At 68.0% G+C, this 57,201-nt stretch carries 50 protein-coding genes, 2 tRNA genes and 1 pseudogene (2 of these 53 running past the window's edge); 21 read left to right on the forward strand and 32 right to left on the reverse strand.

What is annotated here, in order from left to right:
- Positions 1 to 745: the 5' portion of a short-chain fatty acid transporter gene (locus tag ACFQ91_RS00955; RefSeq protein ID WP_198499527.1), read on the reverse strand. 635 nt of this gene lie to the left of the window's left edge; the window shows 745 of its 1,380 coding nt (coding positions 1-745); the start codon lies at positions 743 to 745; the stop codon falls past the left edge of the window.
- A gap of 182 nt (positions 746 to 927) precedes the next feature.
- Positions 928 to 2,310, reverse strand: coding sequence for an NAD-dependent succinate-semialdehyde dehydrogenase (locus ACFQ91_RS00960; protein ID WP_198499528.1), 1,383 nt, complete (start codon positions 2,308 to 2,310; stop codon positions 928 to 930).
- A gap of 236 nt (positions 2,311 to 2,546) precedes the next feature.
- On the opposite strand from ACFQ91_RS00960, the gene ACFQ91_RS00965 reads away from it, so the two are divergent.
- Entirely contained in the window at positions 2,547 to 2,900 is a 354-nt protein-coding gene (locus ACFQ91_RS00965; protein ID WP_137824361.1) for a nuclear transport factor 2 family protein, read from the forward strand.
- Between the two features lie 50 nt (positions 2,901 to 2,950).
- Here ACFQ91_RS00965 and ACFQ91_RS00970 read toward each other — a convergent pair whose 3' ends face one another.
- Positions 2,951 to 3,925, reverse strand: a complete 975-nt coding sequence (locus ACFQ91_RS00970; RefSeq protein ID WP_211978838.1) for a 3-hydroxyacyl-CoA dehydrogenase NAD-binding domain-containing protein — start codon at positions 3,923 to 3,925, stop codon at positions 2,951 to 2,953.
- Positions 3,926 to 4,023: 98 nt separating this feature from the next.
- Between ACFQ91_RS00970 and ACFQ91_RS00975 the strand changes: the two genes are divergently transcribed.
- Both ACFQ91_RS00975 and chrA read left to right on the forward strand, forming a co-directional pair.
- The gene (locus tag ACFQ91_RS00975; RefSeq protein WP_198499530.1) at positions 4,024 to 4,887 is read left to right on the forward strand and encodes a hypothetical protein; all 864 of its coding nucleotides are present in this window, start codon (positions 4,024 to 4,026) and stop codon (positions 4,885 to 4,887) included.
- A 153-nt stretch (positions 4,888 to 5,040) separates the two neighbouring features.
- Positions 5,041 to 6,351 carry a chromate efflux transporter gene (gene chrA, locus ACFQ91_RS00980; RefSeq protein WP_198499531.1) on the forward strand — a complete coding sequence of 437 codons (1,311 nt, stop codon included), beginning with the start codon at positions 5,041 to 5,043 and terminating at the stop codon, positions 6,349 to 6,351.
- Between the two features lie 46 nt (positions 6,352 to 6,397).
- On the opposite strand, the gene ACFQ91_RS00985 is transcribed toward chrA, so the two are convergent.
- The 5 genes from ACFQ91_RS00985 to ACFQ91_RS01005 form a co-directional block, all read right to left on the reverse strand.
- Positions 6,398 to 7,120 (reverse strand): YceI family protein, encoded by a 723-nt coding sequence (locus ACFQ91_RS00985; RefSeq protein ID WP_198499532.1) that lies wholly within the window; start codon positions 7,118 to 7,120, stop codon positions 6,398 to 6,400.
- 79 nt (positions 7,121 to 7,199) lie between these two features.
- Positions 7,200 to 8,837 (reverse strand): long-chain-fatty-acid--CoA ligase, encoded by a 1,638-nt coding sequence (locus tag ACFQ91_RS00990; protein WP_198499533.1) that lies wholly within the window; start codon positions 8,835 to 8,837, stop codon positions 7,200 to 7,202.
- Between the two features lie 87 nt (positions 8,838 to 8,924).
- Entirely contained in the window at positions 8,925 to 9,683 is a 759-nt protein-coding gene (locus ACFQ91_RS00995; protein WP_198499534.1) for an enoyl-CoA hydratase-related protein, read from the reverse strand.
- Positions 9,684 to 9,819: 136 nt separating this feature from the next.
- Positions 9,820 to 11,088 (reverse strand): PLP-dependent aspartate aminotransferase family protein, encoded by a 1,269-nt coding sequence (locus ACFQ91_RS01000; protein ID WP_211978837.1) that lies wholly within the window; start codon positions 11,086 to 11,088, stop codon positions 9,820 to 9,822.
- A gap of 174 nt (positions 11,089 to 11,262) precedes the next feature.
- Complete coding sequence (locus tag ACFQ91_RS01005) at positions 11,263 to 12,177, reverse strand: LysR family transcriptional regulator (RefSeq protein ID WP_211978836.1); 915 nt, start codon at positions 12,175 to 12,177, stop codon at positions 11,263 to 11,265.
- 87 nt (positions 12,178 to 12,264) lie between these two features.
- Between ACFQ91_RS01005 and ACFQ91_RS01010 the strand changes: the two genes are divergently transcribed.
- A complete protein-coding gene (locus ACFQ91_RS01010) occupies positions 12,265 to 13,308 on the forward strand; it encodes a YeiH family protein (protein WP_211978835.1) in 1,044 nt (347 codons plus the stop codon).
- Between the two features lie 155 nt (positions 13,309 to 13,463).
- Positions 13,464 to 14,870 carry an SLC13 family permease gene (locus ACFQ91_RS01015; protein WP_211978834.1) on the forward strand — a complete coding sequence of 469 codons (1,407 nt, stop codon included), beginning with the start codon at positions 13,464 to 13,466 and terminating at the stop codon, positions 14,868 to 14,870.
- Between the two features lie 144 nt (positions 14,871 to 15,014).
- On the opposite strand, the gene ACFQ91_RS01020 is transcribed toward ACFQ91_RS01015, so the two are convergent.
- Positions 15,015 to 15,977, reverse strand: coding sequence for a YafY family protein (locus ACFQ91_RS01020; RefSeq protein ID WP_211978833.1), 963 nt, complete (start codon positions 15,975 to 15,977; stop codon positions 15,015 to 15,017).
- Between the two features lie 86 nt (positions 15,978 to 16,063).
- On the opposite strand from ACFQ91_RS01020, the gene ACFQ91_RS01025 reads away from it, so the two are divergent.
- On the forward strand, positions 16,064 to 17,191 hold the full coding sequence (locus ACFQ91_RS01025) for an epoxide hydrolase family protein (RefSeq protein ID WP_211978832.1): 1,128 nt from the start codon (positions 16,064 to 16,066) through the stop codon (positions 17,189 to 17,191).
- 129 nt (positions 17,192 to 17,320) lie between these two features.
- On the opposite strand, the gene ACFQ91_RS01030 is transcribed toward ACFQ91_RS01025, so the two are convergent.
- The gene (locus ACFQ91_RS01030) at positions 17,321 to 17,908 is read right to left on the reverse strand and encodes a GNAT family N-acetyltransferase (protein ID WP_211978831.1); all 588 of its coding nucleotides are present in this window, start codon (positions 17,906 to 17,908) and stop codon (positions 17,321 to 17,323) included.
- Positions 17,909 to 18,066: 158 nt separating this feature from the next.
- On the opposite strand from ACFQ91_RS01030, the gene ACFQ91_RS01035 reads away from it, so the two are divergent.
- Positions 18,067 to 18,387 (forward strand): GNAT family N-acetyltransferase, encoded by a 321-nt coding sequence (locus tag ACFQ91_RS01035; RefSeq protein ID WP_211978830.1) that lies wholly within the window; start codon positions 18,067 to 18,069, stop codon positions 18,385 to 18,387.
- A gap of 102 nt (positions 18,388 to 18,489) precedes the next feature.
- Here ACFQ91_RS01035 and ACFQ91_RS01040 read toward each other — a convergent pair whose 3' ends face one another.
- Positions 18,490 to 18,981 carry a DUF2306 domain-containing protein gene (locus ACFQ91_RS01040; RefSeq protein ID WP_211978829.1) on the reverse strand — a complete coding sequence of 164 codons (492 nt, stop codon included), beginning with the start codon at positions 18,979 to 18,981 and terminating at the stop codon, positions 18,490 to 18,492.
- A 202-nt stretch (positions 18,982 to 19,183) separates the two neighbouring features.
- Here ACFQ91_RS01040 and ACFQ91_RS01045 point away from each other — a divergent pair, with 202 nt between their 5' ends.
- The 3 genes from ACFQ91_RS01045 to ACFQ91_RS01055 all read left to right on the forward strand — a co-directional run bounded on the left by ACFQ91_RS01045 (position 19,184) and on the right by ACFQ91_RS01055 (position 22,162).
- Positions 19,184 to 19,876, forward strand: coding sequence for a MerR family transcriptional regulator (locus ACFQ91_RS01045; protein ID WP_211978828.1), 693 nt, complete (start codon positions 19,184 to 19,186; stop codon positions 19,874 to 19,876).
- A 117-nt stretch (positions 19,877 to 19,993) separates the two neighbouring features.
- Positions 19,994 to 21,451, forward strand: coding sequence for an NAD-dependent succinate-semialdehyde dehydrogenase (locus tag ACFQ91_RS01050; protein WP_198499543.1), 1,458 nt, complete (start codon positions 19,994 to 19,996; stop codon positions 21,449 to 21,451).
- A 201-nt stretch (positions 21,452 to 21,652) separates the two neighbouring features.
- A complete protein-coding gene (locus ACFQ91_RS01055) occupies positions 21,653 to 22,162 on the forward strand; it encodes a putative immunity protein (protein ID WP_211978827.1) in 510 nt (169 codons plus the stop codon).
- Position 22,163: 1 nt separating this feature from the next.
- Here the strand turns inward: ACFQ91_RS01055 and ACFQ91_RS01060 are convergent, their stop codons facing one another.
- Positions 22,164 to 23,315: an Lrp/AsnC family transcriptional regulator gene (locus ACFQ91_RS01060; protein ID WP_344249436.1), complete on the reverse strand. Its 1,152-nt coding sequence runs from the start codon at positions 23,313 to 23,315 to the stop codon at positions 22,164 to 22,166.
- On the opposite strand from ACFQ91_RS01060, the gene ACFQ91_RS01065 reads away from it, so the two are divergent.
- Both ACFQ91_RS01065 and ACFQ91_RS01070 read left to right on the forward strand, forming a co-directional pair.
- Complete coding sequence (locus ACFQ91_RS01065; protein WP_211978825.1) at positions 23,306 to 24,862, forward strand: AbgT family transporter; 1,557 nt, start codon at positions 23,306 to 23,308, stop codon at positions 24,860 to 24,862. The two genes, ACFQ91_RS01060 and ACFQ91_RS01065, sit on opposite strands and share 10 nt — an antisense overlap.
- Positions 24,863 to 24,942: 80 nt before the next feature.
- Complete coding sequence (locus ACFQ91_RS01070; protein ID WP_249121017.1) at positions 24,943 to 26,112, forward strand: M20 family metallopeptidase; 1,170 nt, start codon at positions 24,943 to 24,945, stop codon at positions 26,110 to 26,112.
- Positions 26,113 to 26,206: 94 nt separating this feature from the next.
- Here the strand turns inward: ACFQ91_RS01070 and ACFQ91_RS01075 are convergent, their stop codons facing one another.
- The 3 genes from ACFQ91_RS01075 to galU form a co-directional block, all read right to left on the reverse strand.
- Positions 26,207 to 27,901 carry a hypothetical protein gene (locus tag ACFQ91_RS01075; protein WP_211978823.1) on the reverse strand — a complete coding sequence of 565 codons (1,695 nt, stop codon included), beginning with the start codon at positions 27,899 to 27,901 and terminating at the stop codon, positions 26,207 to 26,209.
- A gap of 88 nt (positions 27,902 to 27,989) precedes the next feature.
- The gene (locus tag ACFQ91_RS01080; RefSeq protein ID WP_376870149.1) at positions 27,990 to 28,631 is read right to left on the reverse strand and encodes a GNAT family N-acetyltransferase; all 642 of its coding nucleotides are present in this window, start codon (positions 28,629 to 28,631) and stop codon (positions 27,990 to 27,992) included.
- Between the two features lie 124 nt (positions 28,632 to 28,755).
- Positions 28,756 to 29,658: a UTP--glucose-1-phosphate uridylyltransferase GalU gene (gene galU, locus ACFQ91_RS01085; RefSeq protein WP_376904011.1), complete on the reverse strand. Its 903-nt coding sequence runs from the start codon at positions 29,656 to 29,658 to the stop codon at positions 28,756 to 28,758.
- A 46-nt stretch (positions 29,659 to 29,704) separates the two neighbouring features.
- Here galU and ACFQ91_RS01090 point away from each other — a divergent pair, with 46 nt between their 5' ends.
- From ACFQ91_RS01090 to mscL, 4 genes are all read left to right on the forward strand, one after another.
- On the forward strand, positions 29,705 to 30,376 hold the full coding sequence (locus ACFQ91_RS01090) for a 5-formyltetrahydrofolate cyclo-ligase (RefSeq protein ID WP_376870147.1): 672 nt from the start codon (positions 29,705 to 29,707) through the stop codon (positions 30,374 to 30,376).
- Positions 30,377 to 30,485: 109 nt separating this feature from the next.
- On the forward strand, positions 30,486 to 30,830 hold the full coding sequence (locus tag ACFQ91_RS01095; RefSeq protein ID WP_376870146.1) for an FmdB family zinc ribbon protein: 345 nt from the start codon (positions 30,486 to 30,488) through the stop codon (positions 30,828 to 30,830).
- A 137-nt stretch (positions 30,831 to 30,967) separates the two neighbouring features.
- A complete protein-coding gene (locus ACFQ91_RS01100; RefSeq protein ID WP_376870145.1) occupies positions 30,968 to 31,597 on the forward strand; it encodes an SAF domain-containing protein in 630 nt (209 codons plus the stop codon).
- Positions 31,598 to 31,778: 181 nt separating this feature from the next.
- On the forward strand, positions 31,779 to 32,246 hold the full coding sequence (gene mscL, locus ACFQ91_RS01105; protein ID WP_137824384.1) for a large conductance mechanosensitive channel protein MscL: 468 nt from the start codon (positions 31,779 to 31,781) through the stop codon (positions 32,244 to 32,246).
- A 165-nt stretch (positions 32,247 to 32,411) separates the two neighbouring features.
- On the opposite strand, the gene ACFQ91_RS01110 is transcribed toward mscL, so the two are convergent.
- Together ACFQ91_RS01110 and ACFQ91_RS01115 are read right to left on the reverse strand one after the other, a co-directional pair.
- Positions 32,412 to 32,537 (reverse strand): hypothetical protein, encoded by a 126-nt coding sequence (locus ACFQ91_RS01110; RefSeq protein ID WP_269780025.1) that lies wholly within the window; start codon positions 32,535 to 32,537, stop codon positions 32,412 to 32,414.
- A 220-nt stretch (positions 32,538 to 32,757) separates the two neighbouring features.
- Positions 32,758 to 38,085 carry a DUF4011 domain-containing protein gene (locus tag ACFQ91_RS01115; protein ID WP_376870144.1) on the reverse strand — a complete coding sequence of 1,776 codons (5,328 nt, stop codon included), beginning with the start codon at positions 38,083 to 38,085 and terminating at the stop codon, positions 32,758 to 32,760.
- 107 nt (positions 38,086 to 38,192) lie between these two features.
- On the opposite strand from ACFQ91_RS01115, the gene ACFQ91_RS01120 reads away from it, so the two are divergent.
- Positions 38,193 to 38,265, forward strand: a tRNA-Arg gene (locus ACFQ91_RS01120).
- 23 nt (positions 38,266 to 38,288) lie between these two features.
- Here the strand turns inward: ACFQ91_RS01120 and ACFQ91_RS01125 are convergent.
- From ACFQ91_RS01125 to ACFQ91_RS01135, 3 genes are all read right to left on the reverse strand, one after another.
- Entirely contained in the window at positions 38,289 to 38,522 is a 234-nt protein-coding gene (locus tag ACFQ91_RS01125) for an integrase (protein WP_376870143.1), read from the reverse strand.
- A gap of 266 nt (positions 38,523 to 38,788) precedes the next feature.
- Positions 38,789 to 39,274 (reverse strand): hypothetical protein, encoded by a 486-nt coding sequence (locus ACFQ91_RS01130; RefSeq protein ID WP_376870142.1) that lies wholly within the window; start codon positions 39,272 to 39,274, stop codon positions 38,789 to 38,791.
- On the reverse strand, positions 39,256 to 39,969 hold the full coding sequence (locus ACFQ91_RS01135; protein WP_376870141.1) for a hypothetical protein: 714 nt from the start codon (positions 39,967 to 39,969) through the stop codon (positions 39,256 to 39,258). The genes ACFQ91_RS01130 and ACFQ91_RS01135 overlap by 19 nt, the downstream gene beginning before the upstream one ends.
- Positions 39,970 to 40,415: 446 nt before the next feature.
- On the opposite strand from ACFQ91_RS01135, the pseudogene ACFQ91_RS01140 reads away from it, so the two are divergent.
- A pseudogene (locus ACFQ91_RS01140) lies at positions 40,416 to 41,609 on the forward strand (IS3 family transposase).
- 38 nt (positions 41,610 to 41,647) lie between these two features.
- A tRNA-Ser gene (locus ACFQ91_RS01145) sits at positions 41,648 to 41,747 on the forward strand.
- Positions 41,748 to 41,776: 29 nt separating this feature from the next.
- On the opposite strand, the gene ACFQ91_RS01150 is transcribed toward ACFQ91_RS01145, so the two are convergent.
- The 7 genes from ACFQ91_RS01150 to pdxH all read right to left on the reverse strand — a co-directional run bounded on the left by ACFQ91_RS01150 (position 41,777) and on the right by pdxH (position 49,559).
- Positions 41,777 to 42,853, reverse strand: coding sequence for a permease (locus ACFQ91_RS01150; protein WP_376870140.1), 1,077 nt, complete (start codon positions 42,851 to 42,853; stop codon positions 41,777 to 41,779).
- Positions 42,854 to 42,857: 4 nt separating this feature from the next.
- Positions 42,858 to 43,922, reverse strand: a complete 1,065-nt coding sequence (locus ACFQ91_RS01155) for a universal stress protein (protein WP_137824387.1) — start codon at positions 43,920 to 43,922, stop codon at positions 42,858 to 42,860.
- Between the two features lie 222 nt (positions 43,923 to 44,144).
- Entirely contained in the window at positions 44,145 to 44,645 is a 501-nt protein-coding gene (locus ACFQ91_RS01160) for an HNH endonuclease (protein WP_137824388.1), read from the reverse strand.
- 462 nt (positions 44,646 to 45,107) lie between these two features.
- Positions 45,108 to 45,953 (reverse strand): C40 family peptidase, encoded by an 846-nt coding sequence (locus ACFQ91_RS01165; protein WP_198499554.1) that lies wholly within the window; start codon positions 45,951 to 45,953, stop codon positions 45,108 to 45,110.
- 418 nt (positions 45,954 to 46,371) lie between these two features.
- Positions 46,372 to 47,058, reverse strand: coding sequence for a metal-dependent transcriptional regulator (locus ACFQ91_RS01170; protein WP_198499555.1), 687 nt, complete (start codon positions 47,056 to 47,058; stop codon positions 46,372 to 46,374).
- A 148-nt stretch (positions 47,059 to 47,206) separates the two neighbouring features.
- Positions 47,207 to 48,754, reverse strand: a complete 1,548-nt coding sequence (locus ACFQ91_RS01175) for an aldehyde dehydrogenase family protein (protein WP_376870139.1) — start codon at positions 48,752 to 48,754, stop codon at positions 47,207 to 47,209.
- Positions 48,755 to 48,887: 133 nt separating this feature from the next.
- Complete coding sequence (gene pdxH, locus ACFQ91_RS01180; RefSeq protein ID WP_376870138.1) at positions 48,888 to 49,559, reverse strand: pyridoxamine 5'-phosphate oxidase; 672 nt, start codon at positions 49,557 to 49,559, stop codon at positions 48,888 to 48,890.
- 106 nt (positions 49,560 to 49,665) lie between these two features.
- On the opposite strand from pdxH, the gene serC reads away from it, so the two are divergent.
- Positions 49,666 to 50,826, forward strand: a complete 1,161-nt coding sequence (serC, locus tag ACFQ91_RS01185; RefSeq protein ID WP_376904013.1) for a phosphoserine transaminase — start codon at positions 49,666 to 49,668, stop codon at positions 50,824 to 50,826.
- 244 nt (positions 50,827 to 51,070) lie between these two features.
- On the opposite strand, the gene ACFQ91_RS01190 is transcribed toward serC, so the two are convergent.
- The 5 genes from ACFQ91_RS01190 to ACFQ91_RS01210 form a co-directional block, all read right to left on the reverse strand.
- Complete coding sequence (locus ACFQ91_RS01190) at positions 51,071 to 51,565, reverse strand: DUF456 domain-containing protein (protein ID WP_137824393.1); 495 nt, start codon at positions 51,563 to 51,565, stop codon at positions 51,071 to 51,073.
- Positions 51,566 to 51,646: 81 nt separating this feature from the next.
- A complete protein-coding gene (locus ACFQ91_RS01195) occupies positions 51,647 to 52,906 on the reverse strand; it encodes an MFS transporter (RefSeq protein WP_376870136.1) in 1,260 nt (419 codons plus the stop codon).
- An 8-nt stretch (positions 52,907 to 52,914) separates the two neighbouring features.
- The gene (locus ACFQ91_RS01200) at positions 52,915 to 53,925 is read right to left on the reverse strand and encodes a DUF3027 domain-containing protein (protein ID WP_376870135.1); all 1,011 of its coding nucleotides are present in this window, start codon (positions 53,923 to 53,925) and stop codon (positions 52,915 to 52,917) included.
- Complete coding sequence (locus ACFQ91_RS01205) at positions 53,925 to 54,305, reverse strand: cold-shock protein (protein WP_376870134.1); 381 nt, start codon at positions 54,303 to 54,305, stop codon at positions 53,925 to 53,927. Before ACFQ91_RS01205 ends, ACFQ91_RS01200 begins: the two co-directional genes overlap by 1 nt.
- A gap of 600 nt (positions 54,306 to 54,905) precedes the next feature.
- Positions 54,906 to 55,136: a hypothetical protein gene (locus ACFQ91_RS01210; RefSeq protein ID WP_198499563.1), complete on the reverse strand. Its 231-nt coding sequence runs from the start codon at positions 55,134 to 55,136 to the stop codon at positions 54,906 to 54,908.
- A 78-nt stretch (positions 55,137 to 55,214) separates the two neighbouring features.
- On the opposite strand from ACFQ91_RS01210, the gene ACFQ91_RS01215 reads away from it, so the two are divergent.
- Positions 55,215 to 57,201: the 5' portion of a helicase-associated domain-containing protein gene (locus ACFQ91_RS01215; RefSeq protein WP_376870133.1), read on the forward strand. 104 nt of this gene lie beyond the right edge of the window; only the first 1,987 of its 2,091 coding nucleotides appear in the window; its start codon is at positions 55,215 to 55,217; its stop codon lies off the right edge, out of view.

Here is a 57,201-nt window from a genome sequence, read left to right on the forward strand (position 1 = left end):
CGACGAGGGGGCCGCGCTCCCCCGAGGACATCGATTCGGGCATCTCGTAGACCGTGGCGCCCTGCTTCGGGGCGATGAGGTAGAAGAGGACGCTGCACACGACGATGACGCCGAGGATGGCGAGCAGATTCCACGTCGAGAAGATCGTCTCGCTCACGGGCACGATCTCACCGCCGAGGGAGTCGGCGAGGAACGAGTCCGGGGTTGCGGCGGTCAGCGGACCCGACCCCGAATAGCCCATGTGCCAGACGACCATTCCGGAGTAGCCGGCGGCGACGAGGAGCGGGAAATGGACCTTGATGCCGCGCCGGCGCGCCTGGACGGCGACCTCCCTGGCCAGGAGTGCACCGACGACGAGGCCGAGTCCCCACGTGATGAGGCTCGCGACGGCGGCGACGAGGAAGACGAAGACGTAGGCGAATGCCGGGGATCCCGGCACCTGTGCGAGCCGGGAGAGCAGCGCCTGGACGGGGCCGGTGTTGGCGAGGATGTGGCCGAGGAGCAGGATGAGGCACATCTGCGTCATGAACTCGAGCAGCCCGGAGAGGCCGACGCCCCAACTCGTGACGACCTCGACCGGGCTCGCCCCGGTGAGGATGAAGGCGAGGACGGCGACGATGAGGGTGAGCACGATCGCGAAGGTCAGGGCCGAGGGGATCCACTGCTCGAGGACCCGGTTGATCGGTCGCATCACCCCTTTCGAGGCCGCGACGTTCTTGTGGGCAGACGGCGTCGGTGCCGACATGAGGACCTCCTGCTGGGAAAGTGCTGTGTATCACTTCAGGATACAGTGAGCGCCGTCACCGCCTGCGGGGACCCGCACACGGCGAAGGCGCCGTCCGCGGATGCGGACGACGCCTTCTGCGCCGGGTCGGACTCAGCGGCGGCGAGCGCTCACGCCCTCCCGCCGTGCTGAGTCCTCGGCCCTCACTTGTCGCTCTTGAACACGAGCTGCTTGTTGACGAACTCGTCCATCGCCAGCGGGCCGAGCTCACGCCCGACGCCGGAGCGCTTGACGCCGCCGAAGGGCAGGTACTCGCGTGAGCCCTCGGGCGCATTGATGAAGACCATGCCCGAGTCGATCTGCGCGCCGACGCGCTCGGCGCGCTCGACGTCGCCGGAGAACACGGCGGCCCCGAGGCCGAAGGGGGTGTCGTTGGCGAGTTCGACGGCCTCGTCCTCACTGCTCACCTTGTAGACGATGACGGCGGGGCCGAAGAGCTCCTCGTAGTAGCCGCGCATGCCCTTCTCGACGTCGGCGAGGACGACGGGTTCGACGTAGGCGCCTCCGCCCTCGTACTTCTTCCCGCCGGCGAGCAGGGTCGCGCCCTGGCTCACGGTGTCCTGCACCTGTTCGACGAAGCGGTCGGCGGCGGCGACCGAGGACAGCGGAGACAGGCGCGAGCCCTCCTCCCCGGGAACCTCGGGGGTGGCCTTCTTCGCGGCGGCGGTGATCGATTCGAGGAACTCGTCGTAGACGTCGTCCATGACGATCATCCGCTTGGGCGAGTTGCAGGCCTGGCCGGTGTTGCCCATCCGGGTGTTGAAGAACGTCTTCGCGCTCTTCGCGACATCCTCGGTGTCGAGGAGGATGTACGGGTCGGAGCCGCCCAGTTCGAGGACGACCTTCTTGAGGTTCTTGCCCGCCTCCGCGGCGACGGCGGCTCCGGCACGTTCGGATCCGGTCAGGGACACGCCCTGGTTGCGGGGGTCGGGGAGGATGAGGTCGGCGACCTGCTCGTTGCTCGCGTAGATGTTGATGTACGCGCCCTCGGGCAGACCCGCCTCGGTGAAGATCTCCTCCATGATCGCCGCCGACCGCGGGCACTGCGGGGCATGCTTGAGCAGGATCGTGTTGCCGAGCGCGAGGTTCGGGGCGGCGAAGCGGGCGACCTGGTAGTACGGGAAGTTCCACGGCATGATGCCGAGCAGCGAGCCGACGGGCTTGCGGCGGATCCATGCGGTGCCGTCCTCGGGACCGCGCAGCGGCTCATCGGCGAGGAACGCCTCGGCGTTGTCGGCGAAGTAGCGGTAGATCGCCGAGCTCAGCGCGACCTCGCCCTTGCCCTCGGGCACGGACTTGCCCATCTCGAGCCTGATGACCTCGGCGAGCTCTTCGGCGCGTGCGGCGTAGATCTCCGCGACCCGCGTGAGCAGGGCCGCGCGTTCGGCGACCGGGGTCTGGCTCCACTCGGTGAACGTCGTCGCCGACCGGTCGATGGCGGCCATGATCTCCGCGTCCGTGGCCGTCGGGAACTCCTCGACGACGTCGCCGGTGGCGGGGTTGGTGACGCGATACAGGGTGGACATGATGGACCTCTTCTCTGCTTCGATGCCGGGAATCGTCGGTGACCGCAGGCCCTCGCCGAGGTGGTCACCGCGTGTACGTCCCACGCTATGGCCGATCCGGGTCCGCGGCAATTCCCCTTCCCACCGAATTCCCTGGATGCTTGCTCGTGCCGGCATGCTCGCCTCGCTCGCCCGCGGATGCCCGGGGATCGATGCCTCGACCCCCGGGCACCGGCGGCGACTGCTAAGTTGGCGCTATGACCTCAGTCACAGATCTCGTCAAGCGCTACTACACGACCGTCGACGCCGGGGATCCCGTGGCCACCGCCGCGCTCTTCGCCGCCGACGCCACCTACGACCGTCCCGGCTACCCGACGATGGTCGGGCAGCAGATCACGGACTTCTACCTCGGCGAGCGCGTCATCGAATCCGGTGCCCACGAACTCGCCGAGATCCTCGTCGACGGTGAGGCCGCCGCCAGCCGCGGCACCTTCGCCGGTCGTCTCAAGGACGGCTCGGAGACGACGGTGGGCTTCGCCGACTTCTTCCGCTTCGACGCCGAGGGCCTCATCAGCACCCGCACCTCGTACTTCTACGTCGGCGCCGTCTGAGCTGGTCTCAGGGCTGGGCGTGACCCCGCACTGCTGCGCGTGCCCGCGCGCTACTGCGCCTGCCCGCGCGCTCTGAGCACGGCGCGCTGGATCCGGTCGCGCTCGGCAGCCGCGGCCGGACTCGGCGTCGCCCCATAGGCGTCCTCGACCTGCGCGAACACCGTCTCCATCGCCTCATCGCCGAGGTCGAGCGGCAGGTCGTCGATCGCGGCGAACGCCGGGCCGATGTGGTGCATGAACCCGCGGATCCCGGCCTCTCCCCCGCCGTGGTGCATGCCCTCGAACTGGCCGACGGCCGCCCACCGCAGGCCCAGTGAGTTCCGCATCACCGCATCGAGGTCGGCGGCGGTGACGACCCCGTTCTCGACGAGCGCGATCGCCTCCTTGAGCAGCGCGTTCTGCAGGCGATTGCCGACGAATCCGCGGACCTCGCGGGCGAGGACGACGGGTTCGCGTCCGCAGCTGCGGTAGAACTCGACGGCGCGGGTGAGCGTCTCGGAGCTCGTGACCGGGGAGGGGACGACTTCGACGAGCGGCATGAGGTGCGGCGGGTTGAACGGGTGGCCGACGATGACCCGGGCGGCCGCCTCGGCGGGCAGGGCACCGACGAGGTGGGAGGCGGGGATCGTCGACGACGAGGTCGCGAGCACCGCCCCAGCCGGTGCCGCCGCGGCGATCCGGGCGAAGAGCCGGGGCTTCTCGTCCGGGTCCTCGGGGCCGGACTCCTGGACGAATCCCGCCGAGGCGACCGCCTCCTCGAGCGAGTCCGCGAGGTCGACGGTGCCGGTCCGTGCCCGCGCGGCCGTCTCGTCGAGGTCCGAGCCGACGAGGTCGGGGTCGCGCTCCTCCACGGCTGCGGCACGGGCGGCGGCATCGGTGCGAACGTCGGCACGGATGCCTGCGACTACCTCGGCGAGGTCGTCCCGGGGATCGACGACGGCGACGTCGTATCCCGAACCGGCGAAGAGACGGGCGAAGGAGCGGCCGATGGTGCCGGCCCCGATGACGGCGACTGTGAACGACATGCACCCAGGCTATACCGGCACGGCAGGGGCCCTTGAGAGCGACGAAAATCTTCGCCCGTGACGGCTCTCACCGGGGCGTTCAGTGGCACAATGACACCATGGCAGCGCACCCCGGACTCAGACCCGTCGACTCCGAGACCCTGGCTGTGGCCGAGGACGAGTTCGCGGCCGCCGCCGAGATGGCGAACGTCGAGGTCCGGGAACTCCACACCGCCGCCGAGGCGGCCGAGGCCTCACTGCTCCTCGACGAGGTGTGGAACGTCGACCAGACCGGCACGAACGTCCTCGAACCCGGGCTCATCGTCGCCTTCGCCCATGCCGGCAACTACGTCTCGGCGGCGTACAGCCGTGACGACCCTGCGGAGATGATCGGGGTGACGATCGGATTCTTCGGCCAGCCGCTCGGCACCGTCATGCACTCCCACATCGCCGGGGTTCGGCACGAGCACATCGGGCACGGCGCGGGATCGGCGATGAAGCTCCACCAGCGGCTGTGGTGTCTGCGGCTGGGGATCACGGAGATGACGTGGACGTTCGATCCGCTCATCGCCCGCAACGCGTACTTCAACTTCCAGCGCCTCGGCGTGAGCATGGTCGAATACCTCGAGGACTTCTACGGGCAGATGCGCGACGGCGTCAACGCCGGTCAGGCCAGCGACCGGATGATGGTGTCGTGGCCGCTCGACCGGCCGGCCCGGGTGCCCGCGGTCTCCGCCGACGCCGCGTTCGCGTGCCTGCGCGCCGACGAGTCGGGTGCCCCGCTCGTCGCCGAGGTGCCGCGGGAGGCCGCCGTCGTCTCCCTCGACTTCCCCTCCGACATCGAGAACCTCCGCCGCCACGACCCCGAACTCGCGACAAGGTGGCGCTTGGCCCTGCGCGAGTCGCTCACCGCCCTCGTCGCCGACGGCTGGGTCCTCGACACGTGCCTCAAGGGCGGCACATACCTCCTCCACCATCCGTGAGCCGGGGGCGGTCTCGTCCGCGGCACGACGCTCCCGGGTCTCGACGCTCTCGGGGCCGAGTTCACCTGTCCGTCATGTTCACGCCGTTGACTGGGCCGCGGGCGCGGCCCGCACACGGCGGTCGGTGCGCGAGTCGATGAACGAGGAGAGCGGATGAGCACAACGGTCACGCGGCACCCGGGCACGGTGGGCGAGGTCTTCCGCGTCTTCCTGCGCCTCGGTCTCACCTCCTTCGGCGGCCCCGTCGCGCACCTCGGCTACTTCCGCGAGACCTTCGTCGTCCGCCGCCGGTGGCTGACCGACTCCGCCTACGCCGATGTCGTCGCGCTCTGCCAGTTTCTTCCCGGGCCGGCATCATCGCAGGTCGGCATGGCCATCGGTCTGCAGCGCGCCGGGTTCGGCGGCCTGCTCGCGGCGTGGTTCGCGTTCACCATGCCCTCGGCGATCGTGCTCGTCGCCTTCGCCTACGGATTCGACGCGTTCGGGGACGCGCTCGGCACTGGATGGCTCGACGGCGTCAAGGCCGCTGCCGTCGCCATCGTCGCCGGCGCCGTCCTCGGGATGGGGAAGTCGCTGGCCCCGGATGCCAAACGCGCGACGATCGCCGGCCTCGCCGCGGTCATCGTCCTCCTCATCCCCTTCCCCATCGTGCAGGTGCTCGCGATCATCGTCGGAGCCGGTCTCGGCCTCACCTGGCTGCGACCGGAGGAGGCGACAATCCGCGCCGAGGCGGCCGCCGCGGCCGCGGAGGAGACGTCGGCCTCCGCGGAGGAGACAGAGTCCTCGGACGGGACCGAGTCGGGCCGGTCAGCGGAGTCGGAGGCGAGCGCGCCGACGGGGTTCCGGGTCTCCGTGTCGAAGAGGGTCGGAGCCGCCGCTCTCCTCGTCTTCGCGGCCCTCCTCGTCCTCCTGCCGATCGCGACGGCGCTCACCGGTGATCCGACGCTGCGGCTGACCGACATCTTCTACCGCGCCGGTTCGCTCGTCTTCGGCGGAGGCCATGTCGTCCTGCCGCTGCTCGATGCGGAGACGGTGCGGGCCGGCCTCGTCGACAGTGAGACCTTCCTCGCCGGCTACGGTGCGGCGCAGGCGGTGCCCGGACCGCTCTTCACCTTCGCGGCCTTCCTCGGAGCGTCGATGACGACGGAGCCGACGGGCCTCCTCGGTGCGACGATCGCGCTGCTCGCGATCTTCCTCCCCGCCGGGCTGCTCACCGTCGGGGCCCTGCCGTTCTGGCAGAGCCTCCACGGCTCGGTCCACGCCCGCCGCGCCCTGCTCGGGGTCAACGCCGCCGTCGTCGGCCTCCTCGGCGCCGCACTCTTCGACCCGGTGTTCGTCGAGGGCATCACCAGCCCGGCGACGCTGGCGATCGCACTCGCCGCGTTCATCGCCCTGACCCGCTGGAACCTGCCGGCCTGGGCCGTCGTCCTCATCGCCGCGGCGATCGGCGCGATCGCGCTCTGAGCGCACTCGCCCCCGATCGGCTGGGATCGGGGGCGGGATTCGGGCCTCAGCCCTGGGTGAGCGCGAGGGAGAATTCGACGACGCCGGCATCCTCGACGGAGACGAAGCCGAGGTTCGGCGGTTCCACTCCGTAGTCCTGCCAGGTCACGTCGATCGCACCGACGACGGAGAGGCCGGTGTCGGCGCGGGTCGCCGTCGTCTGCGCCGTCGCCTCCTGGGTCTGCCCGTTGATCTCGAGGGTGCCCGGGATGTCGATCTCGGCGCTGCCGGAGTCGCTCAGCGCTGTGAGATCGACCGGTCCGGTCGCGGTGAACGTCGCCTCCGGGTTCGCATTCGTATCGATGGCCTGCCCGGAGAAGTAGTTGTCGCGCCGGGAGCTGTCGGTCGTCACGGTCCGCAGATCGACGCTCACCGTCCCGGCCGTGAGCTCGCTGCCGTCGATCGTGATGTCGCCCGTGACGTCGGGAGTGCGACCGACGACGGTGACGTCCTCGCCGTTGAGGACCTCGTCGACCCGGTATCCGGCCTCCGATCCCTCCCCGATCGTCCACTGCCCGGCGATGCTCCCTGCCGCACCGTCGGCGCCTCCTGAGCCTGAGGCGATGTCCTCGTTGGCGAACTCCGTGGGAGCCGCGGTGTTCTGTGATGAGGTGTAGAGCTTCGTGCCGACCAGCGCGCCCGCGACGAGCACAGCGATGGCGATGAGAGCGATGATCCACACGAGCGGACGGGAGTAGAAGGGCCGGCGAGCTGCAGTTGAGTTCGTCATACTGTCACCGTACAAACTTCAACTACAGCTCGACCAGGCCCTTCACCTGGAGAGGGACTGGACAGTCCCTGGGAGCGGATCAGGCCTCGGCGTCCTCCCAGGTCTTGCGCAGGAGCTTCTTGTCGAGCTTGCCCACCGAGGTGCGCGGCAGTTCGTCGGTGACGATGATCTCGTCGGGCAGCTGCCACTTCGCGAACCTGTCGCCGAGGACCTCGACGATCGTCTCCCGGGTCACCTCGGCGCCGTCCTCGGCGACGACGTAGGCGACGGGCCGCTCCTGCCATTTCTCGTCCGGGACGCCGATGACGGCGGCCTCCTTGACGCTCGGGCTGTCGAGGATCGCGTTCTCCATGTCGATCGAGGAGATCCACTCGCCGCCGGACTTGATGACGTCCTTGAGACGGTCGGTGAGCTTGAGGTAGCCGTTGGGGAAGATGACCCCGACGTCGCCCGAGCGCCACCAGCCGTCGAGGAAGCGCTCGGAGTTGTCCGGCAGCTGGAAGTAGGACTCGGTGATCCACGGGCCGCGCATGAGGACCTCGCCCATCGACTTGCCGTCGCGGGGCAGCTCCTCACCGGTGGGGTCGACGACCTTGACCTCGACGCCGATGACCGGCAGACCCTGGTAGCGCTTGAAGTCCCAGCGCTCCTCCTCGTCCATGTCGAGTCCGGGTTTGATGTGCCAGTTCGTCGTCGCCAGCGGCGTCGTCTCCGTCGCCCCGTAGCCGTGGATGACATCGGCCCCGGTGATCTCCTTGAACCCGCGCATCATCGACAGCGGCGGCTCGGAGGAGCCGGAGACGAGGCGCACACCGCTGAGATCAGGCGGCTGCGGCATGTCCTTCATCATCGCGAGCATCGGCGCGAAGATCGCCGGTGCGCCGTTGGCGAGCGTGACCTTCTCGGCGATGAACGCCTTGGCGATCGCCCCGAACTCCTCGGCGGCGAACTTGCCGGGCAGGACGAGTTTGGCCCCGGCGGCGACGGCGTTCTGCGGGAATCCCCAGGACAGAACGTGGAACATCGGGGTGATCGGCATGATCGTGTCGTCGAACGAAGCGCCCAGCGCCGCGAGGCCGCCCATCGTGTGGAGGTAGATCGACCGGTGCGAGTAGTAGACGCCCTTGGGCCTGCCCGTGGTGCCGGTCGTGTAGCCGGCGTAGGCGGCGGTCTTCTCATCGACGACTGGCCAGTCGTAGGTGTCGGGCTTGTCCTTGATGAGGTCCTCGTAGAAGACGACGTTCTCCAGCGTCGTCTCGATCTCATCGGCAGGCTTGTCGGTCATGACCACCCAGCCCTTGACGTCGAGCTTCGGGGCGAGCGCCTCGGCGACGGGCAGGAGGGATTCGTCGACGAAGATCCAGTCGGACTTCGAGTGGCTGACGACGTAGGCGAGGTCCTCGGGGGCGAGCCGGAGGTTGAGCTGGAGCATCGTGGCCGCGAGTCCGGGGACGGCGAAGTAGAGCTCGAAGTGGCGGCGGGAGTTCCAGTCGAGGACGCCGACCATCGAACCGGCACCGACGCCGAGTTCGGTGAGGCCGTGGGCGAGCTGCGCCATCCGCTTGAACTCGTCGGCGTAGTTCGATCGTCCCCACGATCCGTCCGAGTTGCGGTAGACGACCTCCTGTTCGCCGAAGACCGTGGCCGCGTGCCTGATCATCGACGTGGTGTTGAGCTGGTAGCTGTCGCCGAGGGTCGACGGGATGCCAGTGAGCATGAGACTCCTTTGTTCGTTCACTCGTGGTGGGGCTTGTGGTGCGGGTGAGCTCGCCGAGGCGGGGGCGGGTGCCGCGGCGAGTCGGCGTCACCGGCCGACGAAGCGGGGGACGCGTTTCTCGATGAAGGCCGACACCCCCTCGGCGAAGTCGCGGGTGCCGCGCAGGTAGGTCTGATCGGCCGATTCCCGGCTGAAGGCGTCGTCGAGGGAGGTCAGGCTCGCTTCGTTGATCGCCGACTTCGAGCGGGAGAAGGCCAGCGGTGCGCCCTGGGCCCAGGCGGTGCCGAGTGCACGGGCGCGGGTGAGCTGCTCCCCGGCGGGCACGACCTCGCTCGCCAGTCCCCAGTTGAGGGCCTCCGGTGCCCACACCTTCTCGGCCGTCAGCGCCATCTTCATCGCGCGGTGGCGACCCGCCGAGGCGGCGACGAGGGCGGTGGCCCCGCCGTCGGGCATGAGGCCGATCTTCGCGAAGGCGAGCATGAGGTAGGAGTCCTCGCTCATCACGACGTAGTCGCAGGCCAGCGCCAGCGAGCAGCCGATCCCGGCGGCCGGCCCAGACACCGCGGCGATGGTGGGAACGGGCACATCGATGAGCGCGCGGATGATCGCGTTGGCCTCGTCGAGATCGAGGGTGACGTCGTCGTTGCCGCTCTGGAGGTCAGCACCCGAGCTGAAGGATCGGTCACTGCCGGTGAGGATGATGACGCGGGCATCGGCCGCCGCCTCGGCGATGGCCTCCCCGAGGCGGCGGAACGCTTCGGCATTGAGCGCGTTGAGGGTGTCGGGGCGGTTGATCGCGATGGTCGCGACACCGTCACGGTGATCGACGAGGACACTTGAGCTCAAGACGGCTCCTTCGCTGACGGAGATGGGTTTCCCTGCGCCAAGCTTAACGCACGTTAAGTTGTCGTGGGTCACACTTCTGCAACGCGAGGAGGAATTCTCGAGTCACGGGCGGGTCACCTCACACGAGGGTCGCCGCTCACACGCCGTCTCCGGTCTCCCCCGTGGCCGCGGTGATCGCGGCGTCGAGGTCGGCCCAGAGGTCGTCGACGTGTTCGATGCCGACGCTCAGGCGCAGCAGGCCTTCGGGCACCGAGGTCGGCTCCGAGGCATGGCGGCGCCGGCGTTCGATGAGGGACTCGACCCCGCCGAGCGAGGTCGCCGGCGTCCACAGCCGGACCGCCTCGGCGATCGCGGTGGCCTGCTCCGCTGTGTCGACGGTGAAGGCGACGATCGCGCCGAACCCGGCCATCTGTGCGCTCGCCCGTGCGTGACCGGGGTCGGCGGGCAGTCCCGGGTAGCGGACCTCGGCGACACCGGCACGGCGGCTCAGGCGCTCGGAGAGGATCTGGGCATTGTCCTGCGCGCGCTCGAGCCGGACCGACAGCGTGCGCATCCCGCGCAATGCCAGCCACACCTCGAAGGGCCCGGCGATCGCCCCGCGCATCGACCGCTCGGTCAGCAGCAGCTCCCGGAGTGCCGGGTCGCCGGTGATCACGGCGCCGAGGACGACGTCGGAGTGTCCGGCGAGGTACTTCGTCACCGAGTGGACGACAATGTCGGCGCCGAGGTCGAGCGGCGTCTGGAGCAGGGGCGTGGCGAAGGTGTTGTCGACGGCGACGCGGATGCCGCGCTCACGTGCGGCGGCGATGAGGGCGGGCATGTCGGCGACCTCGAGCATCGGGTTCGTCGGGGATTCGATCCACAGCAGCGCCGAGGCGGTGCCGGGGTCAGATTTCTCGCCCCCGGCGTTGTCCCCGGCGGCGACGTCCCCGGCGTCGTTCCCGGCAGAGGCATCGTCCGTGACAATGTCGTCGAGAGCGGCGACGACGGCGTCGGTGTCGGCGATGTCGACGCTGACGACGGAGAATCCGGCGCGCGCGGAGAGCTCCTGTGCCGATTGGAGCGATCCCTGGTAGGCGTGCGTGGGCATGACGAGGGTGCCGCCGCGGGGCACGAGGGCGAGCACCGCGGCGATCGCGGCGAGCCCCGATCCGAAGACGAGTGCCGGCAGCGCCGAGTGTTCGAGTTCGCCGAGCGCGGCCTCGAACGGTGTCCAGGCGGGAGTCGCGAACCGTCCGTAGGCGTACGCGGAGTCATTCACCTCGGTGGTGCCGATGAATGTCGAGGACAGTTCGATCGGCGGGTTGACCGAGGCGCCGGTCGCGCGCGGCGGTCGGGCCGCCTCGACGAGGACGGTCTCGGGTGCGAAGGCAGGGGTCGGGCGTGCGGGGTCACGAGTCGTCATGGCCTCAATATAGGCAGAGCGGAGGCCGCGCCGCTTTGACGTCTCGCCCGCGCGGTCAGCCCAAGCCTGTGCGAGCCGGTCCGCCGCGGCTCAGTCCACCGCGGCCGGTCCGGCACGGCTCAGTCGTCTGCGGCACGGCCTGCCCTGCGCGACTGCCTACTGTGCCGCGACCGACTACTGTGCGGCGATCATATGGTCGAGAAGCGCCCGCGCCCCCTGCGACAGCCTGCGCTTCGGCGACCACAGCGCATGGAGGGCCCGGTCGAGGTCGACGTCGTCGGCGACCGGCAGCGGGGCCAGTCGCATCGCCCGGAAGTCGTCGCGCAGGGCGAGATCGGAGAGGACGACGGGTGCGACGCCCGTGGCTGCGGCGACCCTCAACGCCGAGTTCGACCGGTACTCCCCGGCGATCGTCGCCCCGCCGAACTCGGCGAGCGCGGTGTCGATGACCTCCCGCGTTCCCGACCCGACCTCACGGACGAGGAGAGGGATCCCGGCGAGCGCCTCGGCGGTGATCGGCTCCGTCCACGTCTGCCCATAGGACGGGGCGGCGGCGATCATCAGGCGGTCGTGGCCGATGACGGCGGCGGGGAACCCCGGCGGCAGGGACACGGATTCGACAAGGCCGATGTCGCAGCGCTGCGCGCGGACCTCGGCGACGACGGCCGCGGAGTTCTCGACCCCGAGGCCGACGTCGATGCCCGGATGCGCCGAGGTGAAGGTCGCGAGATAGCTCGGCAGGAGGTATTCGGCGACGGTCAGGGACGCGCAGACGCGCACGTTCCCCGCCCGCGCCTCCTGGATGGCGCGGGTGCCGGCGTTGAGGGCACTGTAGGCGTCGATGACCTGCGCGGCCCATTCGGCCACGGCCTGGCCCTCGGCGGTGAGTTCGGTGCCGCGCGGCGAGCGCGTGAGGAGGGGGACTCCGAGTTCGCGTTCGAGGCCGGTGAGGCTGCGGGAGGCGTTGGGCTGGGCGATGCCGACCGCCTCGGCGGCCTGACCGATCGACTGCGCGCCCCCGCTCAGGGCGACGAGCAGCCCGAGGGCCCGCAGCTCCGGCCACCGCTGCATATCCGACACATCGCGCATACCGCCATCATGGCATATCAATTCGATATGGGTCGACGCGAAATCACCGTCTACCGGACCTCCCGGCCGCGGGGAAGACTGGAGTCCATGAACACAGTCCGCCGACTCCTCCCCGGTCTCGGCCTCGCTGCGGCAGCCGCCGCGATCGCGTGGCCGATCTCGACCCTCGCCCCCGTCATCTCCCCGCTGCTCGTCGCGATCATCCTCGGTGTCATCCTCGGCAACGTCGCCCCGAATCTCCCCGACTCCCTCAAGCCGGGACTCGACTTCGCCGCCAAGCCGCTGTTGCGCCTGGGCATCGTCGCCCTCGGCGCGCAGGTCGTCTTCGGGGACATCCTCGATCTCGGCTGGCCCGTCCTCGTCCTCGCCGCCGTCGTCGTCGCCGTCGGCATCGTCACGAGCGTCGGACTCGCCCGCGCCACCCGCGTCGACGGCGACCTCGCACTCCTCATCGGCTGCGGCTTCGGCATCTGCGGGGCCGCGGCCGTCGCCGGCATCGAATCGACGATGAAGGCGAAGAAGGAGGACGTCGCCGCCGCGATCGGCCTCGTCGTCCTCTTCGGCACCGTGATGATCGCCGCGATCCCCCTGGCCAGCGGCGCCCTCGGCCTGCCTGCGGTGACCGCGGGCATGTGGGCGGGCGCCTCGACCCATGAGGTCGCCCAGGTCGTCGCGATCGGCGGGATCATCGGCCCTGCCGCCCTCGAGGTGGCCGTGCTCGTCAAGCTCGCCCGCGTCATCATGCTCGCCCCGACCGTCGCGGTCCTCGAGCTCGCGATGCGCCGGTCGGAGGCGAAGGTGAGGGCCTCGACCGCCGAGGCGGGCCCCGCGGACGCGGAGAACACTGTCGTTCCCGCGCCGGCCGGCAAGCGCCCGCCGATCGTTCCCCTCTTCGTCCTCGGGTTCCTCGCGATGGCCGCGCTGCGCACCTTCGGGCTCCTCCCCGAGGTCGCCGTCACCGGCCTGGGGTGGCTGCAGACGGTGTGCCTGTCGATGGCGATGTTCGCCCTCGGCCGCGGTGTGCAGTGGCGCGCGCTCAAGAGCCTCGGCGGCGGCCCGATCGCCCTAGCCACGATCACGACGGTCGTCGTCGCCCTCGTCGCCCTCGGCGGTGCGCTCCTCCTGACCTGAGTCGAGGCCGCCTGACTTCCCGACCGGCTGTGCCGATAGTCGGGAAGTTCGCGCGTTCCACCTCGGCGCTCCATCCCTGCGTCCGTACCGGCTGGTAGTCTCACAGCAGATCACCCGATTGCCCACAGAGACTGCTCAGCTACCTCGAGGACGACATGCTTGCTCAGCTCATCGCATTAGGCATCTTCATCGCACTCTTCGCCGTCGGAGCGATCCGCGGCGTCCACATCGGCGTGCTCATGCTCGTCGGCGCCGCCGGCACCGGACTGCTGCTCACGGACATGACCGTCGAGGACATCATCGCCGAGTTCCCGCTCTCGATCATGGTCCTCCTCGCCGGGGTGACGTACTTCTTCGCGATCGCCCAGGAGAACGGCACCGTCGACAAGATCATCGACTGGGCGCTGGAGAAGGTGGGGTCATCGGCGGTGCTCCTGCCCGTCGTCTTCTTCGTCATCACCGCCGGCATCGCGTCGATGGGCGCGCCCCTGGCCGGACTCGTCATGATGCCGGTGGGCATGCAGGTGGCCCGCAAGTACCACGTCGACTACGCGCTCATGGGCCTGGCGATCTGCTTCGCGATCGGCGCCGGCGGATTCGCCCCGACGAGCCTCTACGGCATCGTCACCTACAGCACCGCCGAAGGTGCGGGCATCGGGCTCAACCCGTTCCTCCTCTTCCTCATCGCCGTCGTCGTCTACCTGCTCATGCTCACCGTCGCCTACGTCATGTTCGGCCGTTCCCTCTTCTCCCGGAAGTCCGCGGCCGCCGGAGCCGGCGCGGCCGCGGCCGACTCGGGCACCGCCTCGGCACAGGCGACCGGCACTGCCGCGCGGATCTCCCGCGGTGGGGCCTCGGCGACGAAGGTCGCCTTCGGGGAGGACGACGAGGACGAAGCGCTCTTCGACTCCTCGACCGCCTCGGCGGGCTCCACGACATCGGAGCCATTCACGGGCGTGCAGATCCTCACGGTCGTGCTCATGGTCGCCCTCATCGGCACCGTCGTCGTCCTCGCAGCCCTCGGTCAGGAGCCGGACATCGGGCTGCTGTGCTTCCTCTTCGGGGCGATCCTCGCACTCGTCGATCCGGCCACCGGCAAGGCGGCGATCCCGAAGATCGACTGGTCGACGGTGCTCCTCGTCGGCGGCATCATCACCTTCGTCGGGGTGCTCCAGACGATGGGCGCCGTCGACCTCCTCGGTGAGGGCGCCGAGGCGATCGGCTCCCCGCTCATCGCCGCGTTCGTCCTCTGCGTCGTCGGCGGTCTCGTCTCGGCGTTCGCGTCGACGACGGGCATCCTCGCCGCCCTCGTCCCCCTCGCCCTGCCGCTCATCGAGGCCGGCGGGGTGCCGGGCTGGGCGCTCATCGCAGCGCTCGGCATCTGCTCGGCGGTCGTCGACGTCTCACCGTTCTCGACCCTCGGGGCCACGGTCGTCGCGACGGCACCGGGTGATCAGAAGCAGCGGCTGACGGCGATCCTCGTCAAGTTCGGCATGTCGATGGTCATCATCGGGCCCATCGTCCTCGTCGGCGGTCTCGTCGTGCCGGCGATGATGTTCTGACCGGCTGAAATTCGCCGGTCGCGGAATTCACCCGTATCAACCGGCGACGATGGTCCCTGCGGTTCACGTCGTGCTTCCGCGACAACGGTGCCGGCAGGCAGTTCGTTTCCCGAGTGGGCGCAGTAGTGGGCACGCGGCACGGCGTCATCGTCGGTTGGCGGCCCGGGTCAGCCTGGCTCCCCACGCAGCCGCGTGGTCGATGGCCTCTTCCGGGGAGTGAACGATGAACGGCACATCGAGCGCGGCGAGCGCGAAGTTGGCCCAATCCAGGTTGCTGACAGAGATGCGAACGATACAGTTCTCGGCATCGATGGGATCGGCCGCACCCCATTCTCCGAGTCGCTCCCGCGCAGCATCGGCGGAGCACTCGGCGCTCGCAGTCACCTCGTACACGGTTCGCGCCGACTCAATGCCCTGGCGGACGTACTCAGCGGCGTCGGCCGTGGGCAACTTCCGCGGCGCGAACGTCTGCCCTGTTCGTTCGGGGTCAGCGGCTCGGTCGATTCGCAAGGTTCGCCAGTCTGAGGCCATAAGGTCGAAGGCAACCAGATAGAGCCGTTGATGCAGCGAGACGACGACGTGCGGTTGGACAGTCCGATGTGTGCGATTCCCGCTGACATCGGTGTAGTCGAGAGCGACGACCTCATGGTCGCGTGCGGCCAGCGCCAACGCAGTCAGGACGCCGGTGTCGACGGCAGCCGCGTGTCCGAACGGGCCTGGCAGAGTAGCGAGATGCTGGAGTGAGTCAATTCGTCGACGGATCTTCGCGGGCAGAACCTGCACGATCTTGGCCAGCGCTGTGACGGCTGCGGACGGGTCTGCCGGGTAAGCGCCGGTAGCGGCGTCCTTCAAGGCCAGGACGACTGTCGCGGCTTCGTCTTCGCCCAGCACCAGGGGCGGAAGAGACCCGCCGGGAGCGAGCTGGTAGCCGCCGCCTGTACCGCGCACTGTGGTGATCGGATAGCCGAGGTCCTGCAGGCTTCGGACGTCGCGGCGCAGCGTGCGAGGACTCACCTCCAGGCGTCGCGCCAGTTCCTCACCACCCCAGTGGCGACGGTTCTGCAGCAGCGCAAGCAGTTCGAGGACCCGAACACTGATCGTGGACATGTCACCGTTCCCTCACGGATCACCGACCGGCCTTTCGGCCCTGTTCCGGCCATATTATGTCCGGAAGAATTCCTAACGTGAGGGCCATGGAAAACATTCAGCCTTTCACCCTCCACATCGATGACACCGAACTCGAGGAGCTGCGTCAGCGTCTGCGCAGGACGCGCTGGCCCGACGAGCGCTCGGACGCCGGATGGTCCGACGGCTTGCCGTTGTCATACGCCCGGGACCTCACCGAGTACTGGATACGAGATTTCGACTGGAGGCGACAGGAATCTCGGATCAACGCCTTCCCGCAGTACACCACTCTCGTCGACGACCACAGTGTTCATTTCCATCACGTCCGCTCGACCCACCCCGGGGCCAAACCCCTGCTGCTGATCCACGGGTGGCCCACCGGCCCGACGGACTTTCTTGGGATGATTCCGCTGCTGACGGAACCGCGGAGCGGTGGACAGCCGTTCGACGTGGTCATCCCTACGATCCCGGGGTTCGGAGTCTCTGGACCCGTCGAGGGATGGACTCTTGTGCGGGCAGCCGATGCGTTCGCTCGCGTGATGGGCCGGCTGGGCTACGATCGCTACCTCGTGCACGGCTATGACACCGGGGCGGGGATTGCTCGGGAGCTGGGACTGCGGCACCCGGGCCATGTTGCCGGGATCCACACCACCGGGCTGCTCGGCGGCGAGAGTCTCACCGCGGAGACGGCCGACATGACGGACCCCGAAGAAGCCCGTGCAGTTGCCGATGGACTTCGCTACACCTACGACGTGGGTGCATACGCGATGCTCCAGTCGACCCGCCCACAGTCACTCGCGTATGCCCTGACCGACTCCCCTGTCGGCTTGATGTCGTGGCTGATCGAAAGGTACCGAGACTGGTCGGGGGCCCGCAGCGCGCCCGAGGAGGCACTCGCGCGCGACGAGATGCTGACAGTGGTCAGCATCTACTGGTTCTTCCGCACGGCCGGCTCCTCGGCCCGCTACTACAAGTACGGATTTCCCAGCTGGGCTGAACCTTTGGAGCCGTCCACGACCCCCACAGCCATCCTGGTCATGCCGGACGACATCGGACGCCCGGTCCGTCGGCTGGTTGAGCAGACCGATGCTCTCATCCACTGGACATATGCTGAGCGCGGAGGGCACTTCGCCGCGTGGGAGCAACCCGAACTCGTCGCCGAGGACATCCGGATCTCGATCGGATCCCTGACCTGAGCGATGAGCAGAAGTCACGATGCCATCCGCAGCGATACTGCGGTTCCCATCCATTCGCTCGCCGACGAGCAGCCGTCGGTGCCACCGCTGTCGTACTCCCGAGTGACCGACACTCACCGGCGGAGCACCTCAACCCAGCTGTTTGACGAGGACGACGAATTCGAGATCGTCGACCTTGGGCACCCCGAAGCGCTCGTCGCCGTAGGGGAAGGGCTCGGTCTCACCGGTGCGGACGTAGCCGCGGCGCTCGTAGTAGGCGATGAGTTCGCAGCGCTTGTTGATGACGCTCATCTGCAGCGCGGTCGCACCCCAGCGTTCGGCCACCCACGCCTCGGCGAGGTTGATGAGCGCGGACCCGACGCCCTGCCCCTGGCCGAGCGGGGACACCGCGAGCACGCCGAGGTAGGCGACGCCGTCGACGGGCTGCCGCAGGTAGACGCTGCCGACGGCCTGACCGTCGCGGGCGCGCACGAGGAGCATCGTCGAATCCGCCTCGGCGAGCATCTCCCTGGCCATCGCGGCGTCGAGGCGCTGGCCGCTGAGGAGATCGGCTTCGGACGTCCACCCCTGTTTCGAGGCCTCCCCACGGTAGGCGGAGGCGACGAGCGCGACGTAGTCGTCGATGTCGGCCTCGCCGAGGAATCCGACGGTGAATCCCGATTCGCTGAGGATGAGCTCGTAGCCATCGATGAGGGTGGCCGGGGTCTGCGAGGTCATGTGGGGACTGCTCCTTGCTGCGGCGGCGAGCGGGGAGCATCGCCGGGGTGTCGACTGCGCTTCCCAGGTTAGTCGGTAGGCTCGGGTTGAGGACACAGCGCCCTCCCCTCACCGCGGCCCACCCGCGGAGGGGTCCACCGCAGAGAGCAGGAGCAGCCATGGACGTCGACATCGACGGCGAGACCTACACCATCGCCCATGACCCCGACCAGTCGCGCTTCACCGTCACCCATGACGGCACGGTCATCGGCACCGCGGACTATGTCGACACCGATGCCACCGAGGCGGGGGTGCCCACCGTGCGGACCTTCACCCACACGATCGTCGACCCCGCGTACGGCGGGCGGGGCATCGCCGCGAAGCTCGTGCGGTTCGCCCTCGAATCCACCACCGAGGCGGACCTGCGGTTCCGCACGACGTGCTCGTACGTCATGGGCTTCCTCGAGAAGAACCACGAGTTCGACGCTTCGCTCGCGTAAGCTCGTTCAGCTCTCGTCGAGGCGACCTGACTCCGCGTTGCCCCGAGGTGCGGGGCGAGGAACTCCGCGGCCCGCACATCCTGCGGGCGCGCCGTCCCGCGCTCAGGCAACCGGTGACGCGACCGCCTCGGCGGGACGGCGCACCGGGACGAAGCGCAGCACATAGGCGACCCAGAGGGTGGCGGCGACGATGACCCCCATGAGGATCGTCCAGAACACCAGGGGCTCGGCGACGACGAGCCGGGGGATCTCCCGGGTGGGGATGATGACGGCGAACAGCCCTGCTGTGACCGCGCCCAGCCACGAGCCGATCATGTTGAACGCGTGGGTGCGGACATGGCCGCGGCGGATCATGATGACCCCGAGGGTCGTGGTGAAGAACGTGAAGATCGCCAGGGCGTGGAAGAACGTGAACCCGCCGGTGATCGAGTAGATGAACATCCCGCTCACGCACACGAAGTACATGAGGACGACCCACGAGCGGCCGATGGCCTTGTGGCGCTGATCCTTCGGTCGCCGCAGCACCTGCACCGGTGCGAGCAGGACGACACCCGTGGCGGCAATGGCATGGATGGCGATGAGCAGCGTGTCCATGGACTTAAGATAGTGCCGCTATCCAAAGTGTGGCAACGTGGATAGTGCCGGGGCTCTCAGCTATCCGAGGGCGTCGGCTGTCCGGGGCTCTGGTTCTCCGCGCCTCGACGGCCCGGGCCCGCAACTCGGGCCCGCAACTCGAGCATGACGGCTCAGGCGTGACGGCCCGGGAAGTTCCGGCCGTGGATATCGAAGGAGCGCGATGAAGCTGAGCGAACTCGCCCGACGCACCGAGGTGTCGCCGGCGAGCATCAAGTACTACCTCCGCCTCGGCGTGCTCAATCCCGGACTCAAGCGCAACGCGACGACGGCGACCTACACCGAGGCCCACGTCCACCGGCTCGCCCTGATCACGTGGCTGCGACGCGAGCTCGACCTCCCGCTGGCCGCGATCACCGACCTGACCTCGGCGATCGACGATGAGACGGTGAGCAACCTCGAACTCATGGGTCTCTGCCAGCGCACGGCCAACCACCCCGGCGTCGCGGACACCGTCGGAACCGACGCCGCTGACCCACCCGTCTCCGACACTCGATCAAGCTCCGAGCAGCCGCCTCGGGGAGACGCTGACGACAGCGACGCCGCTGTCCGCAGCGCTCTTGCCGCGCTCGACTGGCCGGACGTCTCCCCCACCTCGCGCACCGCCGTCGCCACGGCGCTGGCCGACCTCGCCGCTGCCGGATACACCGTCGATGCCGACACCGTGCTCCTCCACGCGCGGGCGCTCGAGGAGATCGCCCGGACCAATACGCTGCCGATCAGCGACGACCTGACCCGCGACGAGATCGCCCTGGCGGTCATCCGCGGCATCACCCTCCACAATCGCCTGCTCGTCTCGATGAGCGGACTCGTCCATGCGGCGATGTCCGCACAGGCGCGGAGGCAGGGCGGCTGACGCTCTCACTCTGCGAAATCCGCATCGATTCCACGGTGGGCGACCCGTACACTGAACGAGGCATCGGGCGCTCCCGTGCCCGGAAGTCTCGAGACAACAACCAAGGGAGGATCAGTCGTGGACATCACGCCGATCATCGACAAGCTCAACACCGGACTGTTCATCAACGGACAGTGGCGTGATGCCGAGGACGGAAAGACCATCGACGTCATCAATCCCGCGACCGGTGACGTCATCACCACCGTGGCCGACGGTTCGGCCGCTGACGCCGAGGCGGCCATCAAGGCAGCCGGCGACGCGCAGGCTGATTGGGCGGCCACCGCCCCGCGCGAGCGCGCCGAGATCCTGCGCCGCGCCTTCGAACTCCTCATCGAGCGCTCCGACGACATCGCCGCCGTCATGACCGCCGAGATGGGCAAGCCGTTCGCCGAGTCGAAGGGCGAAGTCGCCTACGGCGCGGAGTTCTTCCGCTGGTTCTCCGAGGAGGCTGTGCGCATCTCGGGTGACTTCACGCTCTCGACCGACGGCAAGAACCGTCTGATGATCTCGCGTGAGCCGGTCGGACCGTGCGTGCTCATCACGCCGTGGAACTTCCCGCTGGCCATGGGCACGCGCAAGATCGGTCCGGCGATCGCCGCCGGCTGCACGATGGTCTTCAAGCCCGCGAAGCTCACCCCGCTGACCTCGCTCATGCTCGTCGACGTCCTCAAGGAAGCCGGTCTGCCCGACGGCGTCCTCAACGTCGTCACCTCGGAGTCGGCGCGTCGCGTCGTCACCCCGTGGATGGAGTCCGGCATCGCCCGCAAGGTCACCTTCACCGGGTCGACCGAGGTCGGCATCGGTCTGCTCAAGCAGGCCGCCGACAATGTCATGAAGTCCTCGATGGAGCTCGGCGGCAACGCCCCGTTCGTCGTCCTCGAGGACGCCGATCTCGACAAGGCCGTCGAAGGCGCGGTGCTCGCGAAGATGCGCAACGGCGGCGAGGCCTGCACGGCCGCCAACCGCCTCTTCGTCCACTCCTCGATCGCCGATGAGTTCTCGACGAAGCTCGCCGAGCGCATCGGGTCGATGAAGGTCGGCAACGGCCTCGAGGACGGCACCGAGGTGGGCCCGCTTGTCGACCAGGAGTCCCTGGACAAGGTCGCCGCCCTCGTCGACGACGCCGTGTCGAATGGTGCCACGGTCATCTCCGGCGGTGCGAAGATCGACGGCCCCGGCTTCTTCTTCGATCCGACGGTCATCACGAACGTTCCGGAGAACGCGGAGATCCGCACGACGGAGATCTTCGGACCTGTCGCCCCGATCGTCACGTTCGACACCGACGAGCAGGCCGTGGCGCTGGCCAATGAGACCGAGTACGGCCTCGCCGGCTACCTGTTCAGCGAGAACATCAACCGTGCCCTGAGCATGGCCGAGAAGCTCGAGGTCGGCATGATCGGCCTCAACACCGGTCTCGTCTCGAACCCGGCCGCACCCTTCGGCGGCGTGAAGATGTCGGGTCTCGGTCGCGAGGGCGGCCGCGTCGGCATCGACGAGTACCTCGAGCTCAAGTACGTCGCCACTCCGCGTTCCTGAGCGCATCGCACCGTCCGGGGTCCCGTGACGGTGCGAAGGACCGTCACCGAGGCGGCCGGCACTTCCCGTGTCGGCCGCCTCTGTGATTTCGGCTGGGGTCGCCCTAGACTCGGTGACCGTGAGCACTGCGAGGAAGCCCGACGGTCAGACGAGGAGCGGATCGGCGCTCACCACCGCCACCAGCAGGCACGGCCCAGCACGATGATCCTCTCCAAGGACCGCGACCCGCGGCTCATCACGGTTCGTCGCGGCGGCACCCTCACCGACGACGACCATCGCCTCCTCGCCCTCTGGGCGGCCGACTGCGCTGAGCACGCCCTCCCGCTCTTCGAGGCGGCCGTCGTCGATGATCGGCGTCCGCGCGACGCGATCGCCGCCGCACGGGCATGGGCAAGCGGAGAGATGCCGATGATGACGGCACGCGCCCTCGGCGGTCACGCGATGGGGGCGGCCCGCCCGCTCACCGGCGCACCCCGATTCGCCGCCTACGCCGCCGGTCAGGCCGCCTGCGTGGGACACGTCGCCGAGCACGATCTCGGCGCGGCCGCCTATGCGATCAAGGCCGTCGCCGCGGCAGCCCCGAATGATCCGGCCGCCGGCAGCAAGGAGCGGGAATGGCAGCGCAGCCGACTGCCGGTCGCCGTCCGCGACCTCGTCCTCGAGGACCAGGAGCGCCGCAATGCCCTCTGCTGGGGCGTCTTCTCCGACTGACTCAGCCCCCAGCGCCAGGCGACCCCGCAAGCAACGGCGGTGCCGCCGCGGGGACCTGCCTGCCGTCAGGCCGAACACTGCTCCAGTTTCGCTTGACCGTTTCGAGCTTCGTCGACAGCCGAACGTCCGATATTCCCTCGAGCTTCCCGAGGTCCTCTGTGACGAACTCATAGAGTGCGGTCTCATTGGCGACATTGGCTTGGACCGCGACAGCGACTGCTCCGGCCGTCATTGACGCCGTCCGCACGTTCGGGTGCTGTCCGAGCACTGCAACGAGGTCAGCGACCGCAGAGGGTGCACAGCTGATCTGCGCAAAGACCTCAACCGGATACCCGAGAAGGCCAGGCTCGACGTCGATCCGCGGTCGCACGAGGCCGCTGCTCAACATCGTCTCAAGTGCACGGGCAGCGGTGACCCGGGTGATATCGAGTTCGTCGGCGATCTGGACGGCAGTGATACGACCGTTGGCGACGAGCTGATCGACGACTCCCAGCTCGGTGCGCCGAAGCTGTCCCTCCTGCTCACCGCTGCCGGCAGCATCCCACCGTCCTCCGAGGAGATCGATCTGCCCATCGCTGAGGATGCCCGGCACTGTCCAGTCAGCACTGCGCGAGGAGCTGGCGAGGATCCCGTGTGAGGAGATGCGCTCGACTCCCGGAATCTGCGGGATGACATCGAGCACGAGCTCGGAGATGTCACCGTCGGCCCGGGGATGGAGCAAGCACCTGATGTTCGCCTCACCCGTGACGATGTAGACCGATTGCGCCTCAGGCAGCTCGGCCAGCGCGGATGCCGCGTCGCGGATCTGCGCGGGAGCCACCTGCACCCAGAGCACACTGGGATGGCCGGATCCGCGGATCGACCAGCTCACGGACGCCGTGACACGGATGAGCGCGTCGTCGATGAGGCGAGACAGACGTCGACTCACCGTGCTCGGTGAGATCGTCAGCACGTCGGAAAGCGTGTTGAGCGACGCCCGGGGCGAATGCTGCAGGGCGGCGACGAGGGAGATGTCGAGAGCATCGAGTGGTTGCACTGAACCACTATATCCTTTGCCATGATCCAATACGGCATTGCCAAAAATGTTACACATCATGCACACTGTTCCTGTCAGATGAACATAATCACAATTCGGAGAATCGAATGTCCACACTTTCACCGGCGAGCGTGACGAAGGAGTCGCGGTTCTCGACGGGAGTTCTCAAGGTCCTCGAAACCGTCGATCGGATCGGCAATAAGCTTCCGCATCCATTCTGGATCTTCGTCGGACTTGCCGTCATCGTCGCCGTCCTCAGCGCAGTCCTCTCCGCCCTCGGGGTCACCGCAGAGAATCCGGCGGACGGTGAGACGCTCGCCGTGCAGAACCTGCTGTCCTTCGCCGGCGTGCAGATGATGCTCGGCGACGCCATCAGCAACTTCGTCACCTTCCCGCCTCTCGGCCTCATCATCGTCGTCGCACTCGGCGTGTCCATCGCCGATGCCTCCGGACTGCTGCAGGCGATGATGCGCGGAATGCTCGCTCGAGTCTCCCCGCGCTACGTCACCTTCACCATCGCCATCACCGCCATGGTCGCTCAGGTCGCCTCAGATGCGGCATTCGCCGTGATGATCCCCTTGGCGATGATCGCGTACCGCGCCGTTGGTCGCAGTCCCATCATCGGTGCGGTCGTCGCGTACGTGTCCGTGGGCGGCGCCAGCAGCATCGGCCTGCTCCCCACAGGCAGCGATGCCGTCTTCGCCGGAATCTCGACCGCAGCAGCGCAGACGATCGACCCCGGCTATTCGGTGAGCCCTCTCGCCAACTACTACTTCTCAGCCGCATCATCCCTCGTCCTCGCGGTCTCGATCACCGTCGTCGTCGAACTCGTCGTCTCCAAGCGGGTCGCTGCGATGGAGGCCGAGGAGCCCTCGGTCGATGCCGAACCGCTGCCGAACATGAAGCTCAACTCGTCCGAACGTCGCGGTCTCGTCACTGCCGGCATCGGTGCTCTGATCTTCTTCACACTTGTGGTCCTCGCAGTCCTCCCCTCAGGCTCGCCGCTGCGCGGCGAGAACGGTTCGGTCCTCGACTCTCCCCTCATGGACAATATGGCCGTCTTCATGATGCTCTTCTTCGCAACCGTCGGCATCTGCTACGGCGTCGCCGAAGGGTCGATCACCTCGGTGAGCCAGATTCCCGCGCTGATGGTTCCTGGCGTGCGCGAACTCGTGCCGGTGATGGTCCTCTTCTTCGCCGCAGCCCAGTTCCTTGCGTACTTCAAATGGACGAACATCGGAGCGATCCTGTCGATCAAGGGGGCCGGCCTGCTCGATTCACTCGGCGCATCCCCCATCCCCATCTTCATCGCCGCAGTCCTGCTCATCAGCTGCATGAACCTCGTCCTCACCAGCGGATCGGCGATGTACGCGTTCGTCGCTCCGGTTCTCGTTCCGATGCTCATGCTGCTCGACATCGCTCCGGAGACGACACAGGCTGTCTTCCGCATCGCCGATGCTCCGACGAACAGTCTCACCCCGATGAGTCCGTACTTCGTCATGGCACTGGGATTCCTGCGGACCCACCGACCCAAGGCAGGCATCGGGACGCTGATGTCACTGGTTCTGCCCATCGCAGTGGTCAATCTCTTCGTCTGGCTGGGGCTGTTCATCATCTGGTACCTGCTCGGTCTGCCTCTTGGACCGGGGGTGGGAGTCCAGTGACCGCATTCGCAGACCGCCTTCCTCTGCTGCGCGCCGAGGCAGCCGCCGAGCACGCCGCGACACTGACCGATCTGCAGCGCTTGGTCGAACGGGAGTCTCCGAGCTCTGACCTGCCGTCGCTGCGCGCCTTCGCCGATCAGCTTCTCGAATGGGTGAGTGAAGTGCTCGGCCCTCTCGGTCGCGCCGAACGTGTGGATCACTCTGAGCACGGTCCGACCCTCGTCATCGAGGTGCCCGGTTCGATTCCCGGCCGAGTGGTCGTCGTCGGCCACTACGACACCGTGTGGCCGCTCGGGACCCTCGATTCCATCCCGTTCTCCGTCGATGAGGGCATCGTGCGAGGGCCCGGAGTACTCGATATGAAAGCCGGCCTTGTCACAGGAGTCCGCGCGCTCAGATTCGCCCAACGACATGGCTTGCCGCATCCGACCGTCACCTTCGTCTTCAACGGGGATGAGGAGCTCGGCAGCCGAGCATCCCGACCGATCATCGAGCGCGAAGCGGCGGGAGCGCTAGCAGGCCTGGTTCTCGAGCCCGGCGTCGATTGGGACCTCAAAGTCGAACGCAAGGGGGTGGGTGTCTTCACGATCCGCGCGACCGGCGTCGAATCCCATTCGGGCAATGACCCAGCCGGCGGAGCCAGCGCCATCAATGCTCTTGCCGAGGTCATCCTCCAATTGAGTGCGGGTTCGGACTACGAAGCCGGCACAAGTCTCAATGTCGGTCTGATCCGCGGCGGCAGTGCGCGCAATGTCATCGCGGGATCTGCCGAAGCCGAGGTGGACGTGCGAGTGACGACGGCCGCCGAAGCCGAACGCATCGACGCGCTGCTCTCGTCGCTCATCATCACGGATGAGCGGGTGGCATTGAGCGTGGACGGTGGGTGGAACCGCCCGCCGATGACCGTCACCAGCGCCAGCACCGAACTCATCGCAGGCGTTCAGCACGCGGCGGAGAAGGTGCGATCACGGCTGGGTCTGCGCGCGGTCGGAGGAGGCAGCGACGCCAACTTCATCTCGGCGATGGGCATTCCTGTGCTCGATGGCCTTGGTGCCAGTGGCAACGGGCCACACGCGCGATCCGAACACGTCATCGAAGATGACATCGACGACCGGATTCTCCTCCTGACTGGGATCCTCACGACAGCGTTCACCCCCTCGGACCTGGACGTGGGAGATCTCGATCGCCGCTCTGACAGCGAGTCCGCGCGTCTCGCTGGTGTCAGGGCAGCGACCACCCCACCGCTCTGACATACCGCGACAGACGCGAACAGCCCCACCGATCGGTGGGGCTGTTCGTGCGTCGGCGCCGGTCGGTCAGCCGACTCGCTGCATCATCCTCGGCTCAGGCGCGGCGGCGGGCGAGCACGTCGTTGACGGCGTCGAGCGCCGGAGCCTTCGTGGCCCTGATCGCCTTGCGGCCGTGCTCGAGCGGGCTGTCATCCCGTGCGGAGTCGCTGAGCTCGTTGCGGTAGCCGAGCTCTTCGGCGAACTGCGCGGCGATGTCCTCGCGGCTGCGGGCCTCGGTCTCGTACGAACTCGCGTCCGCGGCCTTCGCCGCGGGCACAGTGTGCTCGGCTTCGGGGGCATCGACATAGCTCGGCACGGGCAGCGGCGTCGGCGACCATCCGCCGCGGGCCATGAGGCGCTGCTGGAACGGGTCGGTGACCGCCGGAGCCGCCTCCTTCGCCTGCGGGGCGCGTGCCGGTTCGGGAGCCGCCTCGGCGAGGTCATCGGCCACCCCGGTCGCGGTCACCGCATCGGACTCTGCAGACGTTCCGGTCGACGCGGAATCCGCCTTCGCTTCCTCCTGCTCGGCGGGAGCTGCGGTGGCCTCGTCGATGACGGGGATCGGTCCGGTGAGGAGGATCTGGCGGGTCGTGTGCCCCTCGGCGGCCTCGCTGCGGATGTGGACGATCGGGATCTCCCCGGTGACGGCTTCCTCACGGGCGTACTTCGCCGTGGCGCTGCGCTGCATGACCGCACGGGCGCGAGCGGCCTTCGCGGCAGCGGCCGGCGCGCTCGACTCGGCGGAATCCGAGACCGCCTGGGCGGGGGCTTCCGCGACCGCAATGGACTCGCCACCGCGAGCCGATGTCGTGCCGAGGCTGCGGAGCTGGCGCTTGATGTCGCGCTTGCGCAGATTGAGGGTCCGCACGATGAAGAGCGAGACGACCGCGAGGCCTGCGAACACTCCGATGAGAGCCGGGTGGACGACGGAGACGAGAGCGAGGACACCGGTGACGAGAATGCCGAGCACGGAGGCGAGGAAGACGAGCGCGAATCCGCGGACCATCGTTCCGGTCGACCGCAGGGATTCGCGCAGTCGGGCAGCACTCTCAGTCATCGCAGGGTCCTCTGTGTCTCGGGCGGTCGGTTCGGGTGTCGCAGGACCGGGCGCGGGCGTCTGTGCGCGCGCCGCGGTCGTCGCGGGCCGGTCAGCCTCTCCCCCGCGAGAGCGAGGCGGCTGGGTTCGGCCCGCGGAAGTCGGTGGCTGCGGACCTCGGGGCGTCTCGCCGAGGCGGCCCGTGCCACCGCTCACCGAGTTCGTCGGTCCCGACGCTGCCTGGTTGAAGACGGCGCGCACCGCGGGGTGCAGCGGACGGATGTCGGCGTCGTGCGCGGGAGCGTGCCCGGCGGCGACGAACGTCGACGCGGACTCGCCGACGGCGACGGGCAGCTGCCGGGGCTCTGCGCTCTGGTCGTCGGGCGCGACCACCTCGGGGCGGGACTCACCCTCTCCGTCGATGACGGCGAGTTCCGGGGTCTGCGCGGACAGCCGCAGGCTGGGAACCGTGTCGGCGGGGGTGTGACCGATGCGCGGCACGGATGGCTGGGCCGCCTCGGTGCGGAAGACGGTGACGCGTTCTGCCTGGTCACGGCAGGGATTCTGGGACTCGGCAGGGACCACCCGGGCATCATCGGGGACACGGTCGAGGTCGACGCGGGAGATCTCGGTGGCCGAGCGGCGGATCAGTGCGGGCACGACGACGACGAAGACCACGGCGATGGCGATGACGACGATGATGCTGGTGTCCACACTGCAAACCCTAGAGGTCACGATTGGACAACGTCGTGAACGACGGTGGTGTGTCGGTCAATCCGCCAGGAAGTTCACACGATTCGGTTCAGGCCCTGCTCACACCGGGTCCGCCGTGGCCTCCGCCGCTGCCGTGCCGGAAGGCTGCGAGGATGCCGTGTGGGACGTCCTCGACGGTGAGCGCGAACGTCCGGTGATCGCTCCACCGCCCGTCGATGTGCATGTAGTTGCGCCGCAGGCCCTCGTCGCGGAAGCCGAGCTTCTCGACGACGCGCAGGCTCGCCGCGTTCTCCGGGCGGATGTTGATCTCGATGCGATGGAGACCGAGGGAGAACAGGCAGTGGTCGGTGGCCATCGCCACCGCGAGCGGGGTGATTCCGCGGCCGGCGACGCGGGAGTCGATCCAGTAGCCGATCTGCCCGCTGAGGATCGACCCCCACGTGATCCCGGAGACGGTGAGCTGCCCGCGGAACTCACCGGCGACCTCGATGGCGAAGGGGACGGACTGACCGCGCTTGGCCTGCTTGTCATACATCCGGACCATCGACCGGAAGCTCGGGGTCTCCTGGCCGGGCACCGGCAGCGTCGCATCCCAGGGGCGCAGCCAGTCGCGGTTGAAGGCGCGAACCTCACGCCATGCGGACTCATCGCTGCGACGCAGGGGTCGCAGCGTCACCGCGGCCGTGGTGTCGCGCAGCTCGATCGGCCACAGCGGGCCGTCACCGATCACCGGGGCCTCCGGGAGCCACCGGACTCACCGCGACCTCTGCGGTCACAGGGACCTCTGCGGTCGCAGGGACCTGCAGGGTCACCGGGTGGCCCGCCCGTGGCGCGGCATGCTGTCGCATCGGTGGTCAGTCGAGGTCCGCCACGTACTCTTTGAGCCAGCCCTTGAGGTCGTCGCCGAGGTCGTCGCGCGAGCACGCGATCTGCACAACGGCCTTGAGGTAGTCGAGCTTGTCACCGGTGTCGTAGCGGTCACCGCTGAAGACGACGCCGTAGACGCCGTGGCTCGCGGGGTCCCCGGCCAGGGTCTGCAGGGCGTCGGTGAGCTGGATCTCGTTGCCGCGGCCGGGCTCCGTCGTCTCGAGGACGTCGAAGATCTCCGGCGCGAGGACGTAGCGGCCGATGATCGCGAGGTTCGACGGCGCCTCCTCCCGGGCGGGCTTCTCGACGAGACCGGTGATCTTGACGACCTCGTCGTCATCGGTCTGTTCGACGGCGGCACAGCCGTAGAGGTGGATGAGCTCGGGCGGGACCTCCATGAGGGCGACGACGCTGCCGCCGGTCGCTTCGGCGACGTCGATCATCTTCGGCAGGATCGGGCTGCGCTCGTCGATGAGGTCGTCACCGAGGAGGACGGCGAACGGCTCGTCGCCGACGTGCTGGCGTCCCTTGAGCACGGCGTGGCCGAGTCCCTTGGGGTCGCCCTGGCGCACGTAGTGGATGTCGGCGAGCTCCGAGGAGTGGCGGACGGCGGCGAGCTTCTTGTCGTCGCCCTTCTTCGCCAGCGCGGCTTCGAGTCCGTCGACCCGGTCGAAGTGGTCCTCGAGGGGACGCTTGTTGCGTCCGGTGATCATGAGGACGTCCTCGAGGCCGGCGGACACGGCTTCTTCGACGACGTACTGGATCGCCGGCTTGTCGACGACGGGCAGCATCTCCTTGGGGGTGGCCTTGGTGGCGGGGAGGAATCGAGTTCCGAGGCCGGCGACGGGGATGACGGCCTTGCGAACTGTGCTGTGGGATTGATCGCTCATGACGTTCATCTTAACCAGTCCTCACCCACCGGTTACGCTGAAGGGCGTGGATCCTGAGACATCGAAGTCCCGTCTGCGCGCGCTCGTGCGGGCGCGCCGGGCCGAGCGAGCAGAGCTGTCCCGCGCGTCGTCCCGGCCGGATGAGCCGATGATCGCAGCTGCCCTCACCGAGGCGGTCGCCCGCATGTGGCCCGGTGATGACCTCACCGGGCGCACCGTCGTCGCCTATGCGGGCCTGCCCGGCGAACCCGATCTCGATCCGGCGCTCGATGACCTGTTGCGCCGAGGGGCGCGCGTCGTCCTGCCCGTCGTCACCCGTCTCGGTGAGGCTCTGCGGTTCGGTGAGGTGAGCGCAGCGATGAGCACGCTGCGGCCGCAGGGTCGCTGGGGGATCCGGGAACCGGCCGCCCAGTGGAGCGCCTCCGCTCTCCTCGCCGAGGCGGTCCCCGACCTCATCCTCGTCCCCGCCCTCGGATTCGGGCCCGGCGGAGCCCGCCTGGGCAACGGCGGAGGATTCTACGATCGGACGTTCGGACCGTTCGGGGAAGCGCCCCTCGACCACGGGCAGCGCCCCCGTACCGCACGGGGCCCGCGGGTCGTCGGCGTCTGCTTCGCCGACGAGACGGATCTGCCCGGGCTCACCGTCGAACCGTGGGATCTGCGCATCGGCGAAATCCTCACCGAAGAGGGACTGGAGCGGCTCTCCGCGGAGAAATAAACGCCCACTTATACGTGTTGACCTGTGGACAGCCCGAGCGCACCGCGGCGCGACACCGCCGGTGCTCGGCCCCGTGGACTATAATCCTTACGTCGAAGAAAGGTTCCGAATGCCCGTCTATTCCTACGCATGCAAGAGCTGCGGTCACAAGTTCGATATCCACCAGGACTTCAGCGATGACTCGCTCACGATCTGCCCCGAATGCCAGGGACAGCTGAAGAAGGTCTTCGGCACCGTGGGAATCAGCTTCAAGGGCTCGGGATTCTACGCCACCGACTCCCGCAACAGCTCCTCGAGTTCGCTCTCCCCGTCGCACAAGGATTCCTCGGCAGGCGGCTCCTCGGACTCCTCAAAGACCGCGTCGTCGACAGCAGGCTCCTCGACAGCAGGTTCCTCGACGTCCGATTCGTCGTCTGCGAAGAAGGTCGGCGCGAGCTCCTCGTCGGGTTCCTGATCCCGCCCACTCGCGTGCAGTCCCCTGGGGACGCCGCCATCACTCATGCTCAACTCCCCTGTGGATGCCCACCGCGCATCCACAGGGGAGCAGTCGTCTGTTGACCTCACCGATGCCGCAGGCGCAACGTGGCCACCATGACGCTCATCGAACGCATCAGGCGGCGACTGCCCTCGCCGGCCGCCGGGACGAGGGTGCGGCCGCGCCGACTCCTCGCGGCCGCCTGCATCGCCGGTGCGTGCGCGCTGCTCGCCTGGCTCCTCACTCCGGCGCAGGGTGACACCCCGGTCGTTGTGGCCGCCGCGGACCTCGCTCCGGGGACTCAGCTCACCGCCGCCGATCTCACTCTCGTCGACTATCCCCGCGACTTCGTCCCGAGCAAGGCGTTCTCCTCGATCGATGAGGCCGTGGACAAACGGACCTCGGCCGGCGTGTCCGAAGGGTCCCCGCTCACCGCCTCGGCGGTGCTCGATCAACAGGCGCTGCCGGCGGGGAGCACCGATCTCATCATGCCCGTCCGCCTCGCCGATGATGAGTCCGCGGGCCTCCTGCAACCGGGGCAGCGCATCCGCCTCTTCAGCTCCCTCCCCGAGGGCGGATCGGAGGTCGTCGTCGAAGAGGTGACGATCGCGCGTCTCATCCGGAAGGAGAACGGCATCGCCGCGGAATCAGGCCAACTTGTCTCCGTAATACTGTCGCCGGACGACGCCGGACGGATAGCGGAATTCGCCGGTCTGCCGATCAGCTTTGCAATCCTCCCTCAGTGAATCGCGATTCTTCCGGCGGCGAACGCGTTTGTTGCGACGGTCACATCCATCGCCGACATCGGGATGTCGCGATTTGTTCGCATGTCTGCGCTGTTGGGATCTCTTGTTGGTGTGTACTATGTAACCGTCATTGAAAGATTAGAGTTGCATTAATGCTCACACCACTGGCAGGGTGCCGCTAATGCTTAAGGGTTTCAGAGACTTCATTCTCCAGGGGAATGTCGTCGAGTTGGCAACTGCCGTTATCATCGGCAGCGCCTTCACTGCGATCGTCACGGCGTTCTCCGACAAGATCATCAACCCGCTCATTGCGGCGGTCGGCGGCGCTGAGGGACCGGCGCTCGCGTTCCGCATCAAGCCGAACGTGCCGGAGACGACCATCGACATCGGTGCGGTTATCACTGCGGCGATCAACTTCCTCATCGTTGCCGCCATCGTGTACTTCATCATCATCGTCCCGATGAACAAGCTCAATGAGCTGCGCAAGCGCGGTGTGCCCGAGTCAGAGGTGCCCCCGACCGCTGAGGACCTGCTCGGCGACATCCGCGATCTGCTGCGCAACCAGGCTGCGGCCAACGCCGGACCTGCCGGCGGCGCCCAGGGCCAGGGCGGCGGATACATCGACCCGAACGAGCCTCCGCGCCACTGATTCTCCGACGTGGTCACGAAGGGCCGTCTCCCCTGCCGGGAGGCGGCCCTTCGTCATGTCCGCGGTGAGGGTCAGCGCCGCAAGCGGTCTCAGGCCCCTGGTTGTCTCATGCCCCTGGTTGTCCCAGGCCGGGTGGTCGCAGCCCGCGCGTGCGGGTTCGCGCCGTCACCAGTGCGGGGGCTTCTGCGACCGGTAGTGCTCGGCGCTGAAGCCCTCATTGCCGGATTCGGCTTCGTTGCGCAGGGTCGCGCGATACTTCCGGAGCGCCCTCTCCAGGCGCTCCTTTCTCACGGCATCCTCGTCTGAGGTCGGACGATCGTCGGCTGACGTGGGATGAGCGTCATCTGACGTGGAGCGATTGTCAACCGGCGTGGAGCGGTCCTCTGCTCCGTTACGCTCGGCAAGGACCTCCTCGGTCCCGCGATTCGCTTGCGGCACGGCAGAGTGATCCGCGGCGGCCGTGCCCTCCGCCGAATGCGAGGCTGGGTCGTTCGCGGGTGTCGAGGAGTCGTCAGGACTGCTCATCGGAGCGGTCTCGCTCACCGCTGCGGGAGTCGGCTGCCGCGTCCTCCGCCGAGGCGGTCGTCGACTCAGCGTCCGACCTGGGCTCAGCGGTGACGTCCGACCCTCTGTCGGCAGTGGCATCCGAAGCCCGGTCGGACACGGCAGGATCACTCGCTGCAGGGGCATCCGCCTCGGCGTCGATGAGTCCGGCATCGCGCAGCGACTCGGCGCGGATCTGCCCGGTGTCGAAGCTCGGGATCACCTCGCCCTCCACGGGACCGCGCGCATCGGCGGTCGGGATGACCACCTCGGCGCCGGTGACCTTCTTCGCCTGAGCATGGCGCTGGCGGTAGCGGTCGACCGCCGCCTGCAGCTGCGTCTCCCCGCGAGGGCTGTTGCCCTTCTGCGCAAGTGCGGTCCGCAGGAGTTCCTTGATCTCCCCGTCACCGCGCACAACCGCATCCGACTGGATCCAGTCGATCATCGCGTCGAGACCCTCATCGGAGTACTTGTGCATCGGCAGTCCGGGAACGAGCTTCGGGCGGCTGCCCGTGCGCCCGACGACGACGGACGCGGCCCGGGCGGCGTTGAGCACGGCCTGCGGGCTCATCGTCTCGACCGTCGCCTTCCATGCGTCGAAGACCTTCTCCGTTTCGGCCTGCGGATCGACGAAGGCATCCGTCGACCACACGCGCATGAACTTCCACCCGCGGCGCTCGAGCTGTTCGGGCACGACACGATCGCGCTGGCGGAGGCTGCGGATCGAGGCGTAGTCGGGGCCGTCGCCGGAGACGGCGATGATCATCCCGTGCTCGTCCTCGGCGGAGTTCGCGACCGCGAGATCGATGCCGTTGTAGTGCTCGTGGGCGACGACGCCGAGCTGGAGGAGGCGGTCGGCGATGTCGTTGAACAGCGGATCGTAGATCTCCCCGTGCGGGCCCGGCTGACGGACACCGCCGGCGGCGATCTCCTCGAACAGCTTCGGCAGCAGGGTCGCTCCCCCGGTGAGCTTCGCTTCGTCGAAGTCGTCGGACTCGATGCTCGAGACCACGGTGAGGCGCTTGCGGGCCCGCGTGACGACGGCGGCGAGGATCCGATCGCCGTCGGGACCCGAGAGCGGACCGAAGTCCGGGATGACCCGGCCGTGCACGGTGCGTCCATAGCCGAGGGAGAAGATCACCGCATCCCTGGACATGCCCTGCACGCGTTCGGCGTCGGTGACGACGAACGGCTCCTTGCCGGGGTCGTTGAAGAACGCCGCGACGTAGGGCAGGTCCTTCATCGCCCGGGAGATCGCCGTGGCGATCCGCTGCGCGTGGTGGGGCGTGAGCGCGACGACGGCGAGGGACTCCCGCGACCGCGTGCGAGCGTGCTTGAGCACGAGTTCGACGACGCGCTTGACCTCGGCATCGGGGCTCTCGACGCGTCCGGTGCCGATGTCGGTGGGGCCGCGCCCCTCGGAGACATAGGAGAATTCGAGCCCGGTGCCCTCCCCGGTGTGCGCCGTCGGCAGCGTCGAGATCGTCGAATCGTAGAAGTGGCGGTTCGCCAGATCGATGAGGCCGACGGGAGAGAGCCGGTAGGAGTTCGAGAGGTTCATCCGCGGCAGGAACTCGCCGAGGCGGTCCTGCACCGAGTCCGGATGGTCCCCGTCATCGGTGCCCCACCGGTCGACGGCGATCGAGAACGAACGTGGTCCGAGCAGTCGCGAGTCGCCGAGCGAGATGACCTGACGGGCGCGGGTGATGCCGGGCACGACATCGGCGACCGAGAGCCGACCGCCGTCGGCGATGACGACGGCGTCGAAGAGCGGAAGGGCGGCGAAGAGCTCCGGCACGGTGTAGGGGCTGGCCATCCACACGGGGGCGAGCGTCGTGAGGAGGTCCGGGGCCTTCGTCGACATCCGCTGCACCGAGGTGTGCGGTGAGAGCAGCTCCTGCTTGATGACGCCGGCGGCGATCGGGTCGGCGTCGATCGCGCGCTTCCACGCCTGGGCATGGTTGAACCGCAGGCGTCCGGCACCGGCGGCGACGAAGGCGCGATCGTTGTCGCGGAAGCCTTCGGCGACACGGTGGAGGGCGGCCCCGTCATGGCGGCCGATCTGCGGGTCCTCGCTCGCCATCGTCTGCAGCACCGACGCCCAGTAGGCGAGGTCGAACTCCGGGCCGACGAGGTGGTTCTCGACCTTCCGGCGGCGCAGGTCGGTCATGAGGTCGGACATGCCCTCGGCGCTGAGCTCGCGTTGGAGTCGTGAGCGTTCGGGCAGGTCGGCAAGGTTCTCGGAGTCTCCGCCCATCGCCTCGGCGCGGGCCTGCAGCTCCTCGATGAGCATGCCGCCGAGGTCACCGCCGTCGGGGGTGGTCTCGAGGACCGGGGCGAGCTTCGCGACGTCGGATTCGACGCCCTGGAGGATCTCATCGGCCTCGAGGACGCCGCGCGGGATCTGCGGACGTCCGTCATGGCCGGCGAGGTCGCGGAGGATGACCCGCTGGGCGCGGACGTCGATGAGCGCCGCGTGGAGGTCGGGCACCTCGGCGCCGGGACGGAGGAACTCCTGCGCGGACTTCTTCAGGCGCTTGCGCTGGAGCATGCCCATCTCGACGCCGAGCTCGGTCCGGTACTCCGAGGAGCCGGTGGCGGCGATGAGGTCGTCGAGCCGGTGGTCGTAGACGTCAGGGGCGAACCGGTCGAGTGTCGTGCGGACCCGGAGGAGGACCTTGATCGCCCGCGACCAGTCGTCGAGGTTGCGGCGGGGGTTGAGCTTGGCCTTCGCGAGCACGGGTTCGACGGCGGCGACGAGGTCGGGCAGGGTGCGGCCGAGGCGTTCGGCGACGGTGCGCGCGGCTTCGGCCTCATCGACGGATTTGAGGTCGGCGCCGAACCACACGGTGTCCTCGACGTCGAGGGTGAAGGCCCCGAGGGACGCGAGTTCGCCGAGTTTGCCGCGCAGCGCCGTGCGCCGGTCGTCGCTGGCTTCGAGGATGTCGTCACCGAACCGGACTCCGGTCTGGGGCGAGTCATCGCCCGAGGTGAGCTCCGCGAGATGCTGCATCGTCTCGTAGACGGAGACGTCCCACGGCGCGCGCCGGCGGTGCAGGGAGGTGACATGGTCGCTCAGTGTCGCACGCTGCTCGTTGAGCTCGCCGAGCAGACCCGCGAGGTCCGGGCGTTCGGCCCGCTCAGCCGAGCCGATGAGGCCGATGAGCTGACGTTTGATGTGGTCAGCGCCTTCACGGGTGTCGACGGCGAAGTCACTGAGTCCGACCTCGCCGAGGCGGGCGGAGAAGTCGTCGAGCGCATCAGAGGTCTGGGCGAGGAAGAGGACGCTCTTGCCCGTGTGCGCGAGCGTCGTGGCGACCGCGACGGCGACCTGGGTCGCGCCGGTGCCCGGCGGGGTGTCGACGACGACGGATCGTCCCGAGACTGCGGCGTCGACGACGGCCTGCTGGTCACCGTCGACGTCGATGACGAGGAACTCCTCCTGCGGCTTGCGATCGGGCAGGGGCGTGACCGGTTCCTGGAGCGCCGCGGGCACGAACTCCTCGCCCGCCGGCGTTCCCGTTGCTGTATCGGTCCCGGAAGTTGTCGAGCCGGGCCGCGCCGTCGAGCCGGCCGGTGCCGAGCGGGTCGGTGCCACGGAATCGGTCTGCGGAGCGGAACCGACGGCACGTGGCGCGGAGTCGGCCGTCTGTGACGCGGAGTCGGCAGTTTGTGGCGCGGCGCCGGTCGACTCCGCCGAGGTGATCGGCACGGTCGGCTCGCCGGTGTCGTCCCCAGCCTCGGAGGCTTTGTCGGCCTCGGCACTGACGCCGGGCGCGGCTGTGCCTGTCGCGGCCGCATCGGACCGGTCCGTCGCGGCGTCCGTGCCAGTCGCGGCGTCCGTGCCAGTCGCAGTCTTCTTGGGAGATCCAGTCGTCTCATCCGGCGTCGCGGCGCTGCCGGAGGTGTCCGAGTCCGCGGTTGTCGAGTCCGCGGTCGTCGACCCTGAGGTCGTTGCGGCACCGGATGTTCGGTCACCGGTGGTCGTGTCGTCGGCAGCGCGGTCGTCGGCCGCACGATCACTGCGCGCGGCGCTGTCGTCTTCGCCGCTCGCCGACGTCGGTGCACCGTCCGCGACGGACGTCTTGCCGGCGGTGGTCGTCGACTCGGTCGCGTCCGCTGTGGCTGAGGCCGTGGTGTCGGATTTCGGCTTCTTGCCGGCCTCCTGTTTGTCAGCGCGCGGCTTGCCTGCGTCCGGCTTGCCGGTGTCGGTGGACGATGCAGCGTCGTCGCCATCAGACTTCCCCGCGGTCCTGCGCGATGCGGAGGCGGCACCCTCTTCGGTGTTCGCGGCCGTTGTCGCGTCAGCGTTCGCTGCCGGACTCGCGTCGGAAGGAGCCGATCCTGTGGTCGGTGACTTCTCGGCGGCGCGATCGGCAGTCCCCGAGGAACCTGGCGCATCGGAATCCGCTCCCGTCGCCGCGGTGCCCGTGGCATCGTCGCCGGTGGCAGACGCATCGGCGCTGCCCGACGCGGTCGTGGATGCGGCGGACGTCGCGCCACTCGCGTCTCGTCCGGACGGTGCCGCCGATCGCGGTGTCCGGCACGGCACGGTGGCGCCCCCGCCGAACTGTCCGCGCACCTCGGCGTCACCGGCGAGGGCCCGCAGGATCGGATGCTGAGTGGGCAGGTAGTCGCCGGTGAAGGAACTCGCGATGTTCGCGAACGTCGAGACGATGAAGCGGTGATTGATCCGCAGGCCGGGCACCGACTGGGCGAGTTCGCCGAGGCGGTCGAGCGCGGGCCCCGGATCGAAGCCGTGCGGCCCCCCGGTGGCGTCGACCCAGTCGTCGACGGGCACCTCGAGGTCGTACACCTCGGCGAGGTGACGGACGAGAGCTGGATTGATCGTGATCTCATTGCCGAGGACGATCTCATAGTCCTCGACACGGGAGCCCCGCGGCACGAGCGTGATGTGGCGCAGCACGACGGGGGCGTTGAACTTGTATTTGGAGTCCTTCTCCGTCCACGAAGCGAAGCCAATCGCGAGGTGGGCGGTGCGGATGCCGCGTTCGTTGTCGAGCTGCTCGGCCTTCGAGCGGATCGACCGGGCACGACGGCGGGCGTCGGCGAGGATCTCGTGGTCGCGGATCAGGCTCGACAGGCGCGTGGGGCGACCGGCGAGCAGTTGAGCGAGGCCCGACGGGTGGGCTCCCGAGAGGTCGATGCTGCCGTCGCGAGAGTCCCGGAAATGAAGCATGGTGTCGCGACCGCCGAGGTGGGCGGCCTGCTGCTTCCACTCGGCGAACGCGCCCCCGAGCTCTGGGTACTGATCGTCAACAACGGAATCTGGCACAGTTCGACCCTAACGAGAAACTTCCCATAACACGTGCTGGCGCACCGTGAATCATCGAGGTTTCTTCTACGCTACACTGGGTGATCGTGGTTGACGACAGCCACACGGCCCCCGTAGCTCAGGGGATAGAGCACCGCTCTCCTAAAGCGGGTGTCGGCAGTTCGAATCTGCCCGGGGGCGCGTCTACCACCAGGGCAAATACTTCAACCAAGATCTCGCACGCCGCGCTTCGCGTAAAAATCACGTACACCGCTTTCAGCGCGCATCGAGTCCAGCCTCTCGGCAACCTCGTCCTCGAACAACGACGAATAGACGTCAAGGGTGACTGTCGCTGAGCTGTGTCCCAACATGCGCTGCACGCTCAGCGCCGAGGCACCCGCACCGATCGCCATGCTCGCTGCGCCCGTAGGCCCATCGTCCGTTGTTTCGTCTGCCATCCGCCTCCAGCAGGAGAGCAGTGAACATCGCCCGGGCGCCTGTGCTCATATTGCGTCGAGTGACGTTGCAGTCGATGACATACTCGGCCGTGTCGTCTCCGTCGTATACGATGACGGTCGGTTCGATGCCGATCGCCTCGCCTGCCGAATACCGGTTGCGTCTATCACTTCCCCGCCCGCCGGAACTAGACGCAATGGGCTGCGCAAGCCATGGGCGTTAAAGACTTGCGCAACCCCGTTCAGTTGACGAAAACCCGATGGCCCGCTCAGCTGGATCCTCTAAGTCTCGCTGCCAGCGCCGACTCAATCTCGGTCGAGTAAGGCAGTACTCGCAAGACCTCAGCGTCCACATGAAGACCGAGTCCACTGAGCAGCCGCGAATACTCGCACCATGGGCGCGACTCGCCTCTGTCTTCGACGTCGGCCTCATCTGGCAAAAGGGACATGTCAATATGCTCCAGCAGATGCCGCTTGCTCAACCGCGGATCCATCGAGTGACTGACTGTGAATCCGCGATCCCACCGAATTGAAACGCGTTCGCCCGTCGACAGTTCAACGAATTCGTCGAGCAATACGGCCAACTTATCCCAACGATCGTTACAGTCGGGATTCAACTCACAGTGCACACCTACGGAGACCACTTCTGCAGACGAATCAATATTGCCCTTAGACCACCGAGCTGCACGTTCGGTCATAGGATAAGGCGAATACTCGTTATCTTCCTCGTTAAACTCTACTTCGCGGGGCTGCATCCGAGATTCCTTTTGCCAAGTTCGTCCCAACCGGCGGGGTCGACCCTCCACTCGAGGTCGACATCCACAAGATTACGCCAACCGACCAGCTTGCCAGACCTGCATGCGGTGCGAGCGTTGGACCTCTTTCCGCTTCCGGAGCCAGCGTACACAGAGTATTTGCTCCCAGTCTTCTGCGTAACCCAACCGCACACCCTTTTGTTCGTGCACGCATACGCCTGGAGCTTGTTCCGAACTTTCGCCTTGTCGGGACAGTTGCTACCGCCAGATATCACCCACCAACCATGAGCCGACACTTCACCACTCGTGATATGCGGCTCATCGCCACCATGCTGGAACTTGCATTTGCCAGCAGTTTTCACCTTCCCGAGCTTGTAAGGTTCCACCCTGAAGGGGCTAATGCCGTAGTCCAGTTCGCCCAAATCCTCATCCCCCAAGACCAACTCGCCGGTCTCAGGATCGACATACGGCTCCTTTGCTGTCGCCTTCCCAGTTTCGGTGGGCTCGTCGTCAGCAGTTCCCCTCATTGCGACCGCATCTTCCGCGGCTTGCTTTTGCGGCTTCACCTGGTCGTCGCTTTGGCTGGTCGCTTCGAGTCCATCAACCGAGGCCGATGCCGGCGCAACAACGCCCCTAGCAGGAATACTAGCGAGGTCACTGCGATCGAGACTGCATGCTTGTGTTTCATGAACCACCTCTTGATGCTCAGGCGCCGTTCAGCAGGCGCGATATGGCGAGTGCCCGACCTCCGGGTCTTTACTGTCAGACGCCTAAAACCTACCGAGATGGCCGACTTTCCGCCTCGCACAAAAGTATGAAATTGCAACGCCCACGTGTGCCGCGATCGACTCCCTCACTCGTTGTCCCTCAACAGTTCCGCCCGCCAGTACGGGTCACCCCGGTATCGGCTCTTGTCGAGGGTACATCCGCGGAGGGCGACGATGACGGTGGTCGAAGTTTACGAAGGTCCTCAGGCTCGACGAGGCGGCCCCCACCATGGTGACGGTGGGGGCCGCATTGTGTGTTTCAACAGAATTCGAGCCTATCGGTTCGTTGTGTCCTAAGCGTGCCCGGGACTGGTGCAAGGTTTGGTGACATCTGATCTGGCTTGTCCACAAGCAAGCCTGGAAGGATAGACTCCATGCCCCAGCCCTACCCGAACGAGTTCCGCGACGACGTCATCCGCGTCGCCCTCAACCGCGACGAGAAGACCACCATCGGACAGATCGCGAAGGACTTCGGAATCCACGAAGGCACCATCGCGAAATGGCTGCGCCTAGCAGACATCGATGCCGGCAACAAGCCGGGCACGACCACGGACGAATCCGCTGAACTGCGCGAGCTGCGTCGGCGCAATCGCCTGCTGGGACAGGAGAACGAAGTGCTACGCCGCGCGGCCGCCTATTTGTCACAGGCGAATCTGCCGTCAAAAAGCTCTTCCCGCTCGTGAGAGAGCTCGCCGCCGACGGGATCGCTGTCGGCAGTGTCGTGCCGGGTTTTGATGCTCTCTCGCCAGCCCTACTACCGATGGCTGGCAGTGCCTGTGCCTGAAGCCGAGGTGAATGAGGCGTATCGGGCCAATGCGCTCTTCGACGCCCTTGCCGATGACCCTGAATTCGGGTACCGGTACCTGGCTGATGAGGCTAAGGCTACCGGTGAGCCGATATCAGTGCGGACTGCGTGGCGGTTGTGTTCGGCCAATGCCTGGTTCTCGACCTTCGGCTGGGGCCAGGCCACGAATGGTCAGCGTCCGAGACGACCCGTCCACGACGACCTCTGCGCGATCACCGATGAGCACGGGCGCACTCGGCACGAGTTTCGCGCCGAGGCGCCGAATCAACTGTGGCTGACCGATTTAACGGAGCACTGGACAGACGAGGGCAAGCTCTACCTCTGTGCGATCAAGGACGCCTACTCAGGCCGGATCGTGGGCTATTCGATCAGCTCGCGGAAGAAGGCCCGGTTGGCAGTTGATGCCCTCGAGATGGCCGTGGCCCGTCGTGGTGGTGACGCGGCCAGATGCGTGGTCCACAGTGACCGCGGCTGTCAATTCCGGTCGAAGAAATTCACCCGAGCCTTGGAACGTCACGGCGTGGTCGGATCAATGGGCAGAGTCGGTGCGGCCGGCGATAACGCCGCAATGGAATCGTTCTTCGCCCTGCTACTGAAGAACGTTCTCGACCGCCGCCGATGGGCCACTCGGGAACAGCTGAGGATCGCGATCGTGACCTGGATCAAGCGGACGCATCATCGGCGCCGGCGGCAAGCTCGGTTGGGCCGTTTGACACCTGTTGAGTACGAAGCAACCATTGAGTCACCTGCAGTCGCAGCGTGATACCTCGAGTGACACCGATCCTTGCATCAGTCCCTTTCGCCCGTCAAGAGGCTTGAATGGCATATATCGTCGCTGCGCAACTGTGCCTCGTTCGCTCTCCTAAAGCGGGTGTCGGCAGTTCGAATCTGCCCGGGGGCGCCTTCACGCCGCTTCTCAGCAGGGCCGCCTCACGTCAGGGCGAGCAGTCCGAGTCCGGCCAGCACCGACCCGATCATCACGGCAAGCCCCATTGCCAGTGTCGCCTTCCATCCCATCGCCTTGCCGACCATGACCATCGACGGAATGCTCAGCGCGGGCAGTGCGATGAGCAGCGCCCCGGTCGTCCCCGCCCCGACCCCGGCGGCCAGCAGCGTGATGATGACGGGGATCTCACCGCCGGTCGGAATGACGAGCAGCGTGCCGACGCACGCAGCGACGATGATGGCGAGCGCTCCCAGCTGAGCCTCGAGGCCGTAGAGCCCGGTCAGCCACGGTGCGACGAGCCCGATGACGAAGACGAGGGCGAGATGTTCGGGGATGAGGACGAGCGCGAACCGCGACAGCGAGCGCAGATAGCGCAAGGGCATCGATGAGAGTCGGACGGGCTCGCTCACGGCCGATGTCGGAACGTCCTTGACCCGACCGGCCAGCCACGTGCCGATGAGGGCACTGGCGCCGACGGCGATGAGGAGTCCGATGCCGATGCGCGTGCCCACGTACTGCCACGGCAGGACGAGAGCGAGGAAGATGAGCACGGCCGGGTTGAGGAGCGGATTGCCGACCCAGTACGCCAGAGCGGCGCTGCGGGTGACACCGCTGACCCGCAGGCCCGCCGCCACCGGCGCCGCGCAGCACGTGCACATCATGCTCGGCAGCGACAGCGTCGCGCCGACGAGCGACTGGGTCGCGGTGTGCCGCCGGTTCATCACCCGCAGCAGCCAGTCGCGCGGCACGAGCGCATCGATCGCCGCAGCGACGAGGAGTGCGACGACGAGCGCCTTCCACACCGCGAGGAAGTACGCGAGCGTGAAGTCCCAGGCTCCCGTCAGTGACATCGCGTCCCCGGCGACGGCGAACAGTGAGCCGCCGTCCCACACCGACGTCTCGCTCAGCGTCCATGCCCGGTCCCAGTACGGCAGCCATTTCGACCAGGTGAGGCCGCCGACGAGGAGAACGACGAGGAATCCCAGACCGATCCAGTCCGCGGCACCGAGGCGACGGCGCCGCCCGGTCGGGGTCGGCGCCGTCTGTGCTGGAGCATCCACCGCGTCAGAGACTCGGCTCGGGGATCTCTCCCTCTTCCCGACGTTTGTCCGCGTCACGGGAGACCCGCACGACCATCGTCGGGCACTGCGAGTACGGCAGCACCGACTGCGAGGTCGACCCGAGCAGCAGGCCGGCGAACCCGCCGCGCCCGCGGGACCCGATGACGAGGACCTCTGCGGTGTCGGAGGCGCGCACGAGCACCTCGGCGGGCTGCCCGTCGAAGAGGGTCCACGTGACGTCGAGGTCGGGGAACTCGTCCTTGATCCGCTGCTTGGCGACGACGAGCTTGTCGGCGCCTTCGTTGATGAGGCGTTCGAGGTCGGCGGTGCTCGGCAGCCATTCGGGACCGATGACCGTCGTCGTGATGACCGCGACGATGTGCAGCGGCGACCCGCGCCGCACGGCGAGCCGCGCCGCCTTCCACAGGGCCGGCGACTCAGCCCCGAGCGAATCGACGCCGACGACGACCTTGCCGTCGAAGCGCAGGCCCTCGATCGCCTCGGCGTCGGGATCCGTTTCCTCGATCTCTCCTCGGTCCTGGCGGATCGGGCGTGACGACGTCGGATGGGCGGCCTTGTCCGTCTCGGCCTGCCATGCCGCCGGAACGACGACCGTCGGGCAGGCGGAGTGCGCGGGCAGTGCGCTCGAGACGGTGCCGAGCAGACGACCGGCGAACCCGCCGCGACCGCGCGACCCGACGACGGTCAGTCCCCCGGTCTTCGACTCCTCGATGAGCACCCCGGCGGCATCGCCGATCTCGATGACGGCTTCGACGGGGACGCCGGCGGCCTTGACCTCCGCCGCTGCCTCCTTGAGCGTGTTCGTCACCGACTGGCGGATCGCCGAGTCGTCGATCGGCACATACGACACGTCGATCGCCGCGGCGGCGACACTGGGGATCGTGTAGGCCCCGACGAGCCGAATCGGCTTGCCGAGCGACCGTGCTTCCTGGATCGCCCAGTTGAGCGCGTTCCTGCTCGGCGGGGATCCGTCGATGCCGACGATCACCGCGTCGGACTCACCGACCGGCGGCGATCCGGCACCCTGGGTGCGGTCCTGCTCTGACATCGCACGCTCCTTATGTCGCAGCGAACTTCTCACAATCAACACTAGAGCACATTGCGTCGAACACTGCCGTCTATGTCACATCGTTATCCGGTGGCGATCACAGTGCGGACATCATCGTCACCGGTCAGACCCGTTGTCGAGTCATCGGCGGTGGTGCCGGCGGTGCGGTCGGCCAGCGCCGGACGCCGGTGACCGCACCGGGCCCGGCTGCTACGTCAGCGGTCAGGCCGCATGACCCATGTCGAGGAACGGACGCCACTGCTCGACGGGCTTGTCGATGCCGCGCATCCAGAACTGACCGACTCGGGGCTCCTTGGGGCGGAAGCTCAGCTTCCACCCGATCTCGCCGAGGGTGCGGTCGCCCTTGCGGTTGTTGCAGTCCCGGCAGCAGGCGACGAGGTTCTCCCACGTGTTGCCGCCGCCGCGCGAGCGCGGCATGACATGGTCGACCGTGCTCGCCGGCCGGGTGCAGTAGGCGCAGCGGTGGTTGTCGCGGCGGAGCACCCCGCGGCGGGAGAGCGAGACCCGACGGTCCCGCGGTGGTCTGACGTATCGGGTGAGCAGGATGACCGAGGGCTGGTCGAGGCTCACGTGCTGCGATCTCACCGGAGCGTCCTCCGCTGCGAGCACTGTCGCTTTGCCCGTGAGCACCAGCACGACAGCTCTGGTGAACGGCACGACCGACAGCGGTTCGTATCCGGCATTGAGCACGAGAGTCTTCATATCTCGCCCCTCATCGTCATGTGCGGGGGTGTCCCACTGCTCCGGTCGCTCAGGCTCGCTCGCTGCCGCACCGGCGGCGCACCTGTCCCAGGGAACACAAAAGGCGTCGTGCACCAGCACAACGCCTTGGAAACGGACATAGACACAGATATGTACTCCGCGCCAGAACCTGGAGCGGCTATCCGGAATATTCGACTATGCCCCATCCGATTTCCCATCGCTTACGGAACTCAATCTTCTCAAGAGTAACGCCGATTGCCGCTGTGATCGAATTCATACCGTCCGCGTCATGAATTCTTCCCTCGTCGTTCACTTCGAACGGCCGTCCACGCCGATCTCGGACGGCCGCCGGTGCCCGCGCACGGCCCGGGAGGCCTGCCGGTCGCACCGCGCCGGGATGCAGAAACTCCCCGCCTCACTCGAGGACCGTCGAGTGAAGCGGGGAGTGTCCGGCGAATCGAATCAGAGAACGCGAATGAACTTCGCGCCGCCGTCGATCATCCAGTCGATGCTGCGGTAGCTGGTGTCGACACGCGGGTTGCCGGCGTCGTACATCATGCCGTTGCCGGCGTAGATGCCGATGTGTCCCGGCTTCCAGATGAGGTCGCCCGGCTGAGCTTCGGACTTCGACACGGTCGTGCCTGCGCTGCCCTGGGCACCGGAGGTGCGGGGCAGGTTGACGCCGACCTTGCCGTAGACGTAGGAGGTGTAGCCCGAGCAGTCCCAACCGCTGGGCGAGGTGCCGCCGGAGACGTAGGGGGTGCCGACGTACTGCTTGGCGATGGCGAGGACCTGCTGGGCCTTCGAGCCATCGGGCATCTTGAAGTCGGAACCGGAGTCCTTCGAGTCGCCCTTGTCGCTGTCGGACTTGGACGAGGACTTCTTGTCCGAGGACGAGGAGGAGTCGGACGAGCTGGAGCTCGCGCTCGAAGCCGGCTTCGGCTCGGGCTTCGGCTCCGGCTTGGGAGCGGGCTTCGCGGTGACGGTCTGGACGTCGGCGCTGAAGGAGGAGCCTTCGGCCTTCTTGTCCTTGTCATCGGTGTTGCCCTTGGCAACGACCGTGGCGGCCTGGTTCTGGAATTCGGCGACCTCAGTGGTCTGCGATTCGGCGGAGACAGCGACGCTGTCGTCTCCGGCCTGACCGGCTGCCGGGAGAACGGCTGCGGTGAGAAGGCCACCGCTGGCAGCGACGACGGCTGCGCGACGTCCGAAGACGGCGGAGTTGGCATTCAGGAGTTCGGTCAGTTCGGTCAGCGGGGTCTTGACCTTGGTCTCTGCGGCGCGGCGGCCATGGTGCTTAGTTGCCACGTTTTCCTCTCGTCACCTATCGGATTCCTCCGACCGCCACTCTCGGTCCTGGTGTGTGTCACAGCGGGCGTGGCGTGCGGCTCCCGGCGTGAAGTCGCCTGCTTGCGCGGGCGACCTCCACAACTGTAACCAATCGGTGATCAATTGTCACGTTTCTGTCACAACCAGGGTGGGGAAACCCCGCGGTTAACCCTAAATACCGAGGTGAGAGGCTTGAATGAGATTCATGTCTCCGTAACATTCGCTGTTACAGACACCGGCCCGGGGAGCGGATCTCCGCTCCCCGGGCCGGGTTGTGCAACGTTTCGTTACACACTCTGAGCTCTGTGCGTCGACTCCGTCACGGAGTGCGACCGCTGCGTGATGTCACGACCGGTGACCGCCCTGTGCCGACGGAACCTCAGGCGGGCAGTGCCGTTCAGCGCTTGTGGGCGAACACGTGCGAGGCGGTCTCGACGGGAAGGTCGAGGACGTCCTCGGCGCCGGGCACCTGCACGGTGATGTACTCGCCGTTGCGGGTGATCTCGACGTCGGTGCCGGGCATGACCCCGGCGACCTGGAACTGCTGGAGGAGGTGGATGTCGACCTGCAGCGGTTCGGCCAGCCATGCGATCGTCAGCTGCGTGGCGCCGTCGCGGGCGACCGCGGTCGCGAGGTCGACCACCTCGGCGCCGTTGCTCGCTTCGGCACCGATGACCTCGAGACCCGGGATCGGGTTGCCGTAGGGACCAGACTTCGTGTCGGGCAGCAGGCTGACGAGCTTGCGCTCGACCTGCTCGCTCATCACATGCTCCCACCGGCAGGCTTCGTCGTGGACGAGCTCCCACTCGAGACCGACGACGTCGGCGAGGAGCCGTTCGGCCAGACGGTGCTTGCGCATCACCTCGGTGGCGATGCGGCGCCCCTCCGGGGTGAGTTCGAGGTGCCGATCATTGCTCACATGGAGCAGGCCGTCGCGCTCCATCCGGGCCACGGTCTGGGAGACGGTGGGTCCCGAATGGTCGAGGCGCTCGGCGATCCGGGCCCGCAGGGGCACGATCGACTGCTCCTCGAGCTCGATGATCGACTTGAGGTACATCTCGGTTGTATCGACGAGGTCGTTCACTTAAGACCAGCCACTCCACTCTTCGTCTTCAGGTCTGGGGAGACCATGTCAGGCGTTCACACATTTCAGGGGGCGTGCGACCGTGCCCCGGCTGCGATGTCTCGCGGCCCCCTGAGATTCACATCGATTCTATCGTGGCCGCGGGGTCTCAGCCCGCGTTGACGTACGCCGTCTTGTGGACGGTGTAGAACTCGCGTGCCGCTCGGGCCTGTTCGCGGGGTCCGTAGCTCGACCCCTTCCGGCCTCCGAACGACACGTGGTAGTCCACCCCCGCCGTCGGCGCATTCACCATCACCATTCCTGCCTGGGCATAACGCTTGAAGTGGCTCGAATATTTCAGCGACGACGTGAAGATGCCCGCGGACAAGCCGAACGCGGTGTCGTTGGCCACCGCGAGCGCCTCGTCGTAGTCGGCGACCTTGATCACCGAGGCGACCGGACCGAAGACCTCATCGACGTTGATCGTGTCGGTCGGCTTCGTGCCCGTGACGAGAGCCGGTGCGAGGAAATACCCCTCCGTGTCCGCCTCAATGCGGTCACCGCCGGTGACCTCACCGCCTTCGTCCCGGGCGATGTCGATGTAGCGCAGGTCCTGGGCGAGCTGGTCGTCGGAGACGACGGGGCCGATGTCGACGCCCTCGGCGCGGGCATCGCCGACGGTCAGGCCCCGCATCCGCTCGGTGACGAGCCGGACGAATTCGTCGTGGACGTCAGCGGTGACGATGAGCCGCGACGAGGCGGTGCAGCGCTGACCGGTGGAGAAGAAGGCGCCGTTGACCGCGGCATCGGCGGCGGCGTCGAGGTCGGCGTCGCCGAGGACGACGAGCGGGTTCTTCCCGCCCATCTCACACTGCACGCGGATCCCGTGTTCGCTGGCCGCGGCGATGACACCGCGCCCCACGGCGGCGGATCCGGTGAAGGTGATGGCGTCGACGTCCGCCGAGGCGGTGAGCACGTCGCCGACGACGCGACCGGGCCCCATGACGAGGTTGAGGACCCCGTCGGGCAGGCCCGCCTCGACGAGGATGTCGACGAGCGCCGAGGCGGATCCGGGGACGAGTTCGGCCGGTTTGAACACGACGGTGTTGCCATAGGCGAGCGCCGGGGCGATCTTCCAGGCGGGGATGGCGATGGGGAAGTTCCACGGCGTGATGACGCCGACGACGCCGATGGGCTCGTGGGTCATCTCGGCGACGAGGCCGGGGCGCACGGAGTCGATGATCTCCCCGGTGTTGCGGATCGTCTCACCGGCGAAGAACTTGAAGATCTGCGCGGCGCGCAGCACCTCGCCGCGGGCCTCGGTCAGCTGTTTGCCCTCTTCGCGGGCGAGGAGGTCGGCGAGGTCGTCGGCGCGTTCGGCGATGAGGGTGCCTGCGGTGTCGAGGATCGCGAAGCGCTGCTGCGCGGGGAAGTCGGCCCAGGCCGGTGCCGCGGCAGCCGCGGCGGCGATGGCGTCGGTGACGGTCTGGGCGTCGGCACGGGCGAAGCTGCCGATGACGTCGGCGGGATCGGACGGGTTGCGGTTGAGCACGCGGTCCTCGGATCCGCGGCGCTGTCCGCCGATGAGGTTGTCGAACCGGGCGACCGTGCCCTCATCCGTCCGGGCGGCGTCGCCCCGGTGGGCCTCCGGGGTCTGAGGCTCCGGTGCTGCCTGGTCGCTGCCGGTCGTCGTGGTGTCCTGCGGTGTCTGTGCCATGGATGCTCCTTGGGGATTCGGGGTGGGGACGGGTCGTCCGGCTCACGACGCTGCGAGCCGGGAGACCCGGCGGGGGTGTCTGTGTCAGGGTGGCTGCCTGCCCGGAAGGGGTCAGTGCGTGCAGTCCTTTCGGTCAAGGATAGAGGCGGACGAGCTCCCATTGGTCAGCGGCCGCGAGATCGCCGGGGTCGTGACTGCCGTCGGCGCGTCGGAACACCCACCGGTCGTGGAAGCGGTTCTGCTGACCCTGCCAGAACTCGATCTCGAACGGCCGGATGCGGAACCCGCCCCAGTGCGCAGGCCGCGGCACCTCACGCCCCTCGAATTCGGTCACGGCGGCGGCGTACTCGGCTTCCATCTGCTCGCGCCCGCTCACCGGCTGGGACTGCTTCGACACGTTCGCCGCGATCTGCGAGCCGCGGGGGCGCACCGCGAAGTACGCGTCGGACTCCGCGGCGGCGACCGCCTCGGCGAGGCCCCGGATCCGGATCTGCCGGTGCATGTCCTGCCACGGGAAGCTCGCCGCGATGCGCGGATCGGCGGCGAGCTGCCGTCCCTTCGCCGAGTCGTAGTCGGTGAAGAAGACGAAGCCGGCGGCATCGACGGCCTTGAGCAGGACGATGCGGGCGACGGGACCCCAGTCGTCGAGCGTGGACACGGTCATGGCGTTGGGTTCGCGGACCTGGCCGGCGGCTTCGTCGTACCACGTGCGGAACAGGTCGAGCGGGGAGACCTCGGGGCGGTCGAACGAGGACGAGATGTAGGAGGCCCGGGTCTGGGCCAGGCGGTCGACAGGCTCACTCATGGCTCCACTCTACGGGCGGTCACGGACACGGCCGGACCGTGCGGGGTGCGGGCACGATCCGCACGTGATGAGACGGCCCGCGGTCGCTGTGCGGCGAGACCTTAGAATGGCGTGCGTGACTGCGACGAACCTGACGATTCCAGACGAACTCCTGCCCGCCGACGGACGATTCGGATCGGGCCCCGCCCGCATCCGGTCGGCACAGATCGATGCGCTGAGCGCGGCCGGGGCGACCGTGCTCGGCACGAGCCATCGCCAAGCGCCGGTGAAGAGTCTCGTGGGCCGGATCCGCACCGGACTGGCCGAGCTCTTCGACCTTCCCGAGGGCTACGAGGTCGTCCTCGGCAACGGCGGGTCCACCGTGTTCTGGGACGTCGCCGCCTTCGGTCTCGTCCGCGAGCGCGCCGCCCATGCGACGTTCGGTGAGTTCGGCCAGAAGTTCGCGAAGGCCACGGACACCGCCCCGCACCTCAAGGACTCCCTCATCCTCGCCGCCGAGCCGGGCACCGCGGCGATCCCCTCCCCCGCCGCCCTGGCCGACGCCGGACTCGACGGGACCGCCGACGTCTACGCGTGGCCCCACAACGAGACCTCGACGGGTGTGGCGACGACGATCGCGCGGCCTCAGGGCATCGACGACGATGCGCTCGTCGTCATCGACGCGACGTCCGGTGCCGGCGGCCTGCCCGTCGACATCGCCGAGACCGACGTCTACTACTTCGCACCGCAGAAGAACATGGGCTCCGACGGCGGCCTGTGGGTGGCGATCCTCTCCCCGAAGGCGGTCGCCCGGGCGCAGGAGATCAAGGACTCCGGGCGCTGGATCCCCGCCTCGCTCGACCTCGTCACCGCGATCGACAACTCCCGCAAGGATCAGACGTACAACACCCCGGCCGTTGCGACCCTGCTCCTGCTCGCCGAGCAGATCGAGTGGATGAACGGCAACGGCGGCCTCGAGTGGGCCACCGAGCGCACCCGCGAGACCTCGGGGTACGTCTACGACTGGGCGGAGTCCGCCGAGGTGGCCCGCCCCTACGTCGCCGATCCCGCGGACCGCTCGTCGGTCGTCGTCACCGTCGACTTCGACGACTCCGTCGATGCCGCCCGCATCGCCTCGGTGCTGCGCGCCAACGGCATCGTCGACGTCGAACCGTACCGCAAGCTCGGCCGCAATCAGCTGCGCATCGCGACGTTCGTCTCCGTCGACCCGGCCGACGTCAAGGCGCTGCTGGGCTGCCTCGACTTCGTCATCGACGCCATCGCCTGACGGGCCTGGGGGCGTTTCGGACCCCGCACCCGCAGCCGCACACACAACCCGTGCACGCGGAGTGTGAGCGGCTGAAGGTGCCTCTCGAGAAGTGACACCGACGCACAAGCCGCTCCGGGTAGTCTTCGGTGTTCCGGGTAGTGGTTGGGGCTCCGGGTAGTGTTCGGCACCCCGAGCAGTCGATGAGGCTCCGCCGGCACCTTGCGGCATCAGCCCGCAGCGCACCTGAGGCCGCCGCGTCTTCTCACATGAAGTGGATGAGCAGTCCGATGCCGAAGGTGATGGCGGCGAGCAGGGCGAGACCGAGCTCGATGACGGTGCCGATGCCGATCGCCTTGATCGAGCCCCAGCTCGAGCCCCACGCGACCTTGGGGTCTTTGAGTCGGGACAGCTCGGCGAGGTAGAGGCCGAGGACGAAGCCGACGGGCAGACCGACGACGGGGATGACGAAGAAGCCGACGATCGCGAGCACTCCGCCGAGCATGACCGACCGATTCGGCACGGACATCTCCTTGAGCTTGCGGCCGGTGAGGACGAGCGACGCGCTCATCCCGGCAGCGACAAGGACGGCGACGATCGCGAAGACGATCCACGCGGCGGGAGTGCCGATGACGATGGCCCAGATGAGCACCCCGATGCCGATGAGGATCGACCCGGGCAGCACCGGCACGATGATGCCGAGACAGCCGATGAGCACGGCGATGCCGACGAGCACCGATGTGAGAATGTCCGCATCCACCACGTGACGGGCCCTTTCGAGTTCGGAGACGAGAGCGCAGGCCCGATCTTACGGGACGCAGGTGTGGAGCACCTGGCGACGCTACGGGTGCCCGAGGTAGCTGACGTGGAGCCGGATGCGCGATTTCGGGTCGTAGGTCAGGCGGAGGTTCTTCGCGACGATCATCCAGACGAGCCCGACCGCGAACGCGAGCAGCCCCGAGGCCGCACCGACGGCCATTGACATGCGCGGACCGAACGCGTCGGCGACCCATCCCGCCAGCGGCGCACCGAGCGGGGTGCCGCCCATGACCACGGCCGCATAGATCGCCATCACCCGGCCGCGGTAGGACGCCGGAGTCGTCGTCTGCACGTAGGCGTTCGCCGAGGTCAGCATCGTCAGCGACGAGAACCCGACGAGGATGAGCGCGGCGGCGAAGACGTAGTAGTTCGTGATGAGCGAGGCGAGTCCGACGGCGAGGCCGAACCCGCCGGCGGCGCCGAAGATGAAGCGCAGACGCGGTTTCTCCCGCTTCGCCGAGGCGAGGGCACCGGCCACCGACCCGATCGCCATGACGGAGTTGAGCAGGCCGAATCCGCTCGCATCCTTGCCGAACTCGATCCGCGCCATCGTCGCGGTGTAGATGTTGAAGTTGAATCCGAATGTCGCCACGATGAAGAGGACGACGAGCACGATGACGACGTCAGGGCGGGAGCGCAGGTAGCGGAACCCGCCGAGGACCCCGCCGCCGCCTCGGCGATTGGACGGATGGAGGCGCGAGCGGTCGAGCCGGATGAGAACGGTGAGCGTCGCCGCGAACCCGAGCCCGCTGATGAGGAACACGGGTCCGGCGCCGACGAGGGCGGTGATGACTCCGGCGACCGCGGGCCCGATCATCCGTGCCCCGTTGAACGACGCGGAGTTGAGGCTGACCGCGTTGGGCAGGAGCTTCTCGCCGACGAGCTCGGAGACGAAGGCCTGGCGGGCGGGGGTGTCGAGGGTGGCGAGGATGCCGAGGACGAGCGCGAGCACATAGACCTGCCACAGCTCGATCGTGTCGGTGATGACGAGGACGAAGAGCAGCAGTCCGGCGGCGCCGAGGAGGGCCTGCGTGACCATGAGCAGCGCGCGTTTGGAGAATCGGTCGGCGAGCGCCCCCGCGAAGGGGAACATGATGAGCTGGGGACCCATCTGCAGCGCCATCGTGATGCCGAGCGCCGAGGCGTTGTTGTTCGTCAGGTAGGTGAGGACGAGCCAGTCCTGGGCCGTCCTCTGCATCCACGTTCCGGTGTTCGAGATGAGCGCGCCGGCGAACCAGTGTCGGTAGTTCGGTTCGGCGAGCGACCGGAACGTGTGGGCCATCGAGTGGTTCAGCCCTCCTGGAACTCGAGTTCGCCGCGGGCGTAGTCGTCGACGACGGCTTCGGCTGGTTCGGTGTCCGGGCGTCTGACGTCGGTCTCCGAATGCGCGCCGCAGCCCGAATCGAGTTGGACGACGCGGCCGTCGAAGGGCGACCAGGCGTTTGCGCAGACCCCGAACTGCTCCCGCAGCGAACCGGCGATCGGCATGAAGTACCCGCAGGTGCTGCAGTGCGCCGAGGCGCGGGTGGAGAATTCGCCTTCGGCACCGGCATCGGAGTTCGCCCACCGGGTCGCGGCCGAGGAGATCCCCTCGGGTGAGAGCACCCGCTCGCGACCGATGCCGAACTCGAAGTTGGCGATCTGGTCGATGTTGTCGGCCGAGTTGTCCTCGGTCTGCTGGTAGCCCGGCTGCAGGTTGGGATCGGAGTCGACCTTCGGCAGGGTGTCGCGCGGGGTGAGATCCCCGGGTTCGAGGCGCTGATCCCACGGCACCCACTCGGGGGCGACGAGGGCGTCGGGTCCCGGCAGCAGCGCGGTCTCGCAGACGGTGACCTTCTTCGACCGCGGTGCCCGCGCGAGGACGGCGACCCAGCGCCAGCCCCGGTAGCTCGGGTCGGTGCACACGAAGTAGTGGGTGACGAGCCGGGTGCCCTCGGCCAGCGCGCCGAGGTGCTCGCCGATCACGGAGCTGCCGGCCACCTCGGCGATCGCCGACCGGGCGATGTCGCTCGCCGCTGCCAGCTGGGCGTCGAGGACGACCTTCTCCGGAGTCGAGCGGGCCGGTTTCACAGCCGTGGCCGCGTCCTTCTTCGCCGAGGACGCATCCGATGTCGTCTCGGGATCGCCGGTGGCCGTCGCGGGATCGCTGCTGGCCGATCCGGCATCGACAGTGGCCGTCTCGGCATCGGTGGAATCGACCGGCGCCGAGGTGGTGGCGACGTCCGCGTCCTCAGGCGCCGAGGCGGCGGCCTGGGTGCCCGTGCGCTGGTCGTCCAGCCACGTCGTGAAGAGAGAGGACATCATGACTCCAAATCGTCGGCGATCGCCCGCAGCAGCGAGGCGACCTTGTTCCCGTGCTCGCGGTCGGGGTAACGGCCGTGCTGCAGGCCGTTGTTCAGGTCATCGAGAACTTTGATGACGTCTTCAACCATAACCGCCATGTCCTCGGTGGAGCGGCGGCGGGCCTTCGCGACCTTCGCGGGAGTGCTGATCAGCCGTGCTTTGAGCACCTGGGCGCCGCGGCGGGAGTCGACGACGTCGTAGTCGAGGCGGGTGCCCTTCGTGACCTCTGTGCCTTCGGGCAGGACCGAGGAGTGGAGGAAGGCCTGCGAGCCGTCCTCGGCGACGACGAAGCCGTAGCCCTTGTCGGCGTCGAACCATTTCACGCGTCCGGTTGGCATGGTGTCCTTTCGTGCAGTGCTGCCGTGGTGCGCAGCCCTGCGGTGTCTCGGAGGACCCTGTCGGGTCCTGTGTCTCTGACCGGCGGTGCCGGTCCGTGGCGGTGGCCGGCTGGTGCCGACCGCTGTCGGTGCCGACTGTCGCCGGCGTGGGTCTCGGGCCGGCTGGTGCCGGTCTGTGTCAGTGGTGCCCGGTAATGTCCTGCGCACCCAGATGGAAGGAGGTGGTCAATGGTGATTCGTCGGTCCCGCGACGCCGACGCCGAGTGGCTCGCACTCATGGCCTCGCAACCGAAGGAGGCTCCGGCCGCTGAGCACGAGTCTCATCGCTCGCCTCACGTGTCACTGTCGCCCGGTGGCTGCCACGTGCCGTTGCTCTGCCCGTGAGCGTCACGGTGAGCGTTCGTCGGCTGGTCGCAACCTCTGCCTGCGCTGAGCTGGGTCCGGCTGAGCCAGCCGTCCTCAGCTGCTCGGTCGGTGCGGTTTCGGTGAGTTGCCGTGAACTGCGGTCCGAACGGAGGCCCCGAGCGAATGGAACCACCAACCGACTGGGGGTGATCACCTCGGAGAAGCGAGCCTGCGGAAGTGAGCCCGCGGTTCGTCTCAGCTCTCATTCACCCCTGGCTGCCTGCGTCTGAGCGCCGAGCGGATGACGACCGCTGCGAGCAGAGCGAAGGCGATGGGCAGAAGGATCATCGGCAGGTATGTCAGCAAGTGCGAGGGGGTGTACCCCATCCACGCCTGACCCAGAACGCCGATGAGACCGGCTGCTCCGATGACGGCTGCTGCGACGGCTACGACGACGATGGCCGTATCGACACGCTTGGCTGACAATGCTCGTCCTTCCCGAGGTGATTGGGCGTTCCTGACCCGTCCATTGTACCCCTGGGGATACACTGAACGGCGATGTCAATGACCTTCAGCACATGGCTGGCCCAGAGCTCCGACGCGGACTTCGAGTCGTTCGTGCGGACTCGTCGCGACCTCCTCCGGCCCGAGTCGCCGACACTGTCCTCCCTCGCCGCCGCGGCGTCGTCGCGCATCGGCGTCTCCCGCGGCATCGAAGCGCTCGACGCCGACCAGCTCGACCTCCTCATCGGTCTCGCCACGGCCGCCCGCACCGGGCCCGACATCAGTCTCGACCGCCTCGGCGATGCCGTCCCCGCTGACGCCGACCTCACCCGGCTGCGCGACCTCGGCCTCGCCTGGCCGACGGACTCCCCCGACGTCTGGCGGATCCAGTCCGAGGCGATCACCCTCCTGCCCACCTCGGCGGCGGATTCCGCCCGCCCCCGCCCATGGCACACCTACACGGACTCCGCCCAACGCCCGGATGACGCGGCGACGTCGATCCCCCAGGCCCTCGTCCACAACAGCGAACAGGCGGCCGTCGCCGAGGTCGTGTCCTCCCTGCGCGGACTCGTCGACGAGATGGAGTCCTCCCCCGTCTCCCGCCTGACGAGCGGCGGCATCTCGAAACGCGACGTCAGCCGTCTCGCGCGCACCCTCGAACTCGACCTCGAACCGACGATCACCCTCCTGCTGGCGGCGAAGTCCCTCGGTCTCATCGGCGTCCTCGACGATCCGCTCGACCCGCAGTGGACGGCGAGCGACGACGCGGCGACGATGCTCGCCGGTGATCGCGCCGACCTCTGGGCGTCGCTCGTCTCCTCGTGGCTGCGCGAATCCCAGGACGTCACCCAGCTCGTGACCGGGGCGAGCGCGAACGAGCGCCTCACCGTCCTCGCCGCCCCGAAGAAGTCCCTGTTCAAGGGCTTCAGCCAGTCGGTTCCGGCGATGCCGCTGCTGCGCTCCACCGTGCTCTCCGTGCTCCACGGCATCGGGGTCGGATCGTCGCGCTCGGCAGAGTGGATCCACGCGCAGGTCCTGCGATCCCGGCCGCTGACCCCCGCCCACGATCCCGCGATCACCGAGGAGGTCCTGCAGTCGGCGGTGATGTTCGGGCTCGCGACGACCCCGCTCCAGCAGCCGAGTCATTTCGGACCGAGCCGGTTCGGGGTGATGCTCGCCGCCGGTCTCGAGCGGGCCGCGGCCGCCGCGGTCCGTGAGAATCCGGCGCTCGCCCCGCTCGGTGTCAGCGTGTCTGCACTGTCCGTGCCCGCCGAGGTCGTCGCCGAGGTTCGCGCGGGGCTCGTCCCCGAGGTCGACACCGTCCTCATCCAGTCCGATCTCACCGCCGTGGCGACCGGCCCGATCGACCCCCGCGTCCACCACATCCTCCGCCGCTTCGCCGTCGTTGAAGCCCGCGGCCAGGGCACCGTCTACCGCATCGACGGGGACACGATCGAGGCGAGCATGCAATCCGGCGTCGACGCCGCCGAAGCGCTGCGCGAACTCGCCGCCATCAGCGCCGAACCGCTGCCCTCGACGCTCGAGTTCCTCATCTCGAACACTGCGGCGAAGCTGCGCCGGGTCCGGGTCGCCGGGGCCCGCGCCGTCCTCGTCGTCGACGACCCGGTCGACCTCGACGTCATCCTCTCCGACCCGCTCATGGCCCCCGCCGGCCTCGACCGTCTCGCCCCGACGGTGGCGATCAGCCAACTCGGCCCCGAACGCACGATGCATCTGCTCGAGGCCGGGGACCATCACGCACTCCTCCACTCCCCCGCCGGTCCCGTGCGACTCCGGTCGATGATCACGCAGACCGAACCCGAGGTGACGACGCGGACACGGGCCCGGGTCGCCGACGACCGCCTCGGCGATTACATCCGCATCCTGCGCTCGCCGGCGGGCGCGACCGCGGAGCAGCGCCCGACGGACGAACCGCTCGGCCACCTCGATCGGCTCCGGGAGGCCGCACAGGCCCGGACGCTCGTGACGATCCGGCTCGCCGACTCCCACGGTCAGGAGCGCATCGTGCAGATGCAGCCGACGACGG

Source organism: Brevibacterium sp. NPDC056726 (assembly GCF_042790515.1).
Lineage (GTDB): Bacteria > Actinomycetota > Actinomycetes > Actinomycetales > Brevibacteriaceae > Brevibacterium > Brevibacterium sanguinis.

Bases quoted from the DNA above. Each gene is read 5' to 3' on its own strand.
- ACFQ91_RS00960 (WP_198499528.1), bottom strand. From the start codon at position 2,310: ATGTCCACCCTGTATCGCGTCACCAACCCCGCCACCGGCGACGTCGTC.
- ACFQ91_RS00965 (WP_137824361.1), top strand. From the start codon at position 2,547: ATGACCTCAGTCACAGATCTCGTCAAGCGCTACTACACGACCGTCGAC.
- ACFQ91_RS00970 (WP_211978838.1), bottom strand. From the start codon at position 3,925: ATGTCGTTCACAGTCGCCGTCATCGGGGCCGGCACCATCGGCCGCTCC.
- ACFQ91_RS00975 (WP_198499530.1), top strand. From the start codon at position 4,024: ATGGCAGCGCACCCCGGACTCAGACCCGTCGACTCCGAGACCCTGGCT.
- chrA (WP_198499531.1), top strand. From the start codon at position 5,041: ATGAGCACAACGGTCACGCGGCACCCGGGCACGGTGGGCGAGGTCTTC.
- ACFQ91_RS00985 (WP_198499532.1), bottom strand. From the start codon at position 7,120: ATGACGAACTCAACTGCAGCTCGCCGGCCCTTCTACTCCCGTCCGCTC.
- ACFQ91_RS00990 (WP_198499533.1), bottom strand. From the start codon at position 8,837: ATGCTCACTGGCATCCCGTCGACCCTCGGCGACAGCTACCAGCTCAAC.
- ACFQ91_RS01000 (WP_211978837.1), bottom strand. From the start codon at position 11,088: ATGACGACTCGTGACCCCGCACGCCCGACCCCTGCCTTCGCACCCGAG.
- ACFQ91_RS01005 (WP_211978836.1), bottom strand. From the start codon at position 12,177: ATGCGCGATGTGTCGGATATGCAGCGGTGGCCGGAGCTGCGGGCCCTC.
- ACFQ91_RS01010 (WP_211978835.1), top strand. From the start codon at position 12,265: ATGAACACAGTCCGCCGACTCCTCCCCGGTCTCGGCCTCGCTGCGGCA.
- ACFQ91_RS01015 (WP_211978834.1), top strand. From the start codon at position 13,464: ATGCTTGCTCAGCTCATCGCATTAGGCATCTTCATCGCACTCTTCGCC.
- ACFQ91_RS01020 (WP_211978833.1), bottom strand. From the start codon at position 15,977: ATGTCCACGATCAGTGTTCGGGTCCTCGAACTGCTTGCGCTGCTGCAG.
- ACFQ91_RS01025 (WP_211978832.1), top strand. From the start codon at position 16,064: ATGGAAAACATTCAGCCTTTCACCCTCCACATCGATGACACCGAACTC.
- ACFQ91_RS01030 (WP_211978831.1), bottom strand. From the start codon at position 17,908: ATGACCTCGCAGACCCCGGCCACCCTCATCGATGGCTACGAGCTCATC.
- ACFQ91_RS01035 (WP_211978830.1), top strand. From the start codon at position 18,067: ATGGACGTCGACATCGACGGCGAGACCTACACCATCGCCCATGACCCC.
- ACFQ91_RS01040 (WP_211978829.1), bottom strand. From the start codon at position 18,981: ATGGACACGCTGCTCATCGCCATCCATGCCATTGCCGCCACGGGTGTC.
- ACFQ91_RS01045 (WP_211978828.1), top strand. From the start codon at position 19,184: ATGAAGCTGAGCGAACTCGCCCGACGCACCGAGGTGTCGCCGGCGAGC.
- ACFQ91_RS01055 (WP_211978827.1), top strand. From the start codon at position 21,653: ATGATCCTCTCCAAGGACCGCGACCCGCGGCTCATCACGGTTCGTCGC.
- ACFQ91_RS01065 (WP_211978825.1), top strand. From the start codon at position 23,306: ATGTCCACACTTTCACCGGCGAGCGTGACGAAGGAGTCGCGGTTCTCG.
- galU (WP_376904011.1), bottom strand. From the start codon at position 29,658: ATGAGCGATCAATCCCACAGCACAGTTCGCAAGGCCGTCATCCCCGTC.
- ACFQ91_RS01095 (WP_376870146.1), top strand. From the start codon at position 30,486: ATGCCCGTCTATTCCTACGCATGCAAGAGCTGCGGTCACAAGTTCGAT.
- ACFQ91_RS01100 (WP_376870145.1), top strand. From the start codon at position 30,968: ATGACGCTCATCGAACGCATCAGGCGGCGACTGCCCTCGCCGGCCGCC.
- mscL (WP_137824384.1), top strand. From the start codon at position 31,779: ATGCTTAAGGGTTTCAGAGACTTCATTCTCCAGGGGAATGTCGTCGAG.
- ACFQ91_RS01125 (WP_376870143.1), bottom strand. From the start codon at position 38,522: ATGGCAGACGAAACAACGGACGATGGGCCTACGGGCGCAGCGAGCATG.
- ACFQ91_RS01130 (WP_376870142.1), bottom strand. From the start codon at position 39,274: ATGCAGCCCCGCGAAGTAGAGTTTAACGAGGAAGATAACGAGTATTCG.
- ACFQ91_RS01155 (WP_137824387.1), bottom strand. From the start codon at position 43,922: ATGTCAGAGCAGGACCGCACCCAGGGTGCCGGATCGCCGCCGGTCGGT.
- ACFQ91_RS01160 (WP_137824388.1), bottom strand. From the start codon at position 44,645: ATGAAGACTCTCGTGCTCAATGCCGGATACGAACCGCTGTCGGTCGTG.
- ACFQ91_RS01175 (WP_376870139.1), bottom strand. From the start codon at position 48,754: ATGGCACAGACACCGCAGGACACCACGACGACCGGCAGCGACCAGGCA.
- pdxH (WP_376870138.1), bottom strand. From the start codon at position 49,559: ATGAGTGAGCCTGTCGACCGCCTGGCCCAGACCCGGGCCTCCTACATC.
- serC (WP_376904013.1), top strand. From the start codon at position 49,666: ATGGCGTGCGTGACTGCGACGAACCTGACGATTCCAGACGAACTCCTG.
- ACFQ91_RS01195 (WP_376870136.1), bottom strand. From the start codon at position 52,906: ATGGCCCACACGTTCCGGTCGCTCGCCGAACCGAACTACCGACACTGG.
- ACFQ91_RS01200 (WP_376870135.1), bottom strand. From the start codon at position 53,925: ATGTCCTCTCTCTTCACGACGTGGCTGGACGACCAGCGCACGGGCACC.
- ACFQ91_RS01205 (WP_376870134.1), bottom strand. From the start codon at position 54,305: ATGCCAACCGGACGCGTGAAATGGTTCGACGCCGACAAGGGCTACGGC.